Raw genomic sequence first — 41,947 nt, forward strand, 5'->3', positions numbered from 1 at the left:
CCATCAGGCAGTTTTGTTTTTGGGTTGAAAAATTCTATTGCTAACATAGCTCCTAACCCACGTACATCAGTAATATTATTTGGATACAAAGCTTGCAATTGATTGAATTTTTCACGCACTATTTTACCCACTTTTTCTCCTGCAGCATTAATGTTGTTTTTTTGCATGTAATTTATACTTGCTAACGAAGCTACACAACTCAAGGGATTTCCTAAATAAGTTCCTCCAATAAGTCCTGGTTTAACAGCATCCATAATTTCTTGTTTTCCAATGACTGCACCTATTGGCATTCCGCCTCCCATAGATTTTGCCCAAGTTGACAAATCTGGAGTTACTCCATAATGTTCATAAGCAGCCCATTTTCCAGTACGTCCGAAGCCAGATTGCACCTCATCAAAAATCAAGAAAATATTATTTTCAGTACAGAATTTACGCAAGTATTGTACGTATTTTTTGGAAGCAACGGTAAAACCACCTTCTCCTTGAACTAATTCTAAAATGATAGCTGCAGTTTGCGAAACAGAAACTGTTGACGAAAAAGTTTTATGTAATTTCATAATCATCAGATCATCAAATTCCTCTTCAGTCATCCTAGCACTCATACTTGGTTTGTAATACGGAAATTCCAAACGATAGACTTCAGGAGCGTAAGGCCCTGCACCTTCTTTATATTTTACATTTGAAGTTAAAGTCATCGCCATCATCGTACGACCATGAAAGGAACCATCATAACATATAATTCCTGATTTTCCAGTTACAGCACGCGCTATTTTTATGGCATTTTCAACAGATTCAGCACCAGACAAAGTCAACATTGCTTTTGTTGAATCGCCGTGTGGTAATATTTCACATAACTTTTCTGTTAAGTCTAAATATTGCTCATAAACCGATACATTGAAAGAGGCATGTATAAACTTTTCAGCCTGTTTTTTAATTGCATCAATTATTTCAGGCACACCATGACCTGCATTATTAACGCCTATTCCTCCAGCAAAATCAATTAATTCTCTTCCATCTGCGTCAATTATTATAGCGCCTTTAGCAGATTGAATACTGGATGGATTAAAAATTCCTAAAGCGTTTGGCACACTTTTCTTTCTTCTTTCGTATAATTTATCTGTATTATTCATTTTGTTTGCTTGATAATTTTGCTAATTCTAAATCAGGTTGTGCAAATTTGAATATCTTCATATACATATTTGTTTTTGTATCAAAAACACCTTCCATGACGTGAATTTTTTCTCCTAATAATTCATTCAGATGTTCCATATCTCTACACATAACATTCGCTTCAATATCATAATCTCCAGAAACAGAAGCTAAAAAACTAATTTCAGGCAACTTAGTTAGTTCTTCAAAAATGGTATTCATATGCGATTTTGGCTTAACCGATATCAGCACACTTGCATAGGCATTAAAACCAATTTTGTTAGGATCTACCCTGCCAATTATTTTTAAAGTACCATCTTCTACTAAATTGATGAAACGGTGTCTAATAGTACTCACCGCTACATTTATTTCTTTTGATATTTCAGTAAACGACATTCTGCCATCTTTTTGAAGCAGTTTCAATATTTGGTAATCTAATTCATCATCTAATGCGCTCATCTTAAATTTATTTTTTAATTTTATAACGAATCAAATGTAATTAATTATTTTACAAAAAAATACCGATTTAGTTGTTTTATTTGTTATATTTATATCTCTTTTTTGTAATATAATTTTCCTTCTACCCAAGATTCATTTGTTTGAATAGTTGAAACATCTAATAATTCATGTGGATTTTCATCCAAAACAATAAAATCTGCATATTTCCCTTTTGACAAACTTCCTTTTTTGTCCTTTAAATTGTCCGCAACAGCACTTCCCACTGTATAAGCATATAATGCTTGCTGCAAAGTAATTTTTTGGCTTTCGCCAATAACAAATCCATCTGCTGCTTTACGCGTAATTGCTGTTTCGATATTAACCCAAGGATTTATCTCTTTAACAACAGGCCCATCAGTTGATAAGGCTAAATTTATACCGTTATCTAAAACTGTTTTACAAGGATAAACTACATCTAATAATGCCTCTGGCAAAGTGCTTTTAAAATTATTTGCCAATTCATAAATGAAAATAGGTTGCATTGCTGCAGTCATATTCATTTGCTTAAAATCCTTTATATTTTCATTGGACAAAAATCCAACATGTTCAATTCTGTGTTTTAGAGTTGGATCCATTTTGAACAAATCCCTGTAGACTTTCAATGTTAAATCCACCGCTTGATGACCAATGGCATGCGTGGCAACAGAGAATCCTTTTTCAACAGCTTCTTTGGCTGTTTGATAAAACTTCTCATAATCCAATCTCAAAACACCTTTATATCCATCTGTGTTTTTATAAGGAACATTTAAAGCTGCAGTTGCAGAACTTAACCCTCCATCAGAGAAAAATTTCACTGTTTTTATTTGCAAGAAATCAGATTCATATTGTTCTGGTAAAGGTTGGATTTCATCACTTCCATCAGGAATTCTTAACGGAAAAACATTCATTCTCACCCGAAGCAATCCTTCTTTATCTAATTGTATGTAAGCGGCAAGTAATTCTTCGTTTGCAGCAGGATCAGTTGCGCTTGTAATTCCTAAACTCAACAAATAATTGTGCGCTTCAAGAATCATGTTTTTGTATTCTTCAAAAGTAAATGGCGGAATAGTATTCATTATCAATCCCAAAGCTCTTTCGGTAAAAATACCTTGTAAACTTCCATCTTCATTTTTCCGAATTTCTCCACCAAAAGGAACTTCAGTAGCTTCGTCGACATGAGATAGCTCAATCGCTTTTGAATTGGCAATTCCAATATGCGCGCAGGTTCTAATTACAAAAACAGGTCTGTCCGAAACAACCTCATCAAGATCTTCTTTTGTTGGTAATCGTTTTTCTTCAAGAACCATTTCATTAATTCCACGAGCCATAATCCAATAGGAAGATGGGTTTTTATCCGTAAAATCTTTCAATAGTTTTTTGAATTCAACAATAGATTTGACTCCACGAACATCTAACATATACGTTCGTAAATGGCCTATTTTCCATACATGGATATGAGCATCATTTAATCCCGGAACAATTGTTTTACCTTTAAAATTTATTTCTTCAGAAAAAGAATGAAATTGATTTCTCATTTCTTCTTCCGTTCCAATAGCTTCAATTATCCCTAAATGATTAATTACCATAGAATCAGCTTTGGGCGAAGCTGATTCCATAGTAAAAATAATAGCATTATGTATTAATTTGAGAGCCATTTGAATTATCCTCTTTCATTTAAAACCTCTTGAATTGCATTTTCAATTACATCTAAACCTTCATGCAATTGCTCGTCTGTAATCACAATTGGAGGCAAGAAACGAATACAGTTTGTATACAATCCTGCTCTAATTAATATCACTCCATTCGCCACTGATTTTTTGATTACTGCCATAGCAAAATCCATATCTGGCTCTTTTGTATGCCTATCTTTTACAAATTCAACAACAAGCATTGCTCCTAGTCCACGAACTTCACCTATTATGGAGAATTTGTCTTTCATGGCATTAATTCTGTCCGTAATTATTTTACCAACATGAGTTGCGCGATTTAAGAATTCTGGTTTGATAATTTCTTTAACTGTAGCCAAAGCTCCTGCAACTGCAATTGGGCTTCCGCTGTACGTTCCTCCAATTCCTCCTAAATGCGGCGCATCCATAATCTCAGCTTTACCTGTAATGGCGGATATTGGTAATCCTGAACCGATAGATTTTGCCATTGTTACCACATCAGGAACAACACCTGAATGCTCAATAGACAAGAACTTACCCGTTCTTCCTGCTCCAGCCTGAACCTCATCAGCAATAAAAACGATTCCGTGATCATCACATACTTGACGTATTTTTTCTAGAAAACGTTTTGGTACAGGAATAAAACCACCTTCACCTTGAACTGGCTCAATAATAATTGCCGCAACAGCAGATGGATCAACATGAGAAATTAAGTTTTGATCAAAACGCTCAATACAAAAATCAATATACTCCTCTTCAGTCATACTATTTGGTCGTCTGTAAACATTTGGAGAATGAAAACGGTAAATATCTTGAGCATAACTACCAAATCCTCTTTTGAACAAACCATATTTACTAGTTAAACTCAATGTAAGCATCGTCCTTCCGTGGTAAGCACCTTCAAAACAGATAACGGCTGGTCTTTTTGTATAATATCTTGCAATCGCAACTGCATTTTCTACCGCTTCAGAACCTGAATTTGCCAATAAAGTCTTTTTAGGAAAATCCCCTGGAGTAATTTTATTCAACAACTCTGCAAATTCAAGATAAAGTTCAAATGTAGTTACTAAAGCTCCGGGGTGAATGTGTTTGTCCAATTGTGCCTTAACAGCATCAACAACAACTTTTGGCCTATGCCCCAAATTAACCATTCCAATACCACCTGCAAAATCAATCAGTTGATTTCCATCAACATCCCATACCAGTGCACCTTCAGCCTTTTCGACTACCACTTCGGTAGATTTCCCTAAACCAGCAGGTAAAGCTGCGGCTCTTCTTGCTAACATTTCTTTGCTTTTTGGTCCAGGAATTTCTGATACTTTTTTAATTTGAGTTCCCATTTTTTTTTAATTTAATTCTGATTTATTCTATTTATTTATTTTAAAATTGATACTATAAAGTATAATTCTCATCAACAGGATTGTACATTAAAATACTTGCATACCCCGCATCAGGATCATTAATATAGTTATACAAAGGTCTTATCCATCTAAATCCAGCATTTCTTTGAGAGGTAATAGTAGGGTCTGTAAATTCCTTATTTTCTAACCTCTGACAATATTCTTCTATAGTCATTTGGTCTTTTACTTTCCCATAACCAATAGTCATCCCAGCAATAATCTGCCCTTTAATTCCTAATCTTTTACAGACTTCATGACGCGCTTTATACATTTCTTTAGAAAGACCTAACCCTCTATATTCTGGTAATACACCCATATCTATTCCGTACATCCAATCGCCATTAGGTTGCTGAACATTAGTAATCCATAAATTGTCTGTTTCTTCTAAAAAAGTACTATCATGCTCTGGAAAATAACATCTAAAAGTACTTGCCGAAGCGACAATTTCACCATCTAATTCTACTACAATCTGACCTTCTGGAAATACTTTCATGTGATTAACAAAATGATCTCTAACTAGTATTTCTGATTCGTGTAATGTAGGGTAACATTTCGATTGAACATACTCCATTTGAATAGCATCCTCTGGTTTAGCGGTTCGAATCAAAAATCTATCGTTTAAAATCTTTTTGTCGATCATTTGTAACTAATTATAATACAAACCCAGCCACAAGATATAATACGGAAGACACCCCAAAAATTACTAATTGATACGGAAATTGTGAAATTCCGTGTTTCATCATATCCACCTTACAAGATTGTGCTGTCAAAACTCTGTTATCCGAAAAGAAACAAGCTGCCGCTCCCCAAACTGTACCTGAAGCTAATGCTCCTTGAGAAAGCCAAAAATCAGCGCCCAATGTATGTGACATAATAGCTGTTGTAGGCACTAGGATAGCGTAAATTCCCCAGTTCGATCCAGTAGCCCAACAAATCCAAGAAACCAAAGCAAAAACCACAAATGGTAATGTAGCTCCGTTTAACCAACTTATTCCTTGTAAATGTGAAGCAACAAATTCATTAAAACCTAATGCATTTTGAACATCTTTTAGCAAATAAGTAAAACCTAAAACTGTTAAAACAAATGTTATTGTTTCTAACCCTAATACAAAATGCTTAGAAATTTTATTGAATTTTATTACTTTAAACAATAAGAAATACATATAAGTAAAAACAACCGCAGTAACAATACCACGCAAAGCATCTATACTACCAAAAATCACTTCAGTAGAAGGCTCTAAACTCCCCCAGTAATCCATATCAAAAGGATAAGGAAAAATTGTGCACCAAATCAAAACCAATAATGGAAGTATAAAATAAACTAACTTCCCTTGTTTTGCAGGGTTCTTTTTCACTTTCGCAACCTCTGGCTCGTATGGTTTTACTTCCGCTTCTGCAGCTTTAATTCCCTTTGAATCAGGAATCAAATGAAACACAACTAACGCTCCTAATATTAATGAAATCCAAGCCGAAAAATTATAAGGAATTGTTCCTAAAAAAGCTTCGATTGGACTTGTAATCACTTTTCCTGCTCCATTTAAAACGCCTCCTTCAATTGCTGTTAATTGGGAACCATAAAATATTGTCCAAGTTGAAATAGGAAAAATTATAGTTAACGGCACACATACAAAACTTAACACTAAAGCTAGTTTTTCTCTAGAAACTCCAAACTTATCTGTTATTGGTCTCATTGTATTTCCTACAGACAAAGCACTTAAATAATCATCTAAAAAGAAGAAAAAACTAAGAAAATAAGTCATGATAAGTGATTGTTTCTTGCTTTTTACATGAGCTTCAGAATACCTTCCTACTGCTTGAATTCCCCCAGATACATTAAGTAACTGAACAAAAGCACCATATAATATACAAACTAAAATTACCCATATTAATCCTTGGTCGTGAGCATCCCTAGCAATTGACGTAAACATTCCATCAAACATATTCAATGGAAAAATCATTCCTTTACCTTCTGGAAAATATTCTTCAGAGCCTCCTTGATTTGCTAATAATATAAAACCAATAGCACAACCTATAATTAATGGTTCTAAAGCTTTTCTGGTAATAATAGCAACTCCTAATACCGTAAATGCAGGAACTAAAGCATGCCAATTAATAAAATAACATAGTCCTGCCAGAAATAATAAGGCGACTCCAATAATAGTTGAGATTGATTTCATTGATTTTGGTTTTGGTTAATAATTTAAATTTAAATTGGTCAGTATTTAAACTCATACAATAGATTCCTATTTATTTTACACTTGCAAATAAGTTAACATAAGTATGATTATTTTGTAAATCTAACGATATTTTATGTACAAGCAAAAAATATTATTGTTTTTTTATAAAAATTTGTATATTTGAAAAACTATATAAACAAAAAATATGTTATTTAACGAAGTAAAAAACTACATAAACGGAGCGTTTAAATCTGGCAGCTCTAGTAAAACCCACACTGTTATTTCGCCTTTGGACGGAAGTAAATTAACAACATTTCAAGAATCTACTATGGAAGATTTAGATGAAATTATTGTTTATGCGCAAAAAGCCCAAAAAGACTGGCAAAAAGTTACTTTAAAAGAAAGAGCACAGGTTTTTTATAAATACAAACAATTATTAGAACAAAATAGTGAGGAACTAACAGAAATTATTTACCGAGAAAACGGAAAAATACATGCTGAGGCTAAAGCTGAAATCGACAAAGCAATTGAGTTAACAGAATTTGCTTGTTCCCTACCTCAATTTGTGAATGGTGAAAATATGGAAGTTAGCAAAGGGGTTTTTTGTGCTTCAAGCAAAGTCCCTGTTGGAATCGTTGCTTCTATTGTGCCTTTTAATTTTCCTACAATGGTACCACATTGGACTATTGTGAATGCAATCGCATTAGGAAACGCTTTTATCTTAAAACCATCCGAAGCAGTGCCAATTAGTAGTCAATATACCGCTAAACTATTAAAAGAAGCCGGACTACCCGACGGACTTTTTAATATTATAAACGGTACTCAAACCACGGTTGAAAACATTTGCGATCATCCAGCTATCAATGCCGTGACATTTGTAGGTTCTACTAAAGTAGCCAAAATTGTTTATCAAAGAGCTAGTCAAAATTTAAAACAAGTACTAGCACTTGGTGGAGCAAAAAATCATATTATTCTATTGCCAGATGCACATCCCGAAATGGCTTCATCTAATATTGTAGCATCAATGAGTGGTTGTGCGGGACAAAGATGTATGGCGGCAGCTACTTTAATCGCTGTTGGTAATTGCGAAACTATTCTTGATAAATTAATTGGAGATGCCTTAAAAATAAAATGTGGAACCACATTAGGCGCTGTAATTTCAAAAGCTGCTAAAGACAGAATTGAAGGCTATATCACCGAAGCGGAACAACAAGGCGCAAAAATCATTTTAGATGGTCGAAACACAATTGTTCCAGGAAAAGAAAATGGTTTTTACGTAGGTCCAACTATTATAGATTATGCTACAGCAGATATGAAAATTGCAAAAGAAGAAGTTTTTGGTCCTGTATTAGCAATTATCCGAGTGAATACAATTGACGAAGCTTTAGCAATTGAAAATGCTAATCCATATGGAAATGCCTGTTCTGTGTTTACACAAAGTGGCGGTTTAGCTAATTATGTTACTGAAAATGCTTCGGCAGGAATGTGTGGCGTAAATATAGGTGTACCAGTTCCTAGAGAGCCTTTTGGTTTTGGAGGATGGAATGAATCCCGTTTTGGTTCTGGAGATATAACTGGCAAAAGTTCTATTGGCTTTTTTACCAAAGAAAAGAAAACAACCACTAAATGGAACCCAGAAGCGGGAATTAACTGGATGAGCTAACACTTTAAATGAGCCTATTTATTAAGGATAGAGAGATATAAATTCAATAATAATTTGTATTTTTAAAGACCTAACCTTTTAAAACACACTGTTATGATACGAAAAGCTACTTTACAGGACTTGGATCAAGTAACCAATTTATTTGACCAATATGTTGTATTCTATAAAAATCCTTCCAATTTTGAGAAACATAAAGCGTATTTAAAAGAAAGATTAGAAAATAATGAAGCTGTTGTTTTTTTAGCTTTTGATGATGATAACAATGAAAAAGCGATTGGATTTGCATTAATATATGTCACTTTTTCATCTTTGGCACTAAATAAAATAGTGATCTTAAATGATTTATTTGTTGACTCTGGCGTTCGTAAAAACGGTATCGGCGAGCAATTAATCAAAGAAACTATAAAATTCGCTAAAGAACTCGGTTCAAACACAATTCGATTAAGAACTGCCAAAAACAATGTTGTAGCCCAAGGTTTATATCATAAAATGGGATTTATACGAGAAGAAATGCTCTACAGTTATGATTTAACTGTCAAATAACTAAAATATAAAAAAAGAATGTTGAGTAAAGAACAAATAATAAGTGATAGTAAGCAGTATAGTTTATTTACATGGGTTGCCCAAAAAAATGTAAACCCTATTCCCATAGAAAAAGGAGAAGGTGTTTATTTATATGAAGTTGGTGGTAAAAAAATCATCGATTTCTCCAGTGGATTAATGTCTGTAAATATAGGTCATGGGGATTCACGCATTACCGATGCCGTTGTTGAACAAATGCAAAAGGTAAGTTACGTAACTCCTTCATGTACCACTGAGATTAGAGCTAAATTAGCTAAAAAATTATCTGAGATTTGCCCTGGTGATTTAAATAAGGCTTTTTTTACACTTTGTGGTGCCTCCTCAATTGAGAATGCTATAAAACTTGCTCGTTTATATACTGGAAAGCACAAAATATTTGGACGATATAGAGGTTTTCACGGAAATTCATCTGCCAGTATGACTGTAGGTGGTGATCCGCGAAAACAATATACTGACGCACAACAATCTACTAATATTTTTCATTTAGATGATCCTTATGATTTTTATGGATTAAGTGATCAAGATGATGAAACAAGATTAAAATGGAGTCTTGACTCTGTCGAAAGAATTATTCGTTATGAAGGCGGGCACACAATTGCTGCATTTATTTTTGAAGGCGAAAGTGGATCGTCTGGATGTTTACACTATCCAAAAGGATATTTAAAAGGAATCAAAGCCTTGTGTGAAAAATATGAAATTCTATTTATTGCTGACGAAGTAATGAGTGGTTTTGGAAGAACTGGAAAATGGTTTGGATTTGAGCATAGCGATATCATTCCAGATATGATATGTATGGCCAAAGGACTAACTTCTTCTTATTTGCCCTTAGGTTGCTTGATGGTATCGGACAAAATTGCTTCGAAATTTGATGATTCGCCTTTATGGTTAGGATTAACGTATAACTCTCATCCAGTAGCTCTGGCTGCAGCATTAGCAGTAATCAATATTTACGAAAGTGATAATTTGATTGCAAATACGAATAAAATGGGTGCTTACATGGAAAAACGAATAAATGAAATGCGAGCCAAACATCCATCTATAGGAGATTTTAGAAATAAAGGATTATTAGGCTGTCTTGATGTCGTTAAAAGCAAAAAACCATACCAACTTATGGCGCCTTTCAATGCTAATGCTGCAGAAATGGAAGTCATGAATAAAGTAGGTGCAAAATTAAGAGAATTAGGCTTATACACTTTTGTTCGTTGGGGATATATTTTCATTGCCCCGCCTTTAATGATTAATGAATCTCAAATAGATGAAGGACTTGCTATTATTTCTGAAGCTTTATCAATTGCAGATGAATATATTACAGATTAAATTTGTAAAATACTATCATAAAAAAAAGAGTCTATTATTTATAGACTCTTTTTTTTATGATAGTATTTAAACTATTTTAGGTAAAGATTTTTTCTAATAATTTAAAGATTTTTTCTTTGTCCAATGGTTTTGTAATATAATCTGTAAAACCTGCCTGTAACATTTCTTCTTTATCCTCTAATGAAGAGTGTGCTGTTTGCGCAATTATAGGAAGATTTGGCAAGAATTCTTTAATTTTTTTAAGCGCTTCATAGCCATTTAATACTGGCATTTTAATATCCATAAAAACTAAATCAACACCAGAATTAGCCTTGCAAATATCTACGGCTTCTTGACCATTTATAGCCCTTAAAACAACATATTTTTTTAATTCCAAAATCTTTTTCAACAACAAAAAATTAATATTATCATCTTCTGCAACTAATATGGTTTGGTTACCAGAATTACTAGGAACAACATCTATCGTACTAATTAACGGAGTTTTCTTCTCACTTAAATCGTATTGCAAAGGAATTTCGAACACAAAAGTTGAACCAACTCCTATAGCTGAATTTACTGTTATTCTACCTCCTAACATTTCAACATAAGCCTTTGTAATAGATAAACCAAGCCCTAGTCCGCTTGATTCAACTGAATAATCATCTTCGAGTCTACGGAATCTGTCAAAAATTATTTTTAAGTTATTCTCATTAATTCCTAAACCTGAATCAGTTACTTTAAATTCTAAAACTCCCCGCATTTTATTTACTGTATAACCAAAAGAAACACTCCCTTTTTCAGTAAATTTTATAGCATTTGTAATTAAATTAATCAAAATCTGTTTCAATTTTACCTCATCCGTCAAAATATTTCCTGAAATATTTTCAGGATTTTCTTCAACATAAAACTGTATTTGTTTGTCTTTAGGGATTGTAACCTTTATAGAATCATACAAATCATGAATACAAGCTTCAATGTCAACTGCCTTATAATTTGGCAGAATTTGTCTTGCATCAATTTTAGACATCTCGATAAGATCTTCAATAATTGAAACTAAATTGACACCACTATTTTTTATAATTTTTAAATATTCTAGTCTTTCTTTTTCTTCAATATCAGCATCATGAAGCAAATCACTAAATCCAATAATGGCATTCATTGGTGTTCTGATTTCATGTGATAAATTAGCTAAAAAAGAAGATTTTAATTTGTCATTCTCTTCTGCTTTTCGCTTAGACAATTCTAACTGTTTTTGTTGGTTGTCATTCTCTTCAAAGAGATTTGCAATATTGGTAAACTCACCTCGAGCTTTTCTTAATTTATGTATTGCATGGGTATTCCCTGTTTCTAAAATATCTTTAATTAAATTCAAAGGATTGTAAACCCATTTTTTAGTATAATACAAATAAATGAGAATGTTAATTATTGAGGCAAAAACAATAATAAAAAGAATGTCTTTTGAATTTCTATAATTCAAATTAAAAGATCTTTGAAAAAGTATTTTACTAACACTTTTATTTTCCCAATCCTTTAAATCTAAAGTCACATCAACAAAGTTGTCCGTAGTTTTAGCCAAATGTTGCTCATCAACAAAGCCTACAGAAGAACTACTTATAGCGCCTAAATTTTCAAAAAACTTTTTGTTTAGAAGTCTGGCCATAAAAAAATAACCAGATGGCTTGAACTTATTTTTTAGAGGGTCATTTGAAGGGTGAATTGTTGCACCAAAAACCTCAACAATTCCATCTGGAACTTTCAAATAAAATTTTGTAAGCTTCGATTTATAAAGTCCTGGTAGTAGTTTTCTAGGTATGAAATCAGATGTTTTAATATTAGAAGTTGTTGACTCTCCTATTAATTCTCCTTTTAAATCATAAATTCCAATATAATCAACCTCATAAGAATCAATTTGACTAAAACTGAATTTATCATACCAATTTTTATCTTTTGTTTTAGTAAAATCTACTAACTCATCCCAAAAGGAAACGTCAACAATTCTTGCAGTATGCGCTTGTGAATTAAGTTCAAATAACGACTGTACCTCTTTATTGTACTGATTGAAAGTAGTTTTATAAAATTGCTTTTCTTCTTGAATAGTATAAAAATAAAGAGAAAGATAAAGTAAAAAAAACAACAAATTAGTTGAAATAATCAACAAAAGTATTTTAAAGTAAGTATTTAAACTGGTGACTCTCTTCATGAAGCAATAATGAAATATAAAAAAACCAATTGAATTTATTTTATAAGTATATAACTTAGCGCAAGTTAACCATTTTAACAAAAATAATACTCTTTACCCCCAAAAAACTATACACCCTAGTTGAAAATTTATAATTATAACAAATGAATCAATAATTTATAAGATACAATTGTATAAAATAAGAAAGATAGTTAGTCAATAAAATTATCATTTTATTCTAACACTTTTTCAATTGCTATTAATTCCTCTTTCGAGAAATCTAAATTCTTTAAACTATCAATATTATTGTTTAATTGACCAACGGAACTCGCTCCAATCAAAACCGAAGTAATTCTATTGTCTTTTAACAACCAAGACAAAGCCATTTGAGCCAAAGACTGATTTCTTTGTTGCGCAATAGCATTAAGCTGACTAATTTTATGAATTCTTTCCTCTGAAACTTCATTCGTTTTCAAATGCCCATTGGGGTTTGAAGCTCTTGAATTTTGAGGAATTCCTTTCAAGTATTTATCGGTCAGAAGCCCTTGTGCCAAGGGTGAAAAAGCAATACAGCCTACTCCTTTTTCTTCGAGAACATCTAATAATCCTGCTTCAGGCTGACGAACAAACATGGAATATTTCACTTGATGAATCAAACAAGGTGTTCCTAATCGTTTCAGAATTTCAGTGGCCTCCTTAGTTTGTTCTGCGTTGTAGTTCGAAATTCCAGCATACAAAGCTTTTCCACTTCGTACAGCATAATCAAGTGCCATCATTGTTTCTTCCATCGGAGTTTCTGGATCTGGACGATGGGAATAAAAAATATCCACATATTCAAGACTCATTCGCTTTAAACTTTGGTCTAAACTAGACAACAAGTATTTTCGAGAACCCCAATCCCCGTAAGGGCCGTCCCACATTGTATAGCCGGCTTTAGTAGTTATTACAATTTCATCACGCAAATTTCCTTGAAAATTATTTTTTAGAATTTTACCAAAATTACTTTCCGCAGAACCTGGAATTGGGCCGTAATTATTAGCCAAATCAAAATGTGTGATTCCCTTATCAAAGGCTGTTTTGGCTATACTTTCTGCATTTTCAAAATTATCTACTGAGCCGAAATTATGCCATAAACCCAATGCTATTTGAGGCAATAACAAACCACTTTTTCCACATCTGTTGTATTTCATGATTCTAAAAAATTATTCTGAAAGATACTAAAATCACATAGTAGAATTTAAAATACCAACCAGTTTTTAAATCTACTATTCGCTACATGGTTCATCCAATAAAAAACCACCTCATAAAGGTGGTTTCTATTTCAATTATACTATTACAAAGGAATGTTTCCGTGTTTTCTATTAGGCACTACACTTTCCTTATTTTCAAGCATACTAAATGCTTTTATTAATTTTCTGCGAGTATCTTTAGGCAAAATAACCTCATCCACAAAACCACGTTGTGCAGCAGTATATGGATTAGCAAATAAATCCGCATATTCCGCTTCTTTTTCTAAAAGTTTGGCTTCGTGATCATCAGCTTCACTAATCTCTTTTTTAAAGATAATTTCAGAAGCTCCTTTTGCACCCATAACCGCAATTTCTGCCGTTGGCCAAGCAAAATTCATATCAGCACCAATGTGTTTTGAATTCATTACATCATAGGCTCCACCATAGGCTTTCCGTGTAATAACGGTAACTCTTGGCACCGTAGCTTCACTTAATGCGTATAATAATTTAGCTCCATGAACAATAATTCCATTCCACTCTTGATCTGTTCCTGGCAAGAAACCTGGCACATCAACTAAAACCAATAAAGGAATATTAAAACAATCACAAAAACGAGTGAATCGTGCGGCTTTTATAGAACTATTTACATCTAATACACCCGCCAGAAACATCGGTTGGTTAGCCACAATTCCGATACTTCGCCCTCCTAATCTGGCAAAACCTACTAGAATATTTTCGGCATAATTTTTATGAATTTCAAAAAAGGAATCTTCGTCAATTATACCTCCGATAACACCATGCATATCATAAGGTTTATTTGGATTATCTGGAATTATTGTATCTAATTGTTCCCGAAGCTCATCCCCTAACTCATACGGTAAATTATGCGGTGTTTCTTTATTATTTTGTGGCAAATAACTCAATAACTTTTTAAGGTCTTCTAAACAAACTACATCATTTGCAGAAGTACAATGTGCTACTCCCGATTTAGTTGAATGTGTGCTTGCCCCGCCTAATTCTTCGGAAGTTACCGTTTCATTTGTTACAGTTTTCACAACATTTGGACCTGTTACAAACATATAACTGGTATCTTCTACCATCATCGTGAAATCAGTCATAGCCGGTGAATAAACAGCTCCTCCTGCGCATGGCCCCATAATGGCAGAGATTTGAGGAATAACTCCTGATGCTTGGACATTTCTGAAAAAGATGTCTGCATAACCCCCTAGAGAACGAACTCCTTCTTGTATACGGGCTCCTCCTGAATCATTAAGTCCAATCATAGGCGCTCCCATTTTGACCGCCATATCCATGATTTTGCAAATTTTTTCAGCATGTGTTTCAGATAAAGAACCTCCAAAAACAGTAAAATCCTGGGCAAAAACATAAACTAATCTTCCGTTTATTGTTCCATAGCCAGTAATAACTCCATCTCCATAATACAGTTCCTTTTCCATTCCAAAATCAGAGGTCCGATGCGTTACTAACATTCCAATTTCTTCAAAAGAGCCTTCATCCATCAAGTAATTGATACGCTCTCTTGCAGTAAGTTTTTTATTTGCGTGTTGTTTTTCAATACGCTTCTTACCTCCGCTCAAATGAGCTTGAGCAATTTTATCGTTTAATATTTTTATTTTAGATTCCATACTTTATTGAATTGGTAAGCGTACGATTTTTTGGTCTTCAAAATATTGTTTTAACGCTACTAGAGCAGCGATTTCAGCTTCTTTTGCGTTTTGGTTTTTCAACATCTCAGCATTATAATATTTCTTAACGAAATGGGTATCAAATTTTCCAGATCGAAATGCTTCGTGTTCAAAAACAAATTTCCCAAAAGGCAAAGTAGTATGAACTCCTTCTACCTGATAGCCTTCGATAGCTTTTAACATAATTTGAATGGCTTCTTCACGAGTTTCAGCGTAAGTAATTAGTTTTGCCAACATTGGATCATAATAAATTGGAATATCCATGCCTTGCTCAAAACCGTTATCAACGCGAACACCTTTCCCTTCGGGCAATTGATACACGTCTAAATGTCCCACACTTGGCAAAAAATCATTCAATGGATCTTCCGCATAAACACGTAATTCCATTGCATGTCCTTTGATTTGTATGTCTTCTTGTTTTATTGCTAAAACTTCTCCTCTTGCCACTTTAATTTGCATTTCAACTAAATCCGTTCCCGAAATTAATTCTGTAACAGGATGCTCTACTTGCAAACGGGTATTCATTTCAAGAAAGTAAAAATTATTGTTTTCATCCAATAAAAACTCTACTGTTCCGGCTCCTAAATAATCACAGGATTTTGCCACTAAAACAGCAGCTTCTCCCATTTTTTTTCTCAATTCAGGTGTTAAAACAGAGGAAGGTGCTTCTTCAATTACTTTTTGATGACGACGCTGAATACTACATTCTCTTTCAAATAAATACAAAACATTACCATGACTATCAGCCATAACTTGAATTTCGATATGCCTTGGAGATCCTACATATTTTTCGATAAAAACAGATCCATCGCCAAAAGCCGAAATTGCTTCACTTATAGCGCGATCCATTTGTGCAACAAAATCAACTTCTGTTTCTACTACACGCATTCCTTTTCCGCCACCACCAGCTGAGGCTTTAATCAGAATAGGGAAACCTATTTGAGTCGCAACTACTTTTGCTTTTTCAACATCAGTAATGGCCTCATCATAACCTGGAACCATGGGGATATTGTATTTTTTAACTGCATCTTTAGCTGCAAGTTTACTTCCCATAATTCTTATAGCCTTAGACTTAGGGCCTATAAATATGATGTTGTTTTTTTCGGCTTCTTCTGCAAAATCAGCGTTTTCACTCAAAAAACCATAACCCGGATGAATCGCATCGACGTTTAAGGATTTAGCAACTTCAATAATTTTGCTACCCAATAAATACGATTGACTAGAAGGTGCTTCGCCAATACAAACCGCTTCATCAGCAAATTTTACATGAGGAGCATTTCTATCGGCAGTAGAATATACCGCTACTGTTTTAATCCCCATTTTTTGAGCAGTTTTCATTACTCTAATGGCAATTTCACCTCTATTTGCAACTAATATTTTTTTCATATTTAATAAAACTAAAAGAATAAAGACCGCTTCGCTGCAAGCGCAAAGAAATATAAATTCTTGGTTCTTTTATTTTGTATCTTTTATCTCTACTCGAATTCAATTAACAACTGTCCTTTATCTACTGCATCTCCCATACTAACTGATATCGATTTTATAACTCCATCACGTGGAGAAAGAAAACTATTCTCCATTTTCATAGCTCCCAAAATGATTAAGTTATCATTCTCTTTTACAGATTGCCCTACTACTACACTAATTTCAAGAATTAAGCCTGGCATAGGTGCTTTTATAGCATTTACTTGTTTACTTCCTGCGGTTTCAAAACCCATTTCTTTGATAAGAATATCTAATGGATTTGAAATAACAACGGTATAGGTGTTGCTATTTACCTTAACAGTATAGCTTTTTTGGTGGAAGTTATTGCTGATAATTTCAGCTTTATAAGGAGTGTTTTCGTGCAGAATATGGAATTTATTTTTCTCCACACTCACTGCATCTAATTGCGAAATACTTTTCTTTTCTAAGTCAAAATGAAAAGTGTCGTTTACGTTTACTTTATAGCCAATACTCATTTGTATCTATTTTATGGCAGTAAAAATAACCAAAGAAAACGTTTTCGTAGAACAAAAACCGAAGATTTATGCTAAATTGATATAGTTATTTGAAAATATTTTTCACAATACAAGTAAACCAAATTGGCTTAAGGTATTAATTGGCTTTGAGTACCAAAATAATTCAAAGTCCACTAAATGAGATTCAAAATCCAATTTAATTTCTTGAAAGCTTAGAATTTCAGCATTAGAAACGGATACTTTCTGAAGAATTTTCAAAAGCCATTCACCTTCGCTTTTACTAGTTTGAATCGTAAAACTTTCTTTTTTGTCATGAAAAGTCAAAGTCATCATTTCCCAAGAATTTCCTTTTTTGGATTTTGTGAAATATTCTACAAGTGGCTTACCGCCTAACCAAACAACTTTGGCGGTAGGTTTTGTACTAAAATTATTCTCTTCTTCTAAAGCATCAAAAATAAAATCGGGTGCAATTTTAGTCTTTGGAATTTTGAACTCAAACCAATCCTGAAGTTCATAATCAAAACAGATTCCGTGCATGAAATTGAACAAGGATTTTTTTAATCCAAAACTGAATTTTTCATGATTAACTCCAGTCGAATCGATAAAATTAATATCATTATTTGCAAAAGTACCAATGGCTTCCGTTTCTTTTAAAACTCCAAATTTTTCTGGATACATCCCAACAGGGCTGTGAGCTGTCATAGCAAATTGATGCCAAAACCCAGATTGTAAAATACCTGCTTCGAATAATTGACGTACCATTTCGAGGCTATCCACCGTTTCTTGAACGGTTTGTGTTGGATATCCATACATCAAATAAGCATGAACCATAATTCCCGCTTCGGTAAAGTTTCGGGTAACTTTAGCAACTTGCTCAACCGTAACTCCTTTATCTATCAATTTCAATAATCTATCCGAAGCTACTTCTAATCCGCCAGAAACTGCAATACATCCAGATGCTTTTAGAAGCAAACATAAATCCTTAGTAAAACTTTTTTCGAATCGAATGTTTGTCCACCAAGTAACCGCTAATTTCCTGCGAAGAATTTCGAGAGCTAGAGCGCACATCAAGGCTGGAGGAGCTGCTTCATCTACAAAATGAAACCCATTCTCTCCTGTTTGCGCAATCATTTCCTCCATTCGATCACACAATAAACTGGCCGCAATTGGCTCATAAACTTTAATATAATCTAAAGAGATGTCACAAAATGTACATTTACCCCAATAACAACCGTGTGCCATGGTCAGTTTATTCCAACGTCCATCACTCCACATGCGGTGCATTGGATTCACAATTTCGATAACCGAAATGTATTTATCCAAAAGCAAATCTGAATAATCCGGTGTACCAACTTGCGATTGTTTGTAATCGTGTTTGAGAGAATTATTTTTATAAACTACTTTCCCATCTTCCAAAAGAAAGGTTCGTTTATATAGCTTCTCGACTGCGCTCGAAGTGACAGCATTTATTAATTCTTCAATTGGTGCTTCGCCATCATCCAAAGTGATATAATCAAAGAACTCAAAAACCCGAGCATCGGAAAGAGAACGTAATTCGGTATTTGGAAAACCACCACCCATCGAAATTTTAATGTTCGGATGATGCTTTTTTACCCATTGAGCGGAACGAAAAGCCGAATATAAATTTCCAGGAAATGGAACTGAAATTAAAAATAATGTAGGTTGAATACTTTCTATTCGTTCTTTAAGAATCGAAAGTAAAACCGTATCAATATAAGTTGGCTCTTGTTGTAAAGCTTCGTATAATTCATCAAAAGAATTGGCACTTCGCCCCAATCGTTCTGCGTAACGACTGAATCCAAAATTATCATCGACGCATTCCACAATAAAATCCGAAATATCTTCGAGGTATAAAGTGGCTAAATGTTTTGCTTTATCTTGGGTTCCCATAGTCCCAAAAGCCCAATCTAATTCTTCCAATTGTGCAAATCGAGAAGCTTCTGGCAAGAAATCTTCTTGACATATTTGAAGTGCCAATGTTGGATTTTTCCCTTGTAAAAAAGCAATTACGGGATTGATGGTTTTAAGATATTCGTCCTGTAAAGCAAAAATTCTTTTAGAATTATCCGAGATTTCTTCAATGTTAATTTTTAAACTTGCATTTTTAAACAAATTTTCAAGTCCTTCTTTCGAAAACAATTTCAAAATCACTTCAATGCCCAAATCGGCTTGTACGGATTCGATGTCTTTAGTATTCAAAAATCCCTTGATATAAGCCGTTGCCGGATACGGAGTATTCAGTTGGGTAAAAGGCGGCGTAATTAGGAATAATTTGGTTTTCAAAAGAAATTTTTTAGAGCACAAATATCGGTGAATACTATTGTAAAACCTTAAAACTTATGCTCTTTTTTACTAATTGCTAATAAGGAGACCAAAGAAATAAAAGCCGCTATAGAAAGATAAAAACCAACATAAGTCAAACTATAATGAGTTGCTAACCAAATTGCAATCATTGGAGCAAAAGCGGCACCTATAATTCCCGCTAGATTAAAGGTTAATGAAGCACCTGAATAACGTACCGTAGTGGGGAACAATTCAGAAAGAAAAGTTCCTATTGGTCCATAGGTAAAGCCCATCAAAGACATTCCCATACATAAAAACAACGTTACCATAACCGTACTTCCCGAGTTCAAGAAAAAAGAAAAGGTAAAACCAAAAAGTGCAATAACACTCGATGCATAAATCAACATTTTACGACGCCCAATTCGGTCAGCAATGACAGCAGAGACAGGGATAAAAAGCGCAAAAAATAAGACTGAAAACAACTGAATCAATAAAAAATCTCTTTTGGAATAACCTAAATCAGATGTTGCCCAACTCAAAGAAAAAACAGTCATCAAATAAAACACTAAAAAAGTAGTGATAGCTGCAAATGTTCCAAAAATTAATTCTTTTTTATACGATTGCAATAATGCAACGAAAGGGATTTTTACTTGCTCTTGTTCTAATTTTGAATTCTCAAAAGCGGGAGTTTCTGAAATTTTCAACCTAATATAAAATCCAACTATTACTAACAATGAGCTAGCTATAAACGGTATTCTCCACCCATAATCTAGAAAATCCTCACTGCTCATTGTATCGGTTAAAATTAAAAAAGTACCGCCTGAAAGCAACAAACCAATTGGAGCACCTAATTGCGGAAACATGCCATACCAAGCACGTTTATTAGGTGGTGCATTCTCAATAGCTAACAAAACAGCTCCTCCCCATTCACCTCCTAATCCAACTCCCTGCCCAAATCGACACAACATTAGCAACAATGGAGCTGCAATACCTATACTCGCATAACTTGGTAAAAAACCAATACATATAGTTGAAATTCCCATAGTCAATAAAGCAGCTATTAATGTAGCTTTACGTCCTATTTTATCTCCATAATGTCCAAAAACAGCCGAACCAATTGGTCTAGAAAGAAATGCAATTGAAAATGTAGCCAACGATTCTAAAACAGAGTTTGTACTGTCAGCACCCGGGAAAAACAACTGTGGAAAAACCAAAACGGCTGCATTGGCATAGATATAAAAATCAAAAAATTCTATTGTAGTTCCTATTAAACTTCCAAAAAGAACATGCTTTAACGAATTTTCTGTTTGTAATTTTGCTTTCATAAATACGATTTAGTTTTAAAACGGAAACTAAAATGCTACTATTTTTCGAAACCAACAAATATTTAGTTCCAATAATTTTTGGTAATTTTACTCCAAACAAAAATAATCTATGCCAACCGACTGTATAAGCTATCAAAATTCCGGGTATTTTTCTTCATTAATGAATGATTATTTAGATCAAAAACCTAATCTACAGCCTCTATACAACCGGTTTCCACAACTTGAAAACTTTCAAGAACAAATCATAGAAAAGCAAGCCAATTTTGATGATACAACAAGAGCAACTTTAGTATCGGTTTTAAAAAAACAGTATGCAAATGAAGAAATTTCTGTAACAACAAAACAGAATATTGAAGCTTTGGTACTCCATAATACTTTTACAGTTACTACCGGACATCAATTAAATTTATTTAGTGGCCCATTATATTTCTTATATAAAATTATTTCAACTATTAATCTGACAACTGAATTAAAAGAAAAATACCCTGAATTTAATTTTGTTCCAATATATTGGATGGCTACAGAAGACCATGATTTTGAAGAAATAAATTATTTCAATTTTAAAGGTAAAAAGTTCAGATGGAACACCAAAAGTTCAGGTCCAGTAGGGCGATTATCAACAGAAGGCTTAGCTGATTTCTTTGAGATATTTTCACTAGAAATTGGTTCAAGCACACATGCAAACACGATTAAAAAACTATTTGAAGATGCCTACCTGAATCATCCTAATTTAGCAGATGCCACACGATATTTAGCCAATAAACTTTTTGGAGCATACGGCTTAGTTATTATTGATGGTGATAATTCTGAATTAAAAAGAAACTTCATCCCTTTTGTAAAAGAAGAATTACTGAATCAGTCTTCACACAAACTAGTTTTAAAAACTGCCGAAAAATTAAAAAACTATACCGTTCAGGTAAATCCACGTGAAATAAATCTTTTTTACATTGAAAATGATTTGAGGGAACGAATTATCCTAGAGAATGGAAAATACAAAGTGAACAACACTAAAATAGAATTTTCGGAAAGTGAAATCATTTCCTTATTAGAAAACAATCCCGAAAAATTCAGCCCCAATGTAATCATGCGACCCTTATATCAGGAAGTCATTTTACCTAATTTATGCTACATTGGTGGTGGTGGAGAAATTGCTTATTGGTTAGAGTTGAAATCGTTCTTTGATGCTGTCAAAATAACTTTTCCAATGCTTTTGGTTCGTAATTCTGTACTTTTAGCAACCGAAAAACAAGTTAAAAAAACAGATAAATTAAATCTAAATTGGAAAGATTTGTTTTCAAAACAAGAAGAATTAATTAACCTTAAAACCAAAGACTTATCTGAATTTCCAATTGACTTAATCAATCTGAAACTACAGCTACAAAAACAGTTTGAATCTCTTTATGAAATAACAAATCAAACGGATCAATCTTTTGCAGGTGCTGTAAAAGCACAGGAAAAGAAACAAATAAAAGGGCTAGGAAATTTAGAAAAAAGGTTGTTAAAAGCCCAAAAAAGAAAATTAAGCGACATTTTAGAACGAATTATAGACTTGCAAAATGAATTATTCCCAAACAAAAGTTTGCAAGAACGTCAAGCTAATTTTTCGGAATTTTATTTAGAAAGTGGAGAGAATTTAATTCCAATTTTAATCCAAAAGCTAGAGCCTTTGAGTACTAATTTTGAAATTATCGTTCTTTAAAAAAGATTTCGAAATCATTTCACCAAACCCAATTCACCAAAAAATCACATTAATAACAAGCAAAGTCCAATTTTTTGTTTATTTGTCAAAATAAGTCAATAAAAAATAACTAATTTTGCGTAAAATATAAAATACACAAATAAATGGCGACTAATAGAACTTTTACAATGATTAAGCCTGATGCTGTTGCAAACGGACACATCGGAAACATTTTGGCAATGATTACAAACGGAGGTTTCAAAATTGTTTCTTTAAAATTAACACAATTAACTGTTGCTGATGCACAAGCATTTTACGCAGTTCATGCAGCAAGACCATTTTACGGTGAACTAGTTGAGTTTATGTCAAGAGGACCTATTGTTGCGGCCATTTTAGAAAAAGAAAATGCAGTTGAGGATTTTAGAACTTTAATTGGAGCTACAAACCCTGCTGAAGCTGCCGAAGGAACTATCCGTAAAGCATACGCAACTTCTATTGGAGAAAATGCAGTTCACGGTTCTGATAGTGATGAAAATGCTGCTATTGAAGGTGCGTTCCATTTTGCAGGAAGAGAGCAATTCTAGTATTCAGTTTCAGACTAAAACCGTAATAAAAAAGAAAATCCAGTTTCAAAATTGAAACTGGATTTTTTATTTATAATCACAACTGAACACTAAAAACTAAAAACTGAACACTATCTAAGAACAACATCCTTTACAACATTTCGCTTCAATTCTTCGTTAATCATTGCAACAATTTTCGATTTTCCGTGACTCAACTCTTCCCTCAAAACTGACGAAGTTAATTCAACATATAACGTACTCCCTTTTAAAACTACATTTCTGGTATAACTATTTACACCATTTCCCATAAGATTTTTCCATGCATCCTTAACATCAATTTGATCCATGCCCGGTTGCAATTTATTCTCTTGAATGATATGCTTCAGAACATCCCCAACCGTACTTTGATTATTTAGTCTTTTTGCCATCTTCCAAAATATTTATTGGTCCTGATTTCTTATAGTGATATTCTTTTTTTTCTGCATTTTTAACCACTAATTCCTCATCGGTAAGAGTGATTAATTCCTCAGACCATTTCATATAAGGTGTCGAATAATCTAAATATGCTTTATCATCCGCAAAACGAACAACTACATTTTCATAAGTATCATTAACTAAAAAAGTGCCATCAAGTTGAGGCATAACTTTTTTCCTAATGCCCTTATTGTTTTTGTCAATCTGAAAATAATCATAATTTTCATTCATGCCATACTCTTTGTCTTTTCCCTCTTCAAAAACCACTTTTTCAATCTCCCAATATCCGTTTATCTTAGCAATATCAGTAGGTTTTATCTTTTGTTGACATCCAACAAAAAGCAAACATAGAACAAGAACTTTAAATGTATTTTTCATATAATTTTTATTTTTAGAAGCTATTCCTGCTGTCCGTTATATCTTTTTTGGATTATTCTTCCTCTGTCAGAATAACCCAAAAAAGGATGCCACTTCCATCAGGGCTAAAAACCCATTTGACAAAACGTTTTACAATTACAAAGTTAAACTTATTCGATTCAAAGAAAACAAAAAAACATAAAACCCATTAAACTATTTTCTATATTTTTGGTCAAACCTCATATTCAACAGTATATACTATGTATAAAATAATCTGCCCCCTTATAATTCTATTATTTTGTATCAGTTGCTCTTCTGAAACTCCAAATCCAACACCAACAGAAGCGCTTTATTTCCCACCACTTACTGGAACAACTTGGGAAACAAAAACAATCTCAAGTCTAGGTTGGAATCAAAATGCCGTTCAACCACTTTTAGATTATTTAGAACTTAAACATTCAAAATCGTTCCTTATTCTGGTAAATGGAAGAATTGTATTGGAAAATTATTTTAACGGTCATGACGCTAATTCACTCTGGTATTGGGCAAGTGCTGGCAAAACATTAACCTCCACTATGACAGGAATTGCACAGCAAGAAGGACTCCTGAATATTAATAATAAAGTTTCACAATACATTGGTACTGGTTGGACAAGTGAACCTTTGGAAAAAGAAAACTTAATTACTTGTAAGAACCTGCTAACAATGACCTCTGGTATTGAGGACATAGCCAATGGTGATGCTGTAACACCCGAAAGCCTTCAATACAAAGCAGATGCCAGTACGCGCTGGGCTTATCACAATGTATATGTAAAACTACAAGATGTAATTGCTCAGGCTTCAGGACAAACTTGGAACACTTACTTTAATACAAAATTAAGGGATAAAATAGGCATGAACGGAACTTGGATACAAGTAGATAACAATAGCGTTTATTGGAGCACAACAAGAAGCATGGCACGTTTTGGCTTATTAATATCTAACAAAGGAAAATGGGAAAATACAGTAATTGTCAACGAAAACTATATCAATGAAGCTACAAATACATCACAATCAATAAATCTTGGATACGGATATTTGTGGTGGCTCAACGGAAAGTCAAGTTATCATTTACCTCAATCTCAAGCTGTTTTTCAAGGAAGTATTATTCCAAATGCTCCAAATGATATGTTTATGGCTCTAGGAAAGAATGACCAGAAAATTTATATCATTCCAAGTAAAAAAATGGTAATTGTAAGAATGGGAGATGCCGCAGATAACGTAAATTTAGCGTTATCGGATTTTGACGATGTTTTGTGGCAAAAAATTAATGCATTATATCAGTAAGCTTATTTGGTTTTCATTCGTTTCATAAAACCTAAAATAAAGAATACTAAACCTGTCAATAATAAGATATAATATACTGGAACACTTTTATCACGAATAATATTAGCTAAAACAAAGGCAATAATACTGATGAAATAAAAATAGATAGGACTACTATTTTTGAAAGAAAAAAAACTCATTTTATAATTTTATTTAAAAAAACTATCTACAAATTCATACTTATTAAAAACCTGTAAATCTTCAATTCCTTCACCTACACCAATATATTTTACAGGAATCTGAAACTGATCTGAAATACCTATAACTACACCACCTTTAGCAGTTCCGTCAAGTTTAGTAACAGCAAGTGAAGTCACTTCAGTAGCCGCTGTAAACTGTTTTGCTTGTTCAAAAGCATTCTGACCAGTTGAACCATCCAAAACTAATAAAACATCATGTGGTGCGTCACCAACCACTTTTTGCATCACTCGTTTTACTTTGGTCAACTCGTTCATCAAATTAATTTTATTATGCAAACGCCCAGCTGTATCAATAATAACAATATCAGCATCTTGAGCAACAGCAGATTGTAAGGTGTCAAAAGCAACCGAAGCGGGATCGCTTCCCATATTTTGTCTCACTATAGGAACTCCTACTCTATCCGCCCAAATTTGTAATTGATCGATAGCTGCAGCACGAAAAGTATCCGCTGCGCCAAGTACTACTTTATGACCTGCTTTCTTAAATTGATAGGCTAATTTACCAATAGTTGTTGTTTTTCCAACTCCATTAACACCTACTACCATTAACACATAAGGTTTAGTTTGAATCGGAATAACAAACTCAGTTGCTTCACCTGAATTTGTTTCTGATAATAGACCCGCTATTTCCTCACGAAGAATCTCATTCAATTCATCTGTTCCTAAATATTTATCAGAAGCCACACGATTTTCTATTCGAGTAATTATTTTCAATGTTGTATTCACACCAACATCTGAAGAAACAAGGATTTCTTCTAAATTATCTAAAACTTCATCATCAACTTTTGACTTTCCAGCAACCGCTTTGGATAACTTAGAAAAGAAAGTTGTTTTTGATTTTTCAAGACCTTTGTCTAATGTTTCTTTTTTCTCTGATGAAAAAATTCTTTTGAAAAAACTCATTGTATAAATAGTATTAAAAATGAAGCGTTTAACTTCAAATATGCCCCGTTACTTTAGAAAGGTAAATATAGAAAATAAAAAAGCTACTTCCGAATGAAAGTAGCTTTTCTATAAAAATGTATTGTGAATTATTTCTTTTTCAAAAATTCATCAACTGCTTCAGGAGCCATAATAGATTCTACGAATGTATATGCACCAGTTTTTGGAGATTTCACCATTTTGATGGCTTTTGATAATCTCTTAGAAGCTGTTTGTAACGATGCTACGGTTTTCTTTGCCATGATTCAAATGTGTATATTTGAAATTTTTATAAAAAATAAAAATCTCTAATTATTATTTAATTTCTTTATGAACAGTTACACGTTTCAAGATTGGATTAAATTTTTTAATCTCTAATCTGTCTGGAGTATTTTTTTTGTTCTTTGTTGTTATGTATCTTGAAGTTCCTGCAACACCTGATGTTTTGTGTTCAGTACATTCTAAAATTACCTGGATTCTATTACCTTTCTTTGCCATCTTGCTATATATTTATTTTGGAAAAGATTATTTAATAAATCCTTCTGACTGCGCTTTTTTCAAAACTGCAGCGATTCCATTTTTATTAATTGTTTTTATCGTAGATGCAGCTACTCTTAGAGTAATCCATCTATCTTCTTCTGGAAGATAAAAACGCTTTTTAACTAAGTTAACAGAAAACTTTCTCTTAGTTTTATTCATAGCGTGAGAAACGTTATTTCCTACCATCGCTCTTTTACCTGTAAGGTCACAAACTCTTGACATTATACTTATCTTTTATCGTTATTCAAAATCAGGGTGCAAAGAAAAGAAAAATAAACGGATGAAGCAAAAAAATTATGATAGATTTTTTAAAATTTCTTTCTGTAGGATTTCTAAACTCTTAATCACCGCTCTATCTATCACTTTTTCACGGGGTTGGCCGAAATTAAATTCTTCAACAATTACTTCATTTGGTGTTGCTAATGCTATAAAAACGGACCCTACCTCTGCATTTGCATCTCCTTTTGTTGGACCTGCGTTTCCAGTTGTAGCAATAGCATAATCTGAATTCATCATTTTTTTGACATTCAAAGCCATAGCCGAAGCTACTGCCGCACTCACTACTGAATGGGTATTAATTAGCGCTTCAGGAACACCTAAAACATTAATTTTCACCTCTGTTGCGTACGAAACCACACTTCCCTTAAAGTAATTTGAAGCTCCCGGAACAGATGTTATAACTTCAGCGATTTTACCTCCTGTACAACTTTCTGCAGTGGCAATGGTTTTATTTTGATTTTTCAGAATCCTTCCCACAACTACTTCTAATGTTTCATCTTCATCAAAACCTACAATAATATCATGAATAATAGCATCTAACGACTTAATATTCTCTTCTATTCCTGCCTCTAGTTTCTCTTTATCAACACCCCGCGCAGTAAGTCTTAAACGCACTCTACCTGGCGCGGGCAAATAAGCCAGTTTAATAAAATCCGGAAGGTTGTTTTCCCATTGTTCAATACGTTCCGCAACCATACTTTCCCCTTGTCCGTAGGTAAGAATAGTTTTATGAAGAATATAAGGCCGTTTGTATTCTTGAACTACTTTAGGGATTATTTGATTGTCAACCAGATATTTCATCTCAAAAGGAACTCCTGGAAGCGAAATAAATACGGTATTCTCTTTTTTCATCCACATTCCCGGCGCAGTACCAACTTGATTATGAAGTACGGTACATTTTGATGGGACAAGTGCTTGATCTTTATTTATTTGTGTAATGGTGCGTTTATAAAAACCTTCAATAAGTTGCGTAACATGAGCAAGCACATCTTTATCAACTACTAATTCATCTTCAAAATAATCACAAAATGTTTTTTTAGTAATGTCGTCTTTCGTTGGACCTAAACCTCCTGTAATAACAACTAAATCAACTGTGTTTTGAAGCGCTACAAAAGTATCTAGAATATGTTCCTTATTATCACTTATAGAAATCATCTCCTTGGTTTCAATTCCTATTCTATCTAATGCTTTTGCAATATAGCCGGAATTTGTATCGACGATCTGACCTATTAGAATTTCGTCTCCAATAGTAATTATGGTTGCCTTCATTTTTATGGGATAAGGTTCAGGTATTCAAAAAAGTTAACACTAAGACACGAGAAAAAAGCACCCAAAATTATATTTTGGATTTTTAAACACAGCTAAAAAAATTGAGAATTATCTAGAAATAAAAACTATAAATCGAAATCTTTTTTGATTTCCTTAATAGCTTCTTTTACTTGACTCTTGATACTTTTATAAGTTTCCATGATATCTTTTTTGTTGCCTTCGATTTTTGTCCAAGCCTCAACTTGGAGAATTTCTTCAAAAGCTACATTCATACCCATCAAATCCAAACTTGGTTTGATTTTATGAGCAAAAGCATAAGCATGTTTATGGTCTTTCTTTTTAATTCCTTCTTTGACTTGCGCCAAATCTTCTGGAACTTCGGTTACAAACAATGTTAGAATTTCTTTTACAAATTCTGGATCGTTATCTGAAAGTGCGTACACTTTGGAAAGGTTGTATTTTAAAGCCATTATTTTACTTGTATTCTAAATAGTTTCTGTCCTTCTAAGTATCCTTCTAAAACATCATTGGGTTTTACTGCCGCAACTCCTTCCGGGGTTCCTGTAAAAATAATATCTCCTATTTTTAATGTAAAAAACTGAGAAACATACGAAATAAGCTCGTCAATTTTCCACAACATAAAACTTGAATTGCTTTTTTGAACTGTGGTATTATTAGTTTTCAATTCAAATGTAATATTTTCTAATGAACTAAATTGATTTTTTGGCAAAAATTCTCCAATGACTGCTGAACCATCAAATGCTTTAGCTTTTTCCCAAGGCAACCCCTTGTTCTTTAATTTTTCTTGCAAGTCTCGAGCCGTAAAATCAATTCCAACACTAATTTCGTCATAATATTTGTTTGCAAATTCAGGCTCTATATACTTCCCTACTTTACTTATTTTTACGATTATTTCTATTTCATGATGAACATCTTCTGAAAATTCAGGAATTACAAACGGATGTTGCTTCAATAAAATGGCCGAATCTGGCTTCATGAAAACCACAGGCTCAGTAGGCCTTTCGTTTTGTAACTCTTCTATATGATTGGTGTAATTTCTACCGATACAGATTATTTTCATGCTTTTTAAATAAGAAAATTATAGGATTGAAAGACTAGTTTAATTTATTGTTTAGTTTTCGAAGTTTAATCGCCGTCAAAACCTTCTTGGTATATAAAGGAAAATCCGCATTTTGTATCCAACTAAAATAACCAGGCTCCGTTTCTAAAATTTTATCCACTTTCATGCCTTTATGTTTTCCAAAAGTAAAAATTTCCTCATCATCTTTATCAAAAGCTATCATTCCGGCGAAATCCGCAATTTTTTTCCTTGTTGTAAACTCTGACAATAATCTCATGTCATTTTCCAACTCTGGATATTTTTCTAACTGAGCTTTTAATATTTCATAAGTAGCCATAGTATCTGCTTCTGCTGAATGTGCATTTTCAAGACTTTTACCACAGTAAAATTTCAAAGCAGCACTTAAAGTACGCTCTTCCATTTTATGAAAAATAGTTTGAACATCTACAGAAACTCTGTTTTTCATATCAAAATCAACTCCTGCACGAAGCATTTCTTCGGCCAGCAATGGAATATCAAAACGATCTGAATTAAAACCTGCTAAATCACTGTCCTTAATCATAGCGTAAACCTGAGGCGCTAATTCATTAAAAGTAGGTTCATTCGCAACTTTCTCATCACTTATTCCGTGAATTGCTGTTGATTGTGGAGGAATTGGGATAGTAGGATTTACTAACCAAGTTTTACTTTCTTTGTTTCCGTTTGGAAAAACTTTGAATATTGATATTTCTACTATTCTATCTTTTCCAATATCAATTCCTGTTGTTTCAAGATCAAAAAAGCAAATTGGTTTGTTGAGTTTCAGTTCCATTTTTAATTTTAATAAGATTACAAATATATAGATTTGGTTTTATTTCATTTAAGGTTTAAAGTATAAAGTTCCAGAAAACCTCAAAAAAAGAAAACCCGATTGATTTTTGAAAATCAATCGGGTTTTTATTGTAATTATAAACTTTTAAACATCTCGATTCACGTCAAAAGCCTCTAAATATTCGGCTACTCTCTTTACGAAACTACCTCCTAGTGCTCCATCAACAACACGATGATCGTAACTATGAGATAGGAACATTTTTTGACGAATACCTATAAAATCTCCTTCTGGAGTTTCAATAACAGCAGGCATTTTACGAATAGCTCCAAGAGCTAAAATCCCTACTTGTGGTTGATTGATAATTGGCGTTCCAAAAACACTACCAAAAGTCCCCACATTAGTTACCGTATAGGTTCCTCCTTGTGTATCGTCTGGTTTAAGTTTACCCATTTTGGCACGGTTTCCTAAATCATTTACTGCTTTTGCCATTCCAACCAAATTCAATTGGTCAGCATTTCTAATAACTGGAACAATTAAGTTCCCATTTGGCAAAGCGGCTGCCATTCCCAAATTGATATTTTTCTTTTTAATAATATAATCTCCTTCAACAGAAATATTCATTCCTGGAAAATCTTTTAGCGCTTTTGCAACTGCTTCCATAAATATAGGAGTATAGGTCAACTTTTCGCCTTCACGCTTTTCGAATGAAACTTTATGTTTTTCTCTCCATTTTACAATATTCGTCACATCAACTTCTATAAAAGACTGAACATGTGCTGATGTTTGAATTGAAGCTACCATGTAACCAGAAATCAGCTTACGCATTCTGTCCATTTCTATCATTTCATCACCACCACTTATAGATACTGGAGCTGCCGTTTGACTAATAGGCGTTACGGATTCAATCACTTTTGGCGATTCAACCGATTTTCCTGAGTTAACTAAACTTTGGTTTCCTCTATTTTGAACATATTCTAAAATATCATTTTTAGTAACTCTTCCTTCTTTACCGGTACCTAAAATTGATTCTAATTCAGCCAAAGAAACTCCTTCTTCTTTTGCAATATTTTTAACTAATGGCGATAAGAATTTTTCCGATTCAGCAAAGTTTACTGGAGCGGCAACACTTTCTTTTACAGAAGCAACTGATTTTTCAATTACTTCTACTTCAACAGGAGCTACTTCCTGGCTTGGAGCCAAAACCTGACTATCTCCTTCGGTCTCAATAATAGCAATAGTTTGACCTACTTGAACTAAATCATCTTTTCCAAACAATTGTTCTACTAAAACACCTGAAACTTCACTAGGAACTTCGCTATCAACTTTATCTGTAGCAATTTCAAGTACCGCTTCATCCGCTTCAATTTTGTCACCAACTTGTTTCAACCAATTTGTGATGGTTGCTTCCGCAACACTTTCTCCCATCTTAGGAAGTTTTAATTCAAATCTTGCCATATTGTTAACCTAAAAGGTGTTTTTGATTTTCTGCTTGCGAAATTACTAAATATTTTGCGTCCAAATTAAATTTAATGCAATTTATTAATCAATTTGAATAATCTCTCCTCTATCATTGTTCGAATTACTTCCAATTAAAAAATGAGTATTTTTAGGCACTATCTTAAAAGTAATTCCCTTGCTTCGTGACTTCTTTTTTAAAATGTCTAAAACGGATATAATTTCTTTAAAAGAAAGGAATTCATTATCTAAAATAATTTCCGTTTCCGAACTAAAATTAAACAAGGACGAAATTACCATTTTTTCTGTTTTCAAGTCGTGAAATGATACTTTTTTTTGAAAAATCAAAGCCAATTTATCCGCTAAATCTTTATTAGCCGAACAAAGAAGATATTGCTTAGGAGAAATCTTGATTCTAGAATGTCCTTGAAACATTTTTAGAAAAGAAAAAAAAACTATTCCTATTTGCATAAAAAACGAAAATAAAACGGATTCCAAACCATTAGAACTAAAATGCTTTTTGTAGAAAAACTGCATTGCCTCTTGAAAACGTCTTACATACACATCATCCTTAACCGTGCTTTCTCCTTTATAATGTAGTATCGTTGTTTCATGAAAATAATAATTTGGTTTCCCTTTTTGCAAAATCCTGTATGACAAATCAATATCGTCTGAATACATAAAACAATCTTCATCAAATCCACCTACTTCAAGATACAAATCGCGTTTCAGAAACATAAAGGCTCCAACTAGAATTTCAACTTTCCCTGTTTGATTTTCATTTAGATGTTGGGCATAATATCTTCCAAATATTTTTGATTTTGGAAAAATCCTGTACAAACCCATCATTTTAGTGAATGCAACCCAAGGAGTCGGAATTCCTCTTTTACTTTCTGGCAGAAAATTACCCGTTCCGTCGATGAGTTTTACTCCTACAATTCCTAAATTGGATTGCTTTTTGGCGAAAGCCAGTACTTTAATAAATGTATCCTCTGCAACAACAGTATCTGGATTGAGTATGCAAACATATTCGCCTTTAGCTTCCGCTACACCTATGTTATTCCCTTTTGGAAAACCTAAATTCTCTTTGCTTTCAATGAGTTTAATATTCGGAAAACGTTGCTTCATCATACGGCAACTATCATCGGGGGAAGCATTATCAACAACAATAATCTCTGCATCAATAGACTCCAAAGCATTTTGAACACTTAAGACACATTGCTCTAAAAAATAGCGGACATTATAATTCAGTATGATGACAGATAATTGCATTTTTCAAAGATATATTTTAAGATACAAACAGACAAAGGATGAAAGTAACAAAGTTTCACTTCAAAAGATTACTTTTGCAAAAAAATTAGCCCTGTGAATTACTTATCTGTTGAAAATATCTCGAAATCTTTTGGTGAGAGAACCCTTTTTGAAAATATTTCTTTTGGAATTAATAAAGACCAAAAAATTGCTTTCATAGCCAAAAACGGCTCGGGAAAAACCTGTATCATGAAAATTATCAATGGCGAAGATGAGCCAGATACAGGACAGGTTGTACTTCGTAAGGAAATTAAAATGGCGTTTTTGTCACAAGATCACAACTTACAAGATGAGTTGACGATTGAAGAAAGCATTTTCGCTTCCGATAATGAAACTTTAAAAGTAATTGAGCGCTACGAAAAAGCACTTGAAAACCCAGAAGACGAAGAAGCGTATCAAAAAGCTTTTGATCAAATGGACCAACATAATGCTTGGGATTTTGAAACACAATTCAAACAAATTTTATTCAAATTAAAACTCGAAGATTTTAAACTTAAAGTTAAAAATCTTTCTGGAGGACAGAAAAAACGTTTGTCGCTAGCAATAATTTTAATCAATCGCCCTGATTTATTAATTCTAGATGAACCTACGAATCACCTGGATTTAGAAATGATTGAATGGCTAGAAAGCTATTTTGCTAAAGAAAATATAACGTTGTTTATGGTAACGCACGACCGTTTCTTTTTAGAACGTGTTTGCAATGAAATTATCGAATTAGACAACGGAAAATTATACCAATACAAAGGAAATTACTCCTATTATTTAGAGAAAAAAGAAGAACGAATTGCTTCAGAAAACTCTAGTATTGACAAAGCACAAAACTTATTTGTAAAAGAATTAGAATGGATGCGCCGTCAACCAAAAGCAAGAACAACCAAATCTAAATCGCGTCAGGATGATTTTTATGTAATTAAAGAAAAAGCTCAAAGTCGCCGTAAAGAGAACAAAGTGGAACTTGAAATTAACATGGAACGAATGGGAAGCAAGATTATAGAGCTTCACAAGATTTCTAAAAAATTCAAAGACCGAGTTATTCTAGATAATTTTAGTTTTGATTTTCAACGTGGCGAACGCATCGGAATCATTGGAAAAAACGGAACTGGAAAATCAACTTTCCTAAATTTATTAACTGGAACGATTCCACTTGATGGAGGAAAAGTTGTGGTTGGTGAAACCATCAAAATTGGATATTATACCCAAACAGGAATAAATCCAAAACCAAATCAACGTGTAATTGACATCATTAAAGAATACGGTGAATACATTCCGTTGACAAAAGGGAAAATTATTTCGGCTTCACAATTGTTAGAGCGCTTTCTTTTTGATGCTAAAAAACAATACGATTTTGTCGAAAAATTAAGTGGTGGCGAATTGAAACGGTTGTATTTGTGTACGGTTTTAATTCAGAATCCAAATTTCTTGATTCTTGATGAACCTACAAACGATTTAGATATTGTTACCTTAAATGTTTTAGAAAGCTTTCTTTTGGATTATCCGGGATGTTTACTTGTCGTTTCTCACGATAGGTATTTTATGGATAAAATTGTCGATCACTTATTCGTTTTTAGAGGCGATGGCGTAATTGAAGATTTTCCTGGAAATTATTCTGACTTTAGAGCTTATGAAGATAGTGCTGATGTCGCTCAAAAAGAAGAAAATAAAGCAGATAAAAAAGATTGGAAGCAAAACAATCCAACTGGAAACTTGACTTTCAACGAGCAAAAAGAATATCAAAAAATTGAAAGAGAAATCAAGGATTTAGAAATTCAAAAAGCAACTATTGAGCAATTATTTTCAGAAGGAAAAGTGGTGGATACCGATATTGAGAAAAAGGCAAATGAATTGAAAAACATCATCACTAAAATAGAGGCAAAAGAAGAACGCTGGTTTGAGCTTTCGGCAAAAATTGAAGGGTAATTAATTTTGATAACGGTTTTGATTTCAGATTTAAAATGCTGCATAGTATAAAATCATATATAACATTCCTTTGGAAATCGAAAAATGAACACGCGGTACATTCGCCTTTTGTGTTTAGTTTGATTACCAAATGCTTTTATGACCGAAAATCAAAACCAGAATATTCCATTTTAAAAAACTACAGAAACCTTCTGTTAGAAAATAAAAATCAGATTGAAGTTACTGATTTTGGAGCAGGTTCCAAAGTTTTTAAATCCAATACAAGAGAAATCTCAAAGATTGCAAAAACAGCTGGAATTAGTCCAAAACGAGCCAAATTACTATTTAGGGTTGTTAATTATTTTCAACCAGATGCTATTTTAGAAATAGGAACCTCATTAGGACTTGCTACTTCTGCCCTTGCTTTAGGAAATCCAAAAGCTTTTGTCACCACATTAGAAGGTTGTCCAGAAACGGCAAATCAATGTCAATTGCAATTGCAGAAATTCAATATCAATACGGTAAAATCTATTGTAACCGAATTTTCAACTTACTTCAAAACCATAAACAATCAACCAGAAACCATCAACCTTATTTACTTTGACGGCAATCATTCAAAAAAAGCCACTTTAAATTATTTTGAAAGTTTATTACCAACTATTACGAACGATTGCGTTTGGATATTTGATGATATTCATTGGTCTACAGAAATGGAAGAAGCTTGGGAGAGCATTAAAAATCACCCAAAAGTTAAAGTTACCATTGACACTTTTCAATGGGGATTTGTTTTTTTTAGAAAAGAACAAGAAAAAGAGCATTTTATAATTCGAGTATAATCGTAAAGAATCCTTTTGTTAAGCCCAAACAGAAATATTTTTTTGTAACAAAAATGTATTCAATACTACTTATGATTAATTCAAAAGTGTTTTGTACTTTTAAAATCTAAAATATCTAATACAACAATCGTAAATTCCGATGGCAAAACCGCTTATAAAAATAACCAATATCAAACGAGATTTTGTTCTCGGAAATGAAATCGTTTATGTGTTAAAAGGCATTGATTTAGAAATAAATAAAGGAGAATATGTAGCGCTGATGGGGCCTTCAGGATCTGGAAAGTCTACTTTAATGAACCTTCTTGGATGCTTAGATACTCCTACTTCAGGCTCTTATGTTTTGAACGGAAAAGATGTCAGCCAAATGAAAGATGATGAATTGGCGGAAATTCGCAATAAAGAAATTGGTTTTGTTTTCCAGACATTCAATCTTTTACCAAGAACTACGGCATTAGATAATGTGGCACTGCCAATGATTTATGCAGGTTTTTCTAAAACAGATCGTAATAAACGCGCCACAGAAGTTTTAGAACAAGTAAATCTTTCTGACAGAATGGATCACCAACCCAACCAACTTTCAGGAGGACAACGTCAACGTGTCGCTATCGCTAGAGCTTTGGTAAACAAACCATCTATTATTCTTGCTGATGAACCTACAGGAAATCTAGATAGCAAAACTTCTGTTGAGATAATGAAGCTTTTTGGAGACATCCATTCCAAAGGAAACACCGTTATTTTAGTAACTCACGAAGAAGAAATTGCCGCTTACGCCAATAGAGTAATTCGTTTACGCGATGGATTGATAGAAAGCGATACTACTAAATAATTGATTCGGTTAATTAATTATTTGTTTAACCGATTAAACAACAAAAATGAAAGTATACACAAAAACAGGAGATTTAGGAACCACAGCTCTTTTTGGAGGAACTAGAGTACCAAAAGATCACGCCCGAATAGAAAGTTACGGAACAGTTGATGAATTGAACTCTCACATTGGTTTAATTCGAGATCAAGATATGAATGTTCATTACAAACAAACACTAATTGAAATTCAAGATAGATTGTTTACCATAGGAGCCATACTTGCTACACCACCGGAAAAAGAAGTATTAAAAAATGGCGAACTCCGTTTAAAAAAACTAGGAATTATCGAATCCGACATTGAATTACTTGAAAAAGAAATTGATGCCATGGAAGAAGCCTTACCGCCAATGACTCATTTTGTATTACCTGGAGGACACACTACAGTGTCATATTGTCATATTGCGCGCTGTGTTTGCCGCCGTGCAGAACGTTTAGCAGTACATTTAAGCCATAATGAGCCCGTTGCCGAAATTGCAATTAAGTACTTAAACCGACTTTCTGACTATCTTTTTGTGTTGGCACGAAAGTTGTCTCATGATTTAAACGCCGAGGAAGTTCAATGGATTCCTAGGAAATAGTTATTTGTATTTAGAGGAGCGTTTTAATTCAAAAATTAGCACTATTCATCTAAAACATTAAACAAAAAAAGACGTTCTTAACTTTTTATTAAAATAAATCGATTTTTACTTGTCTCTTTCAGTAAAAAATTTATTTTTGCACAAAACTAAATTGACAAAACATGTATTGGACATTAGAATTAGCATCCTATCTTAGTGATGCACCGTGGCCTGCTAACAAAGACGAACTTATTGACTACGCTATTAGAGCAGGAGCTCCATTAGAAGTAGTAGAAAACCTTCAATCAATTGAGGATGAAGGCGAGATATATGAATCAATGGAAGAAATTTGGCCAGATTATCCTACAGACGAAGATTATCTTTGGAACGAGGATGAATATTAAAAAATAACCCAAGGAAAAAGTCTCAAAAGAGGCTTTTTTTTTGTTTAAGTTTACACATTTACATAAAATAGAAATAAAATAAATCATGAGTTTCATAAACAGTATTATTAAAGTCTTTGTTGGTGACAAGTCACAAAAAGATGTCAAAGTTTTACAACCTTATCTTAATAAAATCAAGACTTTTGAAAGTAGTCTAATGTCATTATCTAATGATGAGCTTAGAGCGCGTACGGTTTTCTTTAAAGAAAGAATCAAACAAGCGCGAAGTGAAAAAGATGCTAAAATTGCTTCATTACAAATTGAAGTAGAAGGTATTGAAGATATTGACAAAAGAGAAGATATTTATATCGCTATTGATACTTTAGAAAAAGAAGCTTACGATATTTCTGAAAAAACATTAATGGAAATTCTTCCTGAAGCATTTGCAGTTGTTAAAGAAACAGCAAGACGATTCAAAGAAAACACCCAACTTGTTGTAAATGCGACTCCTAAAGATCGCGAACTTTCAGCTACTAAAAGCTACATTACTTTAGATGGTGATAATGCTATTTGGGCAAACTCATGGAGTGCTGCTGGTAAAGAAATTACTTGGGATATGATCCACTATGATGTGCAATTAATTGGTGGAATGGTTTTGCATGAAGGAAAAGTAGCCGAAATGCAAACAGGTGAAGGAAAAACATTAGTGGCAACATTACCATTATACTTAAATGCTTTAACTGGAAATGGCGTGCATTTAGTAACTGTAAATGACTACTTAGCAAAACGTGATAGCACTTGGAAAGCTCCTTTGTTTGAATTTCATGGGTTAACAGTTGAATGTATTGACAATTACCAACCAAGCTCTGAAGGAAGGAAAAAAGCTTATGATGCTGATATCACTTACGGAACTAATAACGAATTTGGTTTTGACTACTTAAGAGATAATATGGCGCATTCGCCAGAAGATTTAGTTCAAAGAAAACATAACTATGCTATTGTTGATGAGGTAGATTCTGTTTTAATTGATGATGCTAGAACACCACTTATTATATCTGGTCCTGTTCCTCAAGGAGATCGTCATGAATTCAATGAACTCAAACCAAAAATCGAAAATTTAGTTAGCTTACAAAGACAATTAGCTAATGGTTTTTTAGCAGATGCAAAAAAATTAATTAAAGAAGGGAATACAAAAGATGGCGGATTTAGTTTACTAAGAGCCTACAGAGCTTTACCTAAAAACAAAGCTTTAATCAAATTTTTAAGTGAAGAAGGAATCAAACAATTGCTTCAAAAAACAGAAAATCAGTACATGCAAGATAACAATCGTGAAATGCATAAGATTGACGAAGCATTGTATTTTGTTATTGAAGAAAAAAACAATCAAGTTGAATTGACTGATAATGGAATTAAATTCTTGTCGTCAGATTCAGAGGATAATAACTTTTTCGTGCTTCCAGATATTGGAACTGAAATTGCAGCTATCGAAAAGAAAAAATTAGACTCAGACGCTGAAGCGGAAGAAAAAGAAAGATTATTCCAAGACTTCGGTGTAAAAAGTGAGCGCATTCATACTTTGACACAACTTCTAAAAGCATATACTCTTTTTGAAAAAGATGTAGAATATGTTATCATGGATAATAAAATCATGATTGTTGATGAGCAAACGGGTCGTATAATGGATGGTCGCCGTTATTCTGATGGTTTACACCAAGCTATTGAAGCCAAAGAAAACGTAAAAATTGAAGCTGCAACACAAACATTTGCTACAGTAACATTACAAAACTATTTCAGAATGTACAGCAAATTAGGTGGCATGACTGGAACAGCAGTGACTGAAGCGGGAGAATTGTGGCAAATCTATAAATTAGATGTAGTAGAGATTCCTACTAACAGAGGTATGGCAAGAATTGATAAAGAGGATTTTATTTATAAAACTACTCGTGAAAAATTCAATGCTGTAATTGAAGATGTAACAGAACTATCAAAAGCAGGAAGACCAGTACTTATTGGGACAACTTCTGTTGAAATTTCAGAATTATTAAGTCGAATGTTAAAAATGCGTGGTGTTACACACAATGTATTAAATGCAAAAATGCACAAACAAGAGGCTCAAATTGTAGAAGAAGCTGGAAAACCAGGAGTAGTTACAATTGCAACAAATATGGCTGGACGTGGTACAGATATCAAATTATCTGCTGAAGTTAAAGCTGCTGGAGGTTTAGCTATTGTTGGTACTGAACGTCATGATTCTAGACGTGTTGACCGTCAATTACGTGGTAGAGCAGGTCGTCAAGGAGATCCTGGAAGTTCACAATTTTACGTATCTCTTGAAGATAACTTGATGCGTTTATTTGGTTCAGAAAGAGTAGCCAAAGTAATGGACAGAATGGGATTACAAGAAGGAGAAGTTATCCAACATTCAATGATGACTAAATCTATTGAGCGTGCGCAGAAAAAAGTTGAAGAAAACAACTTTGGTGTTCGTAAACGTTTATTAGAATATGATGATGTTATGAATGCACAACGTGAAGTCGTTTACAAACGTCGTCGACATGCATTATTTGGAGAACGTTTGAAATTAGATATAGCAAATATGCTTTATGATACTTGCGAGCTAATCGTTAACGAAAACAAAATTTCGAATAATTTCAAAAATTTCGAATTTGAATTAATTCGTTATTTCTCTATTACTTCACCAGTATCAGAAAGTGACTTTATCAAATTATCAGAGATAGAATTAACAGGCAAAATTTACAAAGCTACACTTGAATTCTATACTCAAAAAACAGAAAGAAGTGCTAGAGAAGCTTTCCCTATCATAAAAGGAGTTTACGAAGAGAAAAACAATCATTTCGAACGTATTGTTGTTCCTTTTACAGATGGAATCAAAACTTTCAATGTTGTCACTGATTTGAAGAAAGCATATGATACAGAAGGAGCGCAATTAGTTGCTGATTTTGAGAAAAATATCACACTATCTATTGTAGATGAAGCATGGAAAAAACACTTACGTAAAATGGACGAATTGAAACAATCGGTTCAATTGGCTGTTCACGAACAAAAGGATCCATTACTTATTTACAAACTAGAAGCTTTTAATTTATTTAGAGGAATGCTCGATAATGTAAATAGAGAAGTTATTTCATTCTTATTCAAAGGTGATTTACCAGCACAACAAAACCAACAAATTAAAGAAGCTAAAGAAGTTCGTCAAAAAGAAGACTATAAATTAACTAAAGACGAAATTCCTAATAGTGAAAATATAAATCATGAAGCTGGCGAAACACAACAAAGACAAGTTACTGAAACAATTGTTAGGGATATGCCTAAAATCAATCGTAATGACACTGTTACTGTTAAACAAATAGCTACTGGAAAAACAGAAAGCATGAAGTATAAAAAGGCTGAAAGTCTATTATCTTCAGGAGAATGGGTTATTGTGAACGAATAAATCCAATCTTAATACCATTCAAATCCTCAATTACCAACAGTAATTGAGGATTTTTTTTACCCTTAATTCAAGTAAATCCAGTAAAAAAAATATCAATATTTTAAAAAACTTAAAAGAATCCAAACACAAAATAACTAAATATAATTGGGCGTGCCCCTACGCAAAGCTTCGGGTCTGGCTATCGTTACAAGTCCTCACAAAACTCCATTACATTTCGTTTTGCTGTGGGCTTTCCACTACTATCCATCACGCGATGCCAATAACACAGAACTACATCTATTTCTACAATCAAATTCTAAACAGATAACTAATATCTTCAAAAACCTAATCACTCGAAATGTGATAATATAAAATCATTACTCCAGTGAAGTTTAAAGACAAAAATAGAATACCATTTTTTCAATTTAAATTCTAATTTGATCTCAATAGGCATTAAAAAACAAACCCCCTTCATGGCTTGATGAAGGGGATTTTAAAGAAAGGCGACGAACCGAGCTTGCGAACAGGTCGTACTGATAAAAAAAAAGAACCCCAACCTG

38 protein-coding genes (1 of these 38 running past the window's edge) are annotated in these 41,947 nt (G+C 33.2%); 12 read left to right on the plus strand and 26 right to left on the minus strand.

Features of this window, described 5'->3' with window-relative positions; all coding sequences use genetic code 11:
* The 6 genes from C8C88_RS01355 to C8C88_RS01380 all read right to left on the minus strand — a co-directional run.
* Positions 1-1,130: the 5' portion of an aspartate aminotransferase family protein gene (locus C8C88_RS01355; RefSeq protein WP_121336418.1), read on the minus strand. The gene continues 169 nt to the left of window position 1, outside the view; 1,130 of the gene's 1,299 nt are visible here — the first part of the coding sequence; its start codon is at positions 1,128-1,130; the stop codon falls past the left edge of the window.
* A complete protein-coding gene (locus C8C88_RS01360; protein ID WP_121336419.1) occupies positions 1,123-1,608 on the minus strand; it encodes an Lrp/AsnC family transcriptional regulator in 486 nt (161 codons plus the stop codon). The genes C8C88_RS01355 and C8C88_RS01360 overlap by 8 nt, the downstream gene beginning before the upstream one ends.
* Positions 1,609-1,697: 89 nt before the next feature.
* Positions 1,698-3,281, minus strand: a complete 1,584-nt coding sequence (locus tag C8C88_RS01365) for an amidohydrolase (RefSeq protein WP_121336420.1) — start codon at positions 3,279-3,281, stop codon at positions 1,698-1,700.
* A gap of 5 nt (positions 3,282-3,286) precedes the next feature.
* Positions 3,287-4,633 carry a 4-aminobutyrate--2-oxoglutarate transaminase gene (gabT, locus tag C8C88_RS01370; RefSeq protein WP_121336421.1) on the minus strand — a complete coding sequence of 449 codons (1,347 nt, stop codon included), beginning with the start codon at positions 4,631-4,633 and terminating at the stop codon, positions 3,287-3,289.
* Positions 4,634-4,685: 52 nt separating this feature from the next.
* Positions 4,686-5,333: a GNAT family N-acetyltransferase gene (locus C8C88_RS01375; RefSeq protein ID WP_121336422.1), complete on the minus strand. Its 648-nt coding sequence runs from the start codon at positions 5,331-5,333 to the stop codon at positions 4,686-4,688.
* A gap of 10 nt (positions 5,334-5,343) precedes the next feature.
* Entirely contained in the window at positions 5,344-6,870 is a 1,527-nt protein-coding gene (locus tag C8C88_RS01380) for a Na+/H+ antiporter NhaC family protein (protein WP_121336423.1), read from the minus strand.
* Between the two features lie 205 nt (positions 6,871-7,075).
* Between C8C88_RS01380 and mmsA the strand changes: the two genes are divergently transcribed.
* From mmsA to C8C88_RS01395, 3 genes are all read left to right on the plus strand, one after another.
* Positions 7,076-8,533, plus strand: a complete 1,458-nt coding sequence (gene mmsA / locus C8C88_RS01385) for a CoA-acylating methylmalonate-semialdehyde dehydrogenase (RefSeq protein ID WP_121336424.1) — start codon at positions 7,076-7,078, stop codon at positions 8,531-8,533.
* 93 nt (positions 8,534-8,626) lie between these two features.
* Positions 8,627-9,076, plus strand: coding sequence for a GNAT family N-acetyltransferase (locus C8C88_RS01390; RefSeq protein WP_121336425.1), 450 nt, complete (start codon positions 8,627-8,629; stop codon positions 9,074-9,076).
* Between the two features lie 18 nt (positions 9,077-9,094).
* On the plus strand, positions 9,095-10,432 hold the full coding sequence (locus tag C8C88_RS01395; RefSeq protein WP_121336426.1) for an aminotransferase class III-fold pyridoxal phosphate-dependent enzyme: 1,338 nt from the start codon (positions 9,095-9,097) through the stop codon (positions 10,430-10,432).
* 76 nt (positions 10,433-10,508) lie between these two features.
* Here C8C88_RS01395 and C8C88_RS01400 read toward each other — a convergent pair whose 3' ends face one another.
* The 7 genes from C8C88_RS01400 to C8C88_RS01430 all read right to left on the minus strand — a co-directional run bounded on the left by C8C88_RS01400 (position 10,509) and on the right by C8C88_RS01430 (position 21,115).
* Entirely contained in the window at positions 10,509-12,611 is a 2,103-nt protein-coding gene (locus C8C88_RS01400) for a response regulator (protein WP_121336427.1), read from the minus strand.
* A 212-nt stretch (positions 12,612-12,823) separates the two neighbouring features.
* Positions 12,824-13,780 (minus strand): aldo/keto reductase, encoded by a 957-nt coding sequence (locus C8C88_RS01405; protein WP_121336428.1) that lies wholly within the window; start codon positions 13,778-13,780, stop codon positions 12,824-12,826.
* A gap of 143 nt (positions 13,781-13,923) precedes the next feature.
* Complete coding sequence (locus C8C88_RS01410; RefSeq protein ID WP_121336429.1) at positions 13,924-15,465, minus strand: acyl-CoA carboxylase subunit beta; 1,542 nt, start codon at positions 15,463-15,465, stop codon at positions 13,924-13,926.
* A gap of 3 nt (positions 15,466-15,468) precedes the next feature.
* A complete protein-coding gene (gene accC, locus C8C88_RS01415) occupies positions 15,469-16,911 on the minus strand; it encodes an acetyl-CoA carboxylase biotin carboxylase subunit (protein WP_121336430.1) in 1,443 nt (480 codons plus the stop codon).
* Positions 16,912-17,000: 89 nt separating this feature from the next.
* Positions 17,001-17,486, minus strand: a complete 486-nt coding sequence (locus C8C88_RS01420; protein ID WP_121336431.1) for an acetyl-CoA carboxylase biotin carboxyl carrier protein subunit — start codon at positions 17,484-17,486, stop codon at positions 17,001-17,003.
* Between the two features lie 102 nt (positions 17,487-17,588).
* Positions 17,589-19,790, minus strand: coding sequence for a radical SAM protein (locus tag C8C88_RS01425; RefSeq protein WP_121336432.1), 2,202 nt, complete (start codon positions 19,788-19,790; stop codon positions 17,589-17,591).
* 47 nt (positions 19,791-19,837) lie between these two features.
* On the minus strand, positions 19,838-21,115 hold the full coding sequence (locus C8C88_RS01430) for an MFS transporter (RefSeq protein ID WP_121336433.1): 1,278 nt from the start codon (positions 21,113-21,115) through the stop codon (positions 19,838-19,840).
* 109 nt (positions 21,116-21,224) lie between these two features.
* Here C8C88_RS01430 and bshC point away from each other — a divergent pair, with 109 nt between their 5' ends.
* Both bshC and C8C88_RS01440 read left to right on the plus strand, forming a co-directional pair.
* Positions 21,225-22,814 carry a bacillithiol biosynthesis cysteine-adding enzyme BshC gene (gene bshC, locus C8C88_RS01435; RefSeq protein WP_121336434.1) on the plus strand — a complete coding sequence of 530 codons (1,590 nt, stop codon included), beginning with the start codon at positions 21,225-21,227 and terminating at the stop codon, positions 22,812-22,814.
* A gap of 143 nt (positions 22,815-22,957) precedes the next feature.
* A complete protein-coding gene (locus tag C8C88_RS01440) occupies positions 22,958-23,377 on the plus strand; it encodes a nucleoside-diphosphate kinase (RefSeq protein ID WP_073370275.1) in 420 nt (139 codons plus the stop codon).
* 110 nt (positions 23,378-23,487) lie between these two features.
* Here C8C88_RS01440 and C8C88_RS01445 read toward each other — a convergent pair whose 3' ends face one another.
* Both C8C88_RS01445 and C8C88_RS01450 read right to left on the minus strand, forming a co-directional pair.
* Positions 23,488-23,784 (minus strand): DUF721 domain-containing protein, encoded by a 297-nt coding sequence (locus tag C8C88_RS01445; RefSeq protein WP_121336435.1) that lies wholly within the window; start codon positions 23,782-23,784, stop codon positions 23,488-23,490.
* On the minus strand, positions 23,765-24,208 hold the full coding sequence (locus C8C88_RS01450; protein ID WP_121336436.1) for a lipocalin family protein: 444 nt from the start codon (positions 24,206-24,208) through the stop codon (positions 23,765-23,767). The genes C8C88_RS01445 and C8C88_RS01450 overlap by 20 nt, the downstream gene beginning before the upstream one ends.
* A 239-nt stretch (positions 24,209-24,447) precedes the next feature.
* Between C8C88_RS01450 and C8C88_RS01455 the strand changes: the two genes are divergently transcribed.
* On the plus strand, positions 24,448-25,512 hold the full coding sequence (locus tag C8C88_RS01455) for a serine hydrolase (protein ID WP_121336437.1): 1,065 nt from the start codon (positions 24,448-24,450) through the stop codon (positions 25,510-25,512).
* Positions 25,513-25,514: 2 nt separating this feature from the next.
* Here the strand turns inward: C8C88_RS01455 and C8C88_RS12900 are convergent, their stop codons facing one another.
* The 11 genes from C8C88_RS12900 to C8C88_RS01505 form a co-directional block, all read right to left on the minus strand.
* Complete coding sequence (locus tag C8C88_RS12900; protein ID WP_199711372.1) at positions 25,515-25,691, minus strand: hypothetical protein; 177 nt, start codon at positions 25,689-25,691, stop codon at positions 25,515-25,517.
* A 9-nt stretch (positions 25,692-25,700) separates the two neighbouring features.
* Positions 25,701-26,654, minus strand: coding sequence for a signal recognition particle-docking protein FtsY (gene ftsY, locus C8C88_RS01460; protein WP_121336438.1), 954 nt, complete (start codon positions 26,652-26,654; stop codon positions 25,701-25,703).
* 128 nt (positions 26,655-26,782) lie between these two features.
* Positions 26,783-26,935, minus strand: coding sequence for a DUF4295 domain-containing protein (locus C8C88_RS01465; protein WP_066310049.1), 153 nt, complete (start codon positions 26,933-26,935; stop codon positions 26,783-26,785).
* Positions 26,936-26,987: 52 nt separating this feature from the next.
* Positions 26,988-27,170, minus strand: a complete 183-nt coding sequence (gene rpmG, locus C8C88_RS01470) for a 50S ribosomal protein L33 (RefSeq protein ID WP_017495179.1) — start codon at positions 27,168-27,170, stop codon at positions 26,988-26,990.
* 27 nt (positions 27,171-27,197) lie between these two features.
* Entirely contained in the window at positions 27,198-27,434 is a 237-nt protein-coding gene (gene rpmB / locus C8C88_RS01475; RefSeq protein WP_024980263.1) for a 50S ribosomal protein L28, read from the minus strand.
* Positions 27,435-27,506: 72 nt separating this feature from the next.
* The gene (locus C8C88_RS01480; protein ID WP_121336439.1) at positions 27,507-28,760 is read right to left on the minus strand and encodes a CinA family nicotinamide mononucleotide deamidase-related protein; all 1,254 of its coding nucleotides are present in this window, start codon (positions 28,758-28,760) and stop codon (positions 27,507-27,509) included.
* A gap of 125 nt (positions 28,761-28,885) precedes the next feature.
* Entirely contained in the window at positions 28,886-29,230 is a 345-nt protein-coding gene (locus C8C88_RS01485) for an Hpt domain-containing protein (RefSeq protein WP_121336440.1), read from the minus strand.
* On the minus strand, positions 29,230-29,841 hold the full coding sequence (locus C8C88_RS01490) for a fumarylacetoacetate hydrolase family protein (protein WP_121336441.1): 612 nt from the start codon (positions 29,839-29,841) through the stop codon (positions 29,230-29,232). The genes C8C88_RS01485 and C8C88_RS01490 overlap by 1 nt, the downstream gene beginning before the upstream one ends.
* A gap of 34 nt (positions 29,842-29,875) precedes the next feature.
* Positions 29,876-30,652, minus strand: coding sequence for a 3'-5' exonuclease (locus tag C8C88_RS01495; RefSeq protein WP_121336442.1), 777 nt, complete (start codon positions 30,650-30,652; stop codon positions 29,876-29,878).
* Between the two features lie 144 nt (positions 30,653-30,796).
* Positions 30,797-32,107 carry a dihydrolipoamide acetyltransferase family protein gene (locus C8C88_RS01500; protein ID WP_121336443.1) on the minus strand — a complete coding sequence of 437 codons (1,311 nt, stop codon included), beginning with the start codon at positions 32,105-32,107 and terminating at the stop codon, positions 30,797-30,799.
* A gap of 84 nt (positions 32,108-32,191) precedes the next feature.
* On the minus strand, positions 32,192-33,379 hold the full coding sequence (locus C8C88_RS01505; protein WP_121336444.1) for a glycosyltransferase family 2 protein: 1,188 nt from the start codon (positions 33,377-33,379) through the stop codon (positions 32,192-32,194).
* A gap of 93 nt (positions 33,380-33,472) precedes the next feature.
* Here C8C88_RS01505 and C8C88_RS01510 point away from each other — a divergent pair, with 93 nt between their 5' ends.
* The 6 genes from C8C88_RS01510 (at position 33,473) to secA (ending at position 41,408) form a co-directional block, all read left to right on the plus strand.
* Positions 33,473-35,335: an ABC-F family ATP-binding cassette domain-containing protein gene (locus C8C88_RS01510; RefSeq protein WP_121336445.1), complete on the plus strand. Its 1,863-nt coding sequence runs from the start codon at positions 33,473-33,475 to the stop codon at positions 35,333-35,335.
* A gap of 35 nt (positions 35,336-35,370) precedes the next feature.
* Complete coding sequence (locus C8C88_RS01515) at positions 35,371-36,150, plus strand: O-methyltransferase (protein WP_121336446.1); 780 nt, start codon at positions 35,371-35,373, stop codon at positions 36,148-36,150.
* Positions 36,151-36,289: 139 nt separating this feature from the next.
* Positions 36,290-36,976 (plus strand): ABC transporter ATP-binding protein, encoded by a 687-nt coding sequence (locus C8C88_RS01520; protein WP_121336447.1) that lies wholly within the window; start codon positions 36,290-36,292, stop codon positions 36,974-36,976.
* 46 nt (positions 36,977-37,022) lie between these two features.
* Positions 37,023-37,592 (plus strand): cob(I)yrinic acid a,c-diamide adenosyltransferase, encoded by a 570-nt coding sequence (locus C8C88_RS01525; RefSeq protein ID WP_121336448.1) that lies wholly within the window; start codon positions 37,023-37,025, stop codon positions 37,590-37,592.
* A 161-nt stretch (positions 37,593-37,753) separates the two neighbouring features.
* Entirely contained in the window at positions 37,754-37,975 is a 222-nt protein-coding gene (locus tag C8C88_RS01530; RefSeq protein WP_007138072.1) for a DUF2795 domain-containing protein, read from the plus strand.
* A gap of 85 nt (positions 37,976-38,060) precedes the next feature.
* Positions 38,061-41,408 carry a preprotein translocase subunit SecA gene (gene secA / locus C8C88_RS01535; protein WP_121336449.1) on the plus strand — a complete coding sequence of 1,116 codons (3,348 nt, stop codon included), beginning with the start codon at positions 38,061-38,063 and terminating at the stop codon, positions 41,406-41,408.
* Positions 41,409-41,947 lie beyond the last annotated feature (539 nt).

Source organism: Flavobacterium sp. 123 (assembly GCF_003634825.1).
Lineage (GTDB): Bacteria > Bacteroidota > Bacteroidia > Flavobacteriales > Flavobacteriaceae > Flavobacterium.

Coding starts and splice junctions, on each gene's coding strand:
- C8C88_RS01365 (WP_121336420.1), bottom strand. CDS start 3,281: ATGGCTCTCAAATTAATACATAATGCTATTATTTTTACTATGGAATCA.
- C8C88_RS01440 (WP_073370275.1), top strand. CDS start 22,958: ATGGCGACTAATAGAACTTTTACAATGATTAAGCCTGATGCTGTTGCA.
- C8C88_RS01485 (WP_121336440.1), bottom strand. CDS start 29,230: ATGGCTTTAAAATACAACCTTTCCAAAGTGTACGCACTTTCAGATAAC.
- C8C88_RS01360 (WP_121336419.1), bottom strand. CDS start 1,608: ATGAGCGCATTAGATGATGAATTAGATTACCAAATATTGAAACTGCTT.
- C8C88_RS01410 (WP_121336429.1), bottom strand. CDS start 15,465: ATGGAATCTAAAATAAAAATATTAAACGATAAAATTGCTCAAGCTCAT.
- ftsY (WP_121336438.1), bottom strand. CDS start 26,654: ATGAGTTTTTTCAAAAGAATTTTTTCATCAGAGAAAAAAGAAACATTA.
- bshC (WP_121336434.1), top strand. CDS start 21,225: ATGCCAACCGACTGTATAAGCTATCAAAATTCCGGGTATTTTTCTTCA.
- C8C88_RS01445 (WP_121336435.1), bottom strand. CDS start 23,784: ATGGCAAAAAGACTAAATAATCAAAGTACGGTTGGGGATGTTCTGAAG.
- C8C88_RS12900 (WP_199711372.1), bottom strand. CDS start 25,691: ATGAGTTTTTTTTCTTTCAAAAATAGTAGTCCTATCTATTTTTATTTC.
- C8C88_RS01400 (WP_121336427.1), bottom strand. CDS start 12,611: ATGAAGAGAGTCACCAGTTTAAATACTTACTTTAAAATACTTTTGTTG.
- C8C88_RS01450 (WP_121336436.1), bottom strand. CDS start 24,208: ATGAAAAATACATTTAAAGTTCTTGTTCTATGTTTGCTTTTTGTTGGA.
- C8C88_RS01520 (WP_121336447.1), top strand. CDS start 36,290: ATGGCAAAACCGCTTATAAAAATAACCAATATCAAACGAGATTTTGTT.
- rpmG (WP_017495179.1), bottom strand. CDS start 27,170: ATGGCAAAGAAAGGTAATAGAATCCAGGTAATTTTAGAATGTACTGAA.
- gabT (WP_121336421.1), bottom strand. CDS start 4,633: ATGGGAACTCAAATTAAAAAAGTATCAGAAATTCCTGGACCAAAAAGC.
- C8C88_RS01390 (WP_121336425.1), top strand. CDS start 8,627: ATGATACGAAAAGCTACTTTACAGGACTTGGATCAAGTAACCAATTTA.
- C8C88_RS01530 (WP_007138072.1), top strand. CDS start 37,754: ATGTATTGGACATTAGAATTAGCATCCTATCTTAGTGATGCACCGTGG.
- C8C88_RS01465 (WP_066310049.1), bottom strand. CDS start 26,935: ATGGCAAAGAAAACCGTAGCATCGTTACAAACAGCTTCTAAGAGATTA.
- C8C88_RS01420 (WP_121336431.1), bottom strand. CDS start 17,486: ATGAGTATTGGCTATAAAGTAAACGTAAACGACACTTTTCATTTTGAC.
- C8C88_RS01480 (WP_121336439.1), bottom strand. CDS start 28,760: ATGAAGGCAACCATAATTACTATTGGAGACGAAATTCTAATAGGTCAG.
- C8C88_RS01515 (WP_121336446.1), top strand. CDS start 35,371: ATGCTGCATAGTATAAAATCATATATAACATTCCTTTGGAAATCGAAA.
- C8C88_RS01500 (WP_121336443.1), bottom strand. CDS start 32,107: ATGGCAAGATTTGAATTAAAACTTCCTAAGATGGGAGAAAGTGTTGCG.
- C8C88_RS01375 (WP_121336422.1), bottom strand. CDS start 5,333: ATGATCGACAAAAAGATTTTAAACGATAGATTTTTGATTCGAACCGCT.
- secA (WP_121336449.1), top strand. CDS start 38,061: ATGAGTTTCATAAACAGTATTATTAAAGTCTTTGTTGGTGACAAGTCA.
- C8C88_RS01505 (WP_121336444.1), bottom strand. CDS start 33,379: ATGCAATTATCTGTCATCATACTGAATTATAATGTCCGCTATTTTTTA.
- C8C88_RS01430 (WP_121336433.1), bottom strand. CDS start 21,115: ATGAAAGCAAAATTACAAACAGAAAATTCGTTAAAGCATGTTCTTTTT.
- C8C88_RS01495 (WP_121336442.1), bottom strand. CDS start 30,652: ATGGAACTGAAACTCAACAAACCAATTTGCTTTTTTGATCTTGAAACA.
- C8C88_RS01380 (WP_121336423.1), bottom strand. CDS start 6,870: ATGAAATCAATCTCAACTATTATTGGAGTCGCCTTATTATTTCTGGCA.
- C8C88_RS01525 (WP_121336448.1), top strand. CDS start 37,023: ATGAAAGTATACACAAAAACAGGAGATTTAGGAACCACAGCTCTTTTT.
- C8C88_RS01405 (WP_121336428.1), bottom strand. CDS start 13,780: ATGAAATACAACAGATGTGGAAAAAGTGGTTTGTTATTGCCTCAAATA.
- C8C88_RS01490 (WP_121336441.1), bottom strand. CDS start 29,841: ATGAAAATAATCTGTATCGGTAGAAATTACACCAATCATATAGAAGAG.
- C8C88_RS01455 (WP_121336437.1), top strand. CDS start 24,448: ATGTATAAAATAATCTGCCCCCTTATAATTCTATTATTTTGTATCAGT.
- mmsA (WP_121336424.1), top strand. CDS start 7,076: ATGTTATTTAACGAAGTAAAAAACTACATAAACGGAGCGTTTAAATCT.
- C8C88_RS01395 (WP_121336426.1), top strand. CDS start 9,095: ATGTTGAGTAAAGAACAAATAATAAGTGATAGTAAGCAGTATAGTTTA.
- rpmB (WP_024980263.1), bottom strand. CDS start 27,434: ATGTCAAGAGTTTGTGACCTTACAGGTAAAAGAGCGATGGTAGGAAAT.
- accC (WP_121336430.1), bottom strand. CDS start 16,911: ATGAAAAAAATATTAGTTGCAAATAGAGGTGAAATTGCCATTAGAGTA.